Here is a 57671-nt window from a genome sequence, read left to right as displayed (position 1 = left end):
GGTCAGCCAGAGAACGCCCAGCGGCGGGACCCGCAGGGAGACCGACGCGGGCAGGCCGTGCCACGGCACGTTCTCCGCGTGCACCTCGCCCAGGTTGCCCACCCCGGACCCGCCGTAATGGTGGGCGTCGGTGTTCAGCGCCTCGGCCCACGTACCGGCCGCGGGCAGGCCGATCCGGTAGTCCTCCAGCGGCAGCGCGGAGAAGTTCGCCACGCACACCAGCGTCTGCCCGTCCGGGGCGATCCGGATGAACGACACCGCGTTGTTGGCCACGTCGTCCCCGGCGATCCAGCGGAAACCGGCCGGGTCGGTGTCCTGCGCCCAGAGCGCCGGGCTGGCCCGGTAGACCCGGTTCAGGTCGGCGACCAGCCGCTGCACGCCCGCCCGGGCCGGGTCGTGGGTGAGGTACCAGTCGAGGCCGCGCTCCTCGCTCCACTCCCTGTCGTCGGCCAGCTCGCAGCCCATGAAGAGCAACTGCTTGCCCGGATGCGCCCACATGTACGCCAGCAGCGCCCGCACGGTGGCCAGCCGCTGCCAGGTGTCGCCGGGCATCTTGCCGGCGAGCGAGCCCTTGCCGTGCACCACCTCGTCGTGGCTGATCGGCAGCACGTAGTTCTCGCTCCACGCGTACGCCAGGGAGAACGTGAGCTGATGGTGGTGGTGCTGCCGGTAGATCGGGTTCTTCGAGGTGTAGAGCAGGGTGTCGTGCATCCAGCCCATGTTCCACTTGAACCCGAAACCGAGCCCGCCCTCGGAGGTGGGCTTCGTGACGCCGGGCCAGGCGGTGGACTCCTCGGCGATCATCAGCACGCCCGGGTGGTGCCGGTAGACGGTGGCGTTGACCTCCTGGAGGAACGCGATCGCCTCCAGGTTCTCCCGGCCGCCGTGCACGTTCGGCGCCCACTGCCCGTCGGAACGGGAGTAGTCCAGGTAGAGCATCGAGGCCACCGCGTCCACGCGCAGCCCGTCGATGTGGAACTCGTCCAGCCAGTACAGCGCGTTGGCGACCAGGAAGTTGCGGACCTCGTTGCGGCCGAAGTCGAAGACGTACGTGCCCCAGTCGGGGTGCTCGCCGCGACGCGGGTCGGGGTGCTCGTACAGCGGGGTGCCGTCGAAACGCGCGAGGGCCCACTCGTCCTTCGGGAAGTGCGCCGGCACCCAGTCCAGGAGCACGCCGATGCCGGCGGCGTGCAGCCGGTCCACCAGGTGGCGGAAGTCGTCCGGGTCGCCGAACCGGGCGGTGGGCGCGTAGTAGCCGGTGACCTGGTAACCCCACGAGCCGCCGAACGGGTGCTCCATCACCGGCAGGAACTCCACGTGGGTGAAGCCCATCTCCAGCACGTACGCGGTGAGCTGCTCGGCCAGCTCCCGGTAGCCGAGGCCGGGCCGCCACGAGCCCAGGTGCACCTCGTACACGCTCATCGGCTCCTGGTGCGGCGCCTGCCGCGACCGGCGCGCGAGCCAGTCCGCGTCGCCCCACTCGTACCGTGACTCGTGCACCACCGACGCGGTGGCCGGCGGCACCTCGGTGCGCGCGGCCATCGGGTCGGCCTTGTCCCGCCACCTGCCGTCGGCGCCCAGGATGCGGTACTTGTAGCGGGTGCCCACCGGCAGGCCGGGCACGAAGATCTCCCACACGCCGCTGGACCCGAGCGACCGCATCGGCCAGCCGTCGTCCGGCGCCCAGCCGGTCACGTCGCCGATCAGCCGCACCGCGCGGGCGTTGGGCGCCCAGACGGTGAACGCGACGCCCTCGTCGAACACGCGGGCGCCGAGCGCCGCCCAGAGCCGCTCGTGCCGGCCCTCGCCGATCAGGTGCAGGTCGAGGTCGCCGAGCGTGGGCGGATAACGGTACGGGTCGTCGTGCGTCGTGCCGTCCACCTCGACCCGGTAGTCGAGCACCTCGCCGGGGAGCACCGCCTCGAAGACACCGGCGTCGTGCACCCGCTTCATCGGGTGCGCCTCGCCGGCGACGAGCAGCGTCACCTCGCCGGCGCCGCGGCGCAGCGTCCGGATCGTGGTGCTCCCGCCGGCCGGGTGCGCGCCGAGCACGGCGTGCGGGTCGTGTACCTCGCCGGTGATCAGCTGGTCCATCGGGCGTCGTCCTTGTCGGCCGGTGCGGTCGGGGCGGTGCCGCCGGAGAGGTCGGCGGGTACGTCTTCGACTGTCAGGTCTGGTGCGGCCGGCCGCTCCGGTTCGGCGGGGGCCGGTGCGGCCGGGCGGCGCACGGTGAGCACGTGCGCCGGTTGCAGGTACGGGTCGAGGCGTACCGCGTTGCGCTGCCCCCAGTCGTACTCGGCGCCGGTCAGCTCGTCGCGCACGGTGAACCGCTCGTGCCAGTCCAGCCCGAGCGCCGGCATGTCAAGCGTGGTGTTGCCCCACTGCACCTCGCGGGAGTCGAACGAGCAGACCACGATCACCGTGTTGCCGGTCTGGAGGTCGTGCTTCGACCAGCACAGCAGCGCCGGGTTGTCGATGTCGTGGAACCGCAGGTTGCGCAGCTGGTGCAGGGCGGGGTTGTCCCGGCGTACCCGGTTCAGCGTGGTGATGAACGGCGCCAGCGACCGGCCCTGCGCCAGCGCGGCGTCCCAGTCCCGGGGCCGCAGCTCGTACTTCTCGTTGTCCAGGTACTCCTCGGCGCCCGGCCGGGCCACGTGCTCGAACAGCTCGAACCCGGCGTACATGCCCCACGAGGGGGACAGCAGCGCGGCCAGCACCGCCCGGATCTTGAACATCGGCGGGCCGCCGTGCTGCAACGACGAGTGCAGGATGTCCGGCGTGTTCGGCCAGAAGTTCGGCCGCATCCAGTCCACCGAGGCGACCAGCTCCTCGCAGTACTCCCGCATCTCGGCCGCCGTCGTGCGCCAGGTGAAATAGGTGTACGACTGGGTGAAACCGATCTTGCCGAGCCCGTGCATGATCGCCGGCCGGGTGAACGCCTCGGCCAGGAACAGCACGTCCGGGTCGACCTTCTTGACCTCGGCGATCAGCCAGTGCCAGAAGTCGAACGGCTTGGTGTGCGGGTTGTCCACCCGGAAGATCCGGATGCCCTCGCCGACCCAGTGCAGCACCACCCGCAGCACCTCGGCCCGGATGCCCTCGGGGTCGTTGTCGAAGTTCAGCGGATAGATGTCCTGGTACTTCTTCGGCGGGTTCTCCGCGTACGCGATGCTGCCGTCGGCGCGGGTGGTAAACCACTCCGGGTGCTCGGTGACCCACGGGTGGTCCGGCGCGCACTGCAACGCCAGGTCCATCGCCACCTCCAGCCCCTGGTCGGCGGCGGCAGCGACGAAGTCGCGGAAGTCCTCCGGCGTACCCAGGTCGGGGTGGATGGCGTCGTGGCCGCCCTCGGCCGCGCCGATCGCCCACGGCGAGCCCACGTCGTCCGGCCCGGCGGTGAGCGCGTTGTTGCGGCCCTTGCGGTTGACCCGGCCGATCGGGTGGATCGGCGGCAGGTAGAGCACGTCGAAACCCATCGCCGCGACACCCGGCAGCCGCTCCATGGCGGTGGCGAACGTGCCGGAACGGGCGGGCGCGTCGACGGTGGCCGGGACCGCGCCCTCGGAGCGGGGGAAGAACTCGTACCAGGCGGAGAAGAGCGCCCGGGGCCGGTCCACCCACAGCGTGCGCTCCTCGCCGGTGGTGACCAGCTCACGGACCGGGTGCTCCCAGAGCAGGTCGGCCAGGTCCAGCGCCGCGCTCACCCGCCGCGGCAGGTCCAGGCCGTCGTCGGCCAGGGCCCGCGCGGCTTCGCGTACGCGATCCCGGTCGGCCTTCGGCACCAGCTCCAGCGCGGCGGTCAGCACCCGTACGCCCTCGGCCAGGTCGTTCGCCAGCTCGGCCGCGCCCTGGCCGGCGGCGAGCTTCTTGGTGACCGCGTTCTGCCAGGTTAAGTACGGATCCTGGAACGCCTCCACGGCGAAGCGCCACAGGCCAACCGCGTCCGGGCGGATGGTGGCGTGCCAGCGGTCCTGGCCGGGTTCGCCCGGGCGCATCCGGGTGAACGGGCGGGCCGCGCCGTCCGGGCCGAGCCAGACCACGTTGCACCCGAGCGCGTCGTGGCCCTCGCGGTAGGCCCGCGCCGACACCGGCACGACCTCGCCGACCACCGCCTTGGCCGGGTAGCGACCGCAGGAGACGACGGGGGAGACGTCTTCGATCGGGAACCGTCCAGTCACCCGCTCAACCTACTGCGCGAGATCCTCTCGCGCTCGGCGACTTCACCTGAGCCCTCAACCCGCTCACGAGGGCGTCGAGTTCGTGCCGGTGAGGCACCCGTGCCGTTCCACCGAACGAGCGTGGGCTGCGGTGAGTGGAACGCTATGGGTGTCAAAAGGGCGCTGAGGCACCCATGGCGTTCCACCGAACGGGTGGCGGACTTCCGGCGGCCGGCCCCGTGCCACGAACGGCCTCTTTCCGCGCCTCGGGCACAGGGTCGGCGGGCTGCGGGCGCTCTGGCCCGCCGACGGCGACGTTCAGGTCGACCGCTGGGCGACGAAGACGAACTCCCGGCCGGCGCGGTCGGGCGCGTCCCGCACGTCGAGCACCCGGTAGCCGGCGGCCGCCAGGCTCGCCTCGACCTCGTCCCGGTCGCGGAACCGCAGCGTCGAGTCCGACGTGACGACGGCGCCGTCGGCCGGGAACCGGTACGTGAACCGGAAGGACACGAACGGCAGGTCCACAGCGGTGACCTCGAGACGTCGTTCCACCGGCCCGACGCCCGGCACGTCCCGGGTCACCGGCGCGGTGTCCGCCGCCCACTCCTCCCACGCGCGGCGCTCGGGACGCCGCGTCTCGAACACGAGATGCCCGCCGGGCCGCAGCGCCGCGTGGACGCCCCGCAGGGTGCGCGCCCAGTCGTCGTCGGCGCAGAACACCTGCGCCACGTTGCCGGTCATCACGGCCAGGTCGGCGCGCAGCGGTGGCAGCGTCGTGGCGTCGCCGTGCACCCAGCGCACGCGGCCTTCGCGGTCCTTCGACCGGGCGACGGCGAGGGACGCCCTGGCCGGGTCGACCCCCACGACGGTACGGCCGTGCCGGGCGAGCAGCAGGACCAGGTTCCCGGTGCCGCAGCCGAGGTCGAGCACCACGCGCGCGTCCAGCTCGTCGGCGATCGCGAGGTACGCGTCCAGGTCGTCCCGGTCGCCGTCGAACGCGTCGTAGACCGGCGCGAGCCGAGGATGGGCGAAGATCGCATCCGGCATCCGGGGACTGTATCCGCCGCCGACCGCGAGGGGCGGGCTGTTGAGAAGGTGCCCTTCCTCTACCGCAGGCGTTAAGAAGGGGCCCTTCCTTACACGCCCACGGAGCGGTACACCTCGATCGTCTGCTCGGCGATCGACTGCCAGGAGAAGTGCTCCACGGCCCGCCGCCGCCCCGCCGCCCCGAACGCGGCGATCCGCTCCGGGTCGGCCAGCAGCTCGTTCATGCGCGCGGCCAGGTCGGCCACGAAACGCTCCGGGTCCAGCGGCGTGCCGGAGCCGTCGCCGGCCTGCTCGATCGGCACCAGCAGCCCGGTCTCGCCGTCTGCCACCACCTCCGGGATGCCGCCCGTGGCGGTCGCCACCACCGCCGTCTCGCAGGCCATCGCCTCCAGGTTGACGATGCCCATCGGCTCGTACACGGACGGGCAGACGAAGATCGTGGCGTGCGTGAGCACCTGGATCACCTCGTGCTTGGGCAGCATCGCCGCCACCCAGACGACCCCCGACCGCTTCGCGCGCAGCTCGGCGGCCAGCTCCTCGACCTCCGCGCCGATCTCCGGCGTGTCAGGTGCGCCGGCCAGCAGCACCAGCTGGACGTCGGCGGGCAGCTCGCGGGCGGCGCGCAGCAGGTACGGCAGGCCCTTCTGCTTGGTGATCCGCCCGACGTAGACCACGCTGGGCCGGGACGGGTCGATGCCGAGCCGGTCGAGCACGTCGGTGTTCCGGTCCGGGGCGTACTGCGCGGTGTCGATGCCGTTGTAGACCACGCGGACCCGGTCCGGGTTAACCGCCGGGTACGCGGTGAGCACGTCGCGGCGCATCCCCGCGCTCACCGCGATGATCGCGTCGGCGGCCTCGAACGCGGTCCGCTCACACCAGGAGGAGAGCGCGTACCCGCCGCCGAGCTGCTCGGCCTTCCACGGGCGCAGCGGCTCCAGACTGTGCGCGGTGACCACGTGCGGCACCCCGTGCAGCAGCTTCGCGGTGTGCCCGGCCAGGTTGGCGTACCAGGTGTGGCTGTGCACCACGTCGGTGCCGGCCGTGCCGGCGGCCATCTCCAGGTCGACGCCCATGACCCGCAGCGCGGCGTTCGCGCCGGCCAACGCGGCCGGCTCCGCGTACGCGGTGACGCCGGGCTCGTCGCGCGGCGCGCCGAAGCAGTGCACCCGCACGTCGGCGAGCCGGCGCAGCTCGCGGGCGAGGTATTCCACGTGCACGCCGGCGCCGCCGTACACCTCCGGCGGGTACTCGCGGGTGAGCAGGTCGACGCGCATCGGTGCCATGCCCGCACCCTAGTGCAGAGCGGCGTGTCGCACGCGGTGCGCAAGTGTGGGCGTCCGAGTGGTGAAGTCGGTTCCGGGTCGTTAGCGTCTGAGCATGGCTGCCAAGGTGCTCGCGATCGTCCTGGCCGGCGGGGAGGGCAAGCGCCTGATGCCCCTGACGACCGACCGGGCGAAGCCCGCCGTCCCCTTCGGCGGGATGTACCGCATGGTCGACTTCGTCCTGTCCAACCTGGCGAACGCCGGCTTCCTCAAGATCGTCGTGCTGACCCAGTACAAGTCGCACTCGCTGGACCGGCACATCACCAAGACCTGGCGGATGTCGACGCTGCTCGGCAACTACGTCACGCCGGTGCCGGCGCAGCAGCGCCGCGGCCCGTGGTGGTTCGCCGGCTCGGCCGACGCGATCTACCAGAGCTTCAACCTGATCAACGACGAGCAGCCCGACTACGTGATCGTCTTCGGCGCCGACCACATCTACCGGATGGACCCCCGGCAGATGGTCGACGACCACATCGCCTCCGGCGCCGGGGTGACGGTGGCCGGCATCCGGCAGCCGCTGTCGATGGCCGACCAGTTCGGCGTGATCGAGGTCGGCGAGGACGGCAAGCGCATCCGCGCGTTCCGGGAGAAGCCCACCGACGCGGTGGGGCTGCCCGACGCGCCGGACCAGATCTACGCCTCGATGGGCAACTACGTGTTCACCACGAAGGCGCTGTGCGAGGCGGTCGAGCGCGACGCGGCGGACAAGACCAGCAAGCACGACATGGGCGGCAGCATCATCCCGATGCTGGTCGAGCGCGGCGAGGCGAACGTCTACGACTTCAAGGACAACGAGGTGCCGGGCAGCACCGACCGGGACCGCGGCTACTGGCGGGACGTGGGGACGCTCGACTCGTTCTACGACGCGCACATGGATCTGATCAACGTGCACCCGGTGTTCAACCTCTACAACTTCGAGTGGCCGATCTACACCGAGCAGCCGCCGTACCCGCCGGCCAAGTTCGTGCACGCCTGGGGCGAGCGGGTCGGCCGCGCGGTCAGCTCGATGGTGTCGCCCGGCTCGGTGATCTCCGGCTCGCTGGTGGAGAACTCGATCGTGTCGCCGAAGGTGAAGGTCCACTCGTGGGCGCACGTCGACGGCGCCGTGCTGATGGAGGGTGTCCAGATCGGCCGCCACGCGGTCGTCCGGCGCGCGATCCTGGACAAGAACGTCCACGTCCCGGAGGGCGCCGAGATCGGCGTCGACCTGGAGAAGGACCGCCAGCGCTACACCGTGTCCGACAACGGCATCGTCGTGATCGGCAAGGGCCAGCGCGTCGAGCCCTGAGCAGCACCACCGCAACCCGAGGAGGATCCCGCAGTGGCCCACCCCCGTGCCGGCCAGCCCGCGCAGCCCGACGATCTGGTCGACGTGCCCCGGCTGGTCACCGCCTACTACGCCGAGCACCCGGACCCGGACGACCCGGCGCAGCAGGTCTCCTTCGGCACCTCCGGGCACCGCGGGTCCAGCCTGCGCCACGCGTTCAACTCCGACCACATCCTCGCCGTCACCCAGGCGCTCTGCGACTACCGGCGCGAGCAGGGCCTCGACGGGCCGCTGTTCCTCGGCCGGGACACCCACGCGCTGTCCGCGCCGGCCGAGGCCGACGCGCTGGAGGTGCTCGCCGCCAACGAGGTCACGGTGCTGCGCGACAGCCGCGACGGCTACACCCCGACGCCCGCCGTCTCGCACGCCATCCTCACCCACAACCGGGGCCGGACCAGCGGCCTCGCCGACGGCATCGTGATCACCCCGTCGCACAACCCGCCGTCCGACGGCGGGTTCAAGTACAACCCCACCCACGGCGGGCCCGCCGACACCGACGCCACCAAGTGGATCCAGGACCGCGCGAACGCGATCCTCGCCGCCGGGCTCAAGGAGGTGAGACGCATCCCGTACGCGCGGGCGCGCGCCGCCGACACCACCAGGGGGTACGACTTCCTCGCCCGGTACGTCGACGACCTGCCCGCCGCGCTGGACATCGACGCGATCCGCGACGCCGGAGTGCGCATCGGCGCGGACCCGATGGGCGGGGCGAGCGTGGCGTACTGGGGGGAGATCGCCGACCGGCACCGCCTCGACCTGACGGTGATCAACCCGCTCGTGGACCCGACGTGGCGGTTCATGACGCTCGACGGCGACGGCAAGATCCGGATGGACTGCTCGTCGCCGAACGCGATGGCCTCGCTGATCGCCGCCCGCGACGACTACGCGGTCTCCACCGGCAACGACGCCGACGCCGACCGGCACGGCATCGTCACGCCCGACGGCGGCCTGATGAACCCCAACCACTACCTGGCCGTCGCGATCGGCCACCTGTTCCGTACCCGGGAGCAGTGGGGCCCGGCCGCGGCGGTGGGCAAGACGCTCGTCTCCTCCTCGATGATCGACCGGGTCGCGGCCGACCTCGGCCGCCCGCTGCTGGAGGTCCCGGTCGGGTTCAAGTGGTTCGTGCCCGGCCTGCTCGACGGCGCCGTCGGCTTCGGCGGCGAGGAGAGCGCCGGCGCGTCGTTCCTGCGCCGCGACGGCGGCACCTGGACCACCGACAAGGACGGCATCCTGCTCTGCCTGCTCGCCGCCGAGATCATCGCCACCACCGGGCGTACGCCCAGCGAGCACTGGGCCGAGCTGGCCGACCGCTTCGGCGCGCCCGCGTACGCCCGCATCGACGCCCCGGCCGGGCGCGAGGAGAAGGCGGTCCTGGCCAAGCTGTCGCCGGAGCAGGTCACCGCCACCGAACTGGCCGGTGAGCCGATCACCGCGATCCTCACCACCGCGCCCGGCAACGGCGCCGCGATCGGCGGCCTCAAGGTGACCACCGAGTCGGGCTGGTTCGCCGCCCGCCCGTCCGGCACCGAGGACGTCTACAAGATCTACGCCGAGTCGTTCCAGGGCCCGGAGCACCTGGCCCGGATCCAGGAGGAGGCCAAGGCGCTCGTCGACGGGGTGCTCGGGGCGTCCTGACGGTCACCGGGGCGGGGGCAGCTCCCGGCGGTTGAGCTGCTCCCGCAACCCGTCCGGCAACAGCTCGCGCAGCTGGTCCGGCAGCAGCGGCAGGTCCAACAGGCTCAACTTGAGCTGGTTGCGCTCCTGGTAGCGGCGCGGGTCGAGGCGGACCACCCGGCCGGCGTCCTTGACGTACCGGATGTGCACCGAGCCCTCGGTCGCCGCCTGCCGGATCAGCAGCCCGTCCATCTCCACCGCCACCGGCGCCGAGTCCGCGCGCAGCTCCAGGTGCACCGTCTCGTGCGCGGAGAGCAGCACCGAGCGGGAGATCCCGGCCATCGGCGCGGACGGCGTCACCACCATCGCCTCCGTGGCCGGTGAGATCAACGGCCCGCCCGCGGCGTAGCTGTACGCGGTCGAGCCGGTCGGCGTGCTCACCACCAGCGCGTCGCAGCGGTAGTAGCCGTACCGCTGGCCGTCCACCGCCAGCGTGGCCGTGACGAACCCGGCGCCGGGCTGCCGGACCAGGGCGATGTCGTTGAACGCCACCACGTCGTCACCGCAGACGTCGCAGGCCAGGCAGGCGTGCGACTCGACTGTGAAGTCGTGCTCCACCAGCCGCTCCAGCGCCCGGGGCAGGTCCGGCGGCTCCACCTCGACCAGGAAGCCGACCCGGCCCAGGTGGACGCCGAGCACCGGCTTCGGGTCGCGTACGGCCATCCGCAGCGCGCCCAGCATGGTGCCGTCGCCGCCGATGCTGATCAGCGCGGCGCAGCGGTCGGCCAGCTCGTCCGCGGCGACCGCCTCCACCGCGGCCGGCACGCGCGTACGGTCCTCGGCGCGTACGGCGAGGGTGATCCGGTGCCGGGCCGCCCAGTCCACGATGATCCGCACCACCTCGGAGACGTCCCGGGTGGGGTGCAGCACCAGCCCCAGCACATCTCCCGCCACCGGTACAGCTCATCACAGCGGCGCGCGGCGGCGGGCCCACCCGCGGGCGCGAAGCCGGGGAAACGCCCCCGAACAGGTGATTTCCGTACCCCCGGGTGGGTCCGGTTCGTTGGACGCGAGGTAGGGCGGGGGAACGAGTGGAGAGTCGATGCATGTCGTGATCATGGCGGGCGGCGCGGGAGTACGGCTGCGTCCCTACACCTCCACCCTGCCCAAGCCGCTCGTGCCCATCGGCGAGAGCTACGCGATCCTCGAGATCGTCCTGCGGCAGCTCGCCGATCGCGGCTTCACCCACGTCACCCTGGCGATCAACCACCTGGGCGCGTTGATCCGGGCCTTCGTCGGTGACGGCTCCCGGTTCGGCCTGGCCGTCGACTACGTCGAGGAGGACCGGCCGCTGTCGACCATCGGCCCGCTCTTCGGCATCCGGCACCGCCTGCCCGAGCACTTCCTGGTGATGAACGGCGACGTGCTCACCGACCTCGACTACGCCGACCTCCTGGCCACCCACGCGCGGTCGGGCGCGCCGCTGACGGTGGCCACCTACCGGCGTACCGTCAAGATCGACTTCGGGGTCCTTGAACTGGCCGGCGACAAGATCACATCTTTCTCCGAGAAGCCGGTCCTGCACTACCGGGTGAGCATGGGCGTCTACGGACTCTCCCGCAGCACCATCGCCCGCTACCCGGTCGGGCAGCCGTTCGGGTTCGACCAGCTGGTGCTCGACCTGCTGGGGCGGGGCGAACCACCGGCCGGCTACGAGTTCGACGGCTACTGGCTGGACATCGGCCGCCCCGAGGACTACGACGAGGCCAACCGGTGCTTCGCCGAGGTCCGGGACCTGCTCCTGCCCGCCGGCACCCCGGCCGGGGCATGATGCGCGTACTCCTCTTCGGCGCCTCCGGCTTCATCGGCGCGCACGTACGACGGGAGCTGGCCGCCACGGCGGACCTCACGTGCCCGTCGCGCGACGAGTGCGACCTGGTCACCGCGGCGCCGGAGACGCTGCGTGCGCTGCTCGACACGGTCCGGCCGGATGCGGTGGTCAACTGTGCCGGCGCGGTGAGCGGCACCGCCGAGGACCTCGTCCGGGCCAACACGCTGGTGACCGCCAAGCTGGTCGACGCCGTCGCCGTCGCCGCGCCCCGCGCCCGCCTGGTCCGCCTCGGCTCCGCCGCCGAGTACGGTCCCGTTCCGTTCGGCGCCGCGGCCGCCGAGGACCTGCCAGCGGCGCCGGTCAGTGCCTACGGCGTGAGTCAGGCCGCGGCGACCCGCCTCACGGAGCTGTCGGCCGCAGCCGGCCGGGTGGACGCGGTAGTGCTCCGGGTGTTCAACCCCGTCGGTCCCGGCATGCCCCGCACGACGCTGCTCGGCCGGGTGGCGGCGCTGCTGTCGCGCCTCGCGCCCGGCGAGGACCTGCGCACCGGCCCGCTGGACGCGTACCGGGACTTCGTGGACGTGCGGGACGTGGCCGCCGCGGTCGGGCGGGCGGTGACCGTCACGGCGCCGCGAGCCCGTGTCCTCAACGTGGCGAGCGGCCGGGCGGTGCCCGTGCGCGACGCCGTCCACCTGCTGGTCACGGCGGCCGGCCGGCCGGTCCGCGTCCGGGAGGACCGCCCGCCGTCCCCCCGCTCCGCCGACGTGGGCTGGATGCGCGCCGACGTCGGCCGGGCCGCCTCGGTCCTGGGGTGGACGCCCGAACACGACCTGTACGACTCGGTCGGCGCGCTGTGGAGCCAGGCGGCTCCGGCGGCTGCGCCGGCTCGTTGAGCCGACCCGGTACCGGTACGGCCGGACCGGTGAAGAGGAGGAGCGAATCATGACCGCACAGTCGTCCGACGGGCCGGTGGTGGTGACCGGAGCCGGTGGCTTCATCGGCTCCCACCTGGTGGAGGCCCTCGTCGCCGCGGGCCACCCGGTGCGCGCCCTCGTGCGCTACAACGGCGCCGGATCGCACGGCTGGCTGGACACCTTCGGCCCGGACCAGTTGGCCGGCGTCGAGGTCGTCGCGGGGGACATCCGCGACCGGGGGATGGTGCAGCGGCTTGTCGACGGCGCCTCCACCGTCTATCACCTGGCCGCGCTGGGTGGCATCCCGTACTCGTATCTCGCGCCGCAGTCCTACGTGGACACCAACATCACCGGCACGCTCAACGTGCTGGAGAGCGCGCGGACGGCCGGCGTCGGCCGGGTCGTGGTCACCTCCACGAGCGAGGTGTACGGGACGGCCACCACGGTCCCGATGACCGAGCAGCACCGGTTGCGCGGGCAGTCGCCGTACTCCGCCTCCAAGATCGGCGCGGACAAGCTGGCCGAGAGCTACCACCTCAGTTTCGGCCTGCCGGTGGTCACGCTGCGGCCGTTCAACACGTACGGCCCCCGGCAGTCCACCCGGGCGGTCATCCCCACCATCATCAGCCAGCTGGCGAAGGAGGACGGGGTGATCCGGCTGGGCGCGCTGCGTACCACCCGGGACCTCCTCTACGTGACGGACACCGTGGCCGCGTTCCAGGCCGTCGGCACGGCACCCGACGACGCTGTGGTGGGCGGCGTGTTCCAGGCCGCGACGGGCCGGGAGACCTCGGTCGGCGACCTGGTCCGCAAGATCGCCGCGATGTTCGGCGCCCAGCCGGAGGTGGTGGTCACCGAGTCCCGGCTCCGCCCGGCGGAGTCCGAGGTGGAACGCCTGCTCGGCGACGCCGGCCTGCTCCGGTCGCGGACCGGGTGGCAGCCCGTCACGAGCATCGACGAGGGGCTGAAGGCGACAGTCGAGTGGTTCCTCGATCCGGCCAATCTCGCGCGTTACCGCTCCGACCGGGCGGTGTGACGGGTTCCAAGCTCGGTGCCGCAGGAGGCTCGAACGTGATGGTGATGCAGGACAGCCGCCGGTCGTCGGCGATCGGCACGGTCCGCGGCCCCGGTGGGCCCGCAGGACCGGAGACACCGGTACGGCGCACGGGTGGTGTCGTATCGACGGTGCTGCGCGCCACCGCCGTGGTGCTGGTGCTCAACTTCGACCAGTTCCCGCGCATGGTCGGCCGCGGGTTCCTGATCGCCGCGGTGGTGCTCGCGGTCCCGTTGCTCCTGCACGAGCTGCTCCGTCCGGCCTCGCGGTCCCGGACAGTGATCTTCTGGACCCTCGTGGTCTTCGGCGTCCTCGCCTTGCCGGGAATCCTGCACCCGCCGGAGACGGACTACGGCCGGCAGAAGTTCCTGCTGCTCATGACGCTGACCGTGTTCGCCACGGCGGCGGTGGCGGTGCTGCACGGGCGGCGTGACGTCGAGATGTTCGCCGCCGTCTTCGTCCTGTCGGGGGTGGTGCTCGCGATCGCCACGCTCAACGGTGATCCGCAGGACGGCCGGGCCGACGGCTTCGGCTCCAACCCGATCTGGCTGGCCCGGGCAATCGGCGGTGCGCTCGTCGCTCTCACCTGGCTCTATCTGCGCAAACGGGTGGCGGCGTGGTGGGCGGCGGGCCTGGCGGTGCTGCTCGGCCTCGGTCTTCTGGCGACCGGCTCCCGGGGACCGCTGCTGGCCACTGTGGTGGCCCTCTTCGTCCTGGTGCTGGCCGGGTTCCGCCTGAAGATCCGGCGGGGCCGGCGTGAGTGGGTAGGTCTGGGCCTGATGGGCGGCCTGGTGCTCGCCGTCATCGCCCTGCCGTCGCTGCTGCCGCCCCGGGTGTACGCGCTCCTGGTCGATCCGAGCGAGGAGATGTTCGGCACCGCCCGAGCGGAGATGCGGGAGGTCAGCGTGCCGATGATCGCCGAGAATCCGGGCGGCGTCGGCTACGGCAACTGGGGCGACTACTCCGGCATGCTCGTGCACAACTATCCGCACAACCTGTGGCTGGAGCTGCCGGCCGAGGCGGGCTGGCTGGTGGGCGGGGCCTTCATCCTGGCCACCGTGGTCGTCGCGGCGGGGCTCTGGCGCGCAACCAGGCGTGATCCGGTGGCTGGGTTCGTCCTGGCCGTGCTGGCCTTCAACGTGGTGGCGGTGTCGACGTCCGGGGACGTGAACGCCGGTCGTCCGCTCTTCGCCGCGTTGGCCCTCGGCGTGCTCGTGCTGGCCGGGGCGACACTGCCCGCCGGGGTGCGGGCTCGCGCCGGGCGGACGCGGCCGGTCGACCGCCCGGGGGTCGCTGGGTGAGGTGGCGGGCGCGGCTCGCCATGTCGAGCGGGCGGCGCGGAGTGCTCGGCATCGCCGCCGGGTCGGCCGGCGGTCAACTGCTGGCGCTGGCCGCGGTCCCGTTGCTCGCGAGGCTCTACCGCCCGGCTGACTTCGGCGTGCTCGCCGTGGTCGCCGCGCTCGTGCTCACAGTGGGCACGGTGGCCGCGCTCCGGTTCGAGATGGCCGTTCCGCTTCCCGAGCGGGAGGAGGACGCGCGCGCGCTGGTGCGGCTCGGCCTCGTCGCGGCCGCCGGCACGGCGATCCTGGCATCGGCGGTCGTCCTGCTGGCGGGGGACCGGGCGGCGCTCTGGTTCGGTCAGCCCGAACTGGCCCGCTGGCTCTGGGTGGTGCCGCCCTCCGCCGCCGCGATGGGTGTCGTCCTCGTGCTGAACCAGTTCGCGGTGCGGCACCGTCGTTACGGCGCGATCGGCCGGCGCAACCTCTTCCAGTCCGTGGCGGTGGTGGTCACCCAGATCGTGGCCGGAGTGGCGGGACTTCGCCCCGGTGGCCTGGCGCTCGGCTTCGGGTTCGGTCAGGTCGCGGCCGCCGCGGTCCTGCTCCGGGACGCCCGTCGACGCGGCGCGACCGCCCCGGCCGGCCGGCGGCCGCCACGCCTGCTGGCGGTCGCACGCCGGTACCGGCGGTTCCCGTTCCTCCTGGCCCCGTCCGGTCTGCTCAACGTCCTCGGCACGCAGTTGCCGGTGCTGCTCATCGCCTACTGGTACGGCTCGGCGGTGGCCGGCTGGCTGGGACTGACCCAGCGGGTGCTCGCCATGCCCGCCGCGCTCGTGGCGTCCGCGGTGGCCCAGGTCTACCTGGGGGAGATCGCCCGGATCGCCAGGGAGCAGCCCCGGAGCGGCCGGCGCGCGTTTCTCCGCGCCAGCCGGAGGCTGGCGCTGGTCGCCGGTCCCGGCGCGCTCCTCGTGGTGGTCGGCGCGCCCGCGGCCTTCAGCCTGGTCTTCGGCGCGCAGTGGCACAGCAGCGGCGCCTATGCCCAGGCCCTGGCCGTCTTCATGGCGGCGCAACTCGTGGTCTCTCCGCTGTCGCAGACGCTTGTCGTGTTCGAACGACAGGGTCTTCAGCTCGCCTGGGACGCGGGCCGCGTCGCGCTGGTGGCGGGAGCCGTGTCCGTGGTGGCTCTGGTCGGCGGGTCACCGCTGACCGCGGTGTGGGCGTTCGGGGTGTCCGGCGCGCTGGCGTACGGCGTCGGGTGGCTGATGTCGCTGCGGGTCGTGACGGCGGCCGGCCGAGACCGCGGTCGTCCCCGCCCCGCACCGCAACTCGTGTCGCAGGGGTGAGGCGTTCGACACCTTTCGTCATTTCTTGTCCGGGAAGAAATCGTTTATCCCTACATGACGAACGACCTGCATCCGGAGCCGGCACCGCGCCTGCTGATCGTCTCGTACCACTTCCCACCGGCGGAGACCGTCGGCGCCCGTCGTCCCGCGGCCCTCGCGGCGTTCGCGGCACGACAGGGGTGGGACGTCCGGGTCCTGACAGCGGTCGGGGCGAACCAGGGCACGGTTCCCGTCCCGGTGCCCGAGGAACGCCTGATCCGGGTCGCGCCGTCACCACGGCTGCCACGGCCCGGCCGAGGCGGGGGCGGCGCGGTGACCGGCGGCGGAACAGCGTCGCCATCCCGGCTCCGGCGGATCCGCGCCGGCGCCGATCGCCTCCTGGTGAAGGTCGGCATGGAGCTGTTGCTGCCGGACCCGCAGCTCAACTGGATCCGTCCACCGGCGCGCACCTTCGACCGGGCCGCCGCGGGCTGGCGCCCGGACGTCATCCTGGCGTCCGGCCCGCCCTTCTCCGGGTTCGTGGTGGCCGCGACGCTCGCCCGGCGGTTCCGGGCGCCCTGGGTCGCGGACTACCGGGATCTGTGGTCGGTCGGCAACGACCACTGGGTCCGGACAGCGCTACGCCGAGCGGTCGACAAGAGGCTGGAGCGGCGAGTGCTGCGGACGGTCGCGGCGTGCGTGACGGTCTCGGAGCCGCTGGCCGACACGATCCACCACACGTTCGGGGTGCGGACGCATGTGGTGATGAACGGCATCGACCGTCGGCCGGTGCCGGCGGAGTCCGCCGCGACTCCCGCCGGCGTCGATGCGTCGGCGGCCACTCTGACGCTCGCACACACCGGTTACATCTATCCGGGCAGGCGTGACCCGGGCCCGCTCGTCGACGCGATCGCCCTGCTCGGCGCGGACGCCGCTCGGGTGCATGTGATCTTCGCGGGGGAGGACCACGGCATCACCCGCGCCGCCGCGGAGCGGGCCGGCGTGGCCGACTCCGTCACGCTGCTCGGCCCGGTCTCGCCGGAGAAGTCGTGGCGGATCCAGGCCGACGCGGACGCGCTGGTCCTGCTCATGTGGAACGATCCGCGGGACGCCGGCACGATGACCGGCAAGATCTTCGACTATCTCCAGGCCCGCCGCCCCGTCCTTCTGCTCGGTTACGAGAACGGCGTGGCCGCACGCCTGCTGCGCGAACGCGGCGCGGGCGTCGTGGCGAACGAACCGGCCGCGATCGCGTCCCAGTTGCGGGAGTGGCTGGCCGTGAAGGAGCGGACCGGGCGGGTGCCGGCCGTGCCGGCCACCGCGCTGGACGGACTGTTCCGGGAGGATCAGCTCGGCCGCTACCTCGACATCCTCCGGGACGCCGCCGGACCGGGCGAGCCTGCTCGTCGTCCCGTCCGCTGACGTCCGGCGCCCCGCATCATCAGGCGCGGGGCACCGGACGTCAGCGCCGGGACGGAAGCGGGGCCGGTACCCGCCCGCCCACCCGGCCGGCGGCGGTCTCGGCGACGGTCCGGTAGAACGACGCCCGGCGGGCGTCCAGCGTCTCGGCGGAGAAGTCGCGGGCCCGGCGCAGGTTGCGGGCCGAGGCGTCTGCGAGCCGACGCGGGTCGGCCAGCATCGCGGTGACGGCGCCGGCCAGAGCGGCCGGGTCGTCGGGTGGAACCAGGCACTCCGGATCGAGCAACTCCGGGATGCCCCCGGCGGTCGAACCGATCGCCGGGAGCGCCCGGGCCATCGCCTCGATGAGCGCCCGGGGCAGGCCCTCGGTGCGGGACGGCATCACGAACAGGTCGGCCGCGTCCAGTTGGCGGCGGACCGCGTCGGCGTCGGGCAGCGGACCGGTGAACCTCACCCGGTCGGCCACTCCCGACCGGTCGGCCAACCGCTCCAGGTGGGGGCGGTAGGCGCCCACGCCGACATGCACGAGCCGAGCCCGGGGACCGTCGGCGGGCATCAGCGCCAACGCGGAGACGAGCGTGTCGATCCCCTTGTAGAGCTGTTCGAGCGAGCCGACGGAAACCACTGTCGCCTCGTCCGGGAGCCGCCGGACCGGCCGGGCCCGCGGCACGAACGCCGCCGGCGGCAGGTCGACGCTGGAGATGCCGGCCGTGGGCGTGGTCGGCAACGTGGGATACCGGCGTTGCAGGCGCCGTTCCGTCTCGTACGCCACCGCGGCGGCCTCGCGGCACTGCCCGCGCAGCGTCCGGGTGGACAGCGTGCGCAGCAGCGGCCGCAGCGGATGCCGGACGACTCCCGGGGCGAGCACGTCGTACGGATCGCCGATCACTTCGAGCGCGTACGGGAGCCGCGCCCGGCTACGCGCCCGGGCCAGCAGTGAGCCGATCGGTGACGGTACCCGGAGCACCACGGCGTCCGCTGGTTCCGCAGCGGCGCTCACCGCCGCGGCGATCGCCCGCCGCCCGAGCAGGTAACCCCGGGGCCCGACGTAGTACGGCAACGCCCACACCTCGACGCCGTCCCCGTCGACCCGGGCCGCGGCCTCCGGCCGTCGGTCGACGTCCCGGACCCGGGCGGCGACGCGCACCCGGTCGAAGGCGACCAGGTAGCGTCGCCAGATCGAGTTGTCCGGCCCGGCCTCGACCCACACCGCGCCGTCGGGAGTCCGGGTGAAGCGCGACTCGGACGTCACCACGACCCGCATCAGGATCTCCCACCGGTGCGGCAGACGGCCTCCACCACGTCGGCGACGTCGGCGGCCGCCACCTGGTTGTCGAAGTGCCGCAGGGCGAACTGCTGGGCCCGCTCACCGCGCAGGCGGAGCCGTCCGTCGGTGAACTCCCGGTGGGCCTGCTCCAGTCCGGCGACCAGCGCGGCCACGTCGTTGCGCGGCACCACCCAGCCGGTCGTCTCGTCGACCGTCTCGGGCAGACCGCCGGCGTCGCTGACGATGCTGGGCACCCCGGTGGCTCCCGCCTCACAGGCGGCGCCGTGTCCCTCGGACAGCGAGGGACTGACGCTCACGTCGGCGGCGCGGTAGCAGGCCCGGACGTCCGACACCGACGTCAACCACGTCACGCTCGGATCGCGATCGACCCCGAAACGCCCGATCAACTCGCGGCGATGCGCCTCGCCGGCCGCCGAGAAACCGGCGCCCACCAGGAGCAGCCGGGCGTCCGGGTGGGCGGCGCGGAACTCGCGCCACGCCGCCAGCAGCACGTCGTGTCCCTTGATGCCGCGGCCCTGGTGGACCAGCTTCCGGGGTGGATAGACGTAGGCGACCATGATGACGACGAACGCGTCCTCCTCGATGCCGAGTTCGGCGCGCGCCTTCGCCCGTACCTCCCGCCGGCCGGTCGAGCCCTCCAGATCGGCGAAGTGCGCGGTCCGGGCGCCGTAGGTGACGACCGGGCGCCGGGGCGCGGGACATCCGAGCGCGCCGTAGAGGCCGGAGGTGTGGCCGGTGCCGCAGATGGTGACGTGGTCGAGCCGCCACAACGCCCGCTCGACCAGCTTGATCAGCGGAGACTCCAGGTACAGCGGCCCGGCCACCATGTGCACCCGCCGCAGCGGCATGCGTAGGCTCGCGAAGCGGGCGGCGAGCGCTGACGCGTACAGGTGGTACTTCAGGACGTCCGGGCGGAGCCGGCCGATCAGGCGGCGCAGCCGCCACAGGTCCCGCAGCGTCGACGGGCGCGGCCGGAAGCGGAAGTCGAACGGCGAGTCGTGCACCTCGACACCTCGCTGCCGCAGCTCCCCCGTGAGCCGCCCGGTCTCGCGCGGCAGGATCGCCACGACCTCGTGCCCGCGGCGGCGGAGTTCCTCCACCTGCGGGACGATCCAGAGTCCACCCTGGTCGGTCTTGAGCAGGACGGCGATCCGCAGCGGGCGCGTGCCCGCGCCGGCCGTCACCGGGCGTCCAGGAACTGCTCGACGGCGCCGATGACCCGCGCCAGGCGGCCGTCGTCCAGGACGGAGCCGCTGGGTAGCGTGAGGCCCTGGGCGAACAGGCGGTCCGAGGCGCCCGTCACGACCGATCGGCACCCGGCGAAAACCGGCTGCCGGTGCATCGGCTTCCACACGTGCCGGGTCTCGATGTCCCGCGCGGCCAGGTGGGCCCCGAGTTCCGCCGCCGCCCACCCGGTCCGTTCGGGGTCGACCACGATGCTGGTCAGCCAGCAGTTCGAGCCTTCGTCCCCGTCCCCGAGCAGGCGGACCCCGGGCACGCCGGAGAACAGCTTGGCGTACCGTTCGCGCACCAGGCGGCGCCGGCGCATCATCCCGTCCAGCCGGTGCAGCTGGGCGCGGCCGAGGGCGGCGAGCAGGTTGCTGAGCCGGTAGTTGTAGCCCACGTCGACGTGCTCGTAGTGCGGGACGGGCTCGCGTGCCTGGGTGGCCAGGTGCCGGCAGCGGGCCAGCAACGCCTCGTCGTCGGAGAGCAGCATGCCCCCACCGGACGTTGTGATGATCTTGTTGCCGTTGAACGACAGCGCGCTGAGCCGCCCGAAGGAGGCGGCCGGACGCCCGCGGTAGGTCGCGCCGAGCGCCTGCGCGGCGTCCTCGACCACCGGTACGCCCGCCGCCTCGCACACCGGCAGCAGCGCGTCGTAGTCGGCGCAGGTGCCGAACATGTCCGCGATCAGTACCGCGGCGACCTTCTCGCCGGATCGGCGCAGCACGCCGAGCATCTCGGCGAGCGCTGCCACGTCCATGTTTCCGGTCGCCGGGTCGCAGTCGACGAAGACGGGTTCGGCGCCGGTGTAGACCGCGGCGTTGGCGGTGGCCGCGAACGTCATCGTCGGCGCCACCACCACGCTTCCCGGTCCGGCCCCCAGGGCGAGCAGGGCGAGGTGCAGCGCGGACGTGCCGGAGTTCAGGGCCAGCGCGCCGGCCGTCCCGACGCGGTCCGCGACCTCCCGCTCGAACGCCTCCACCTCGGGGCCGAGCGGCGCGACCCAACCGGAGCGGATCGCGCGGAGCACGTAGGACTCCTCCAGGGGCCCGACATCGGGCGGGGAAAGGTAGATCCGGCCGGTCATCGAGCCTCCGTCCCCGCAGCGGGATCACGGTCGTGGCAGCGAAGGGTCACGGACGGTAAAACGGGACAACCGGCAAGGAGTGATGGCGTACGCCGTGTTCGTGCCGAAAAGCACACGATCGTGCCGCGCGACGCCGTCGAGCCGGGAACCGCTGAGCCCGGGAACGAGTAGAGTTCGGCGGCCCCGCCAGGAATCAACGATCCGGGAGTCCCGAGTGCTGCACCTGAGGGTGATCGCGCCGCGCGACCAGTCGTCGGCGGTCGTGGAGCTGCTGGCCGCCGACCCCGGCGTCACGCACCTCGTGGTGCTGCCCGGCGCCGCCCGCCAGCCCGCGGGTGACTACGTCACCTGCGACGTGGTCCGGGAGAGCGCCGACGGCGTACTGAGCCGGCTACAAGAACTCGGTGTCGAGGCGCGCGGGGCGATCGCCGCCGACGACGTCGAGCTGACCCTGTCCGAGGCGGCCGACCGGGCCGCCGAAGAAGCCCCCGGCCACGGCGAGGACGCCGTGGTGTGGGACGAGATCGCCGCGAAGACCGGCGAGCAGACGGTGCTCACCGGCACGTTCCTCGCCCTGATCGTGGTGGCCACCATGATCGCCGGAATCGGCGTGCTGCTGGACCAGCCCATCCTGATCGTCGGCGCGATGGTGGTCGGCCCGGAGTTCGGTCCGCTCGCCGCGCTCTGCGTGGCGTTGCTGCGGCGTCAGCCGCGCGTGGTCGGCCACTCGGTCAAGGCGCTGACGGTCGGTTTCCTCGTCGCCATGGCGGCCACCGCGCTGAGCACCTGGGCGCTCACCGCGGCCGGCCTGGTCGACCGGGAGATGCTGCTCGCGGAACGGCCGATGACCGACTTCATCTGGCGTCCGGACGCGTTGTCCTGGGTGGTGGGCCTGCTCGCCGGCGTGGCCGGCATGCTGTCGCTGACCTCGAAGAAGTCCGGCTCGCTCGTGGGTGTGCTGATCTCGGTGACCACAGTGCCGGCGGCGGCGAACGTGGCCGTCGCGTCCGCGTACGGCGTGTGGCACGAGGCCGCCGGCTCCGCCCTCCAACTGGTGATCAACCTGGCCGCGATCGTGCTCGCCGGGCTGCTCACGCTCGTGGTCCAGCTGTGCTGGTGGCGGCACGTCGCCCGGCGGGCCGCGCACGCGGTGCCCCGGCAGCGGGCAGACCGGCGTCCGGCCCCGGTCAGCGCCAGTCGTCGCCCGCGTCGAGACGACGGCTGAGCAGGGTCGCCAGCGGCACCGACTCGCCGTCCCGGCCGCCTCGGCCGACCACGAGCGGCGGCGGACTGGGCGGCGGGTCCGCCCCGAGCAGCCGCGCCCGCAGGCCCGGCGGCACGGTGAGCAGGTAGAAACGCCCGTCGGTGTCCACCGCGCGGCTGTGCGCCCGGTCCACGTACCAGCCGGTGATCCGCGTGCGGTAGCGACCGCGCCCGTCGTGCCCGGTCGCGGTCAGCCGGCCGGCGCGCAGCCCGCGCCGCAGCGCCTCGGCGGCGAACCGGGCCACCAGCTCCGCGGCCTCCGCCTGCTCGGCCTCGCGTTCGCGGGCGGCGGCCTCCGCGTGCGCCCGCACCGCGTGGCGTCGCCGCTCCCGCCACCGCTCGTCGTCCTCACCGCCCACGACCGCGAGGGTACGCGGAACCGGCCCCGCCCGGCGCACAGGCCGTCGGGCCCGGCGCGCGCACCGCCGAGGCTGCGGTGATCAAGGGGTTTGTGTCAGTCGAACGCCCCGAACAGGCCACAAGCTCCTTGGTCGACAACGCGCTTGGTGAGTGGTGTTCGCGGCTCCGGCAGGCGTGACCCGTCCCTTTCCCGGCGCGCTGCCCGGTGTGATCAACTCCAGCTCGCCGAAGTGGTGGTGTCGCGGAGCCTCTGATGCCACCACCTCGGCGAGATCGTGTTGATCAAGGGTTCCATGCCGGTGCCTCGGCCCGTCCCCGCGGCCGTCGCCCTGCCGGGGCGCGTGACCGCGACACGGGCCGGCGCGTCGCTGTTCCCCGGCGGGGCTGCCGGGCTGAGGCGTTCGTGACCTCGGCCCGGCAGCGGGACGTGTCAGGCCAGGCCGGCGCGGCGCAGCGCCTCCGCCATGGCGTCGTTGACCGGGGCGCCGCCACCGCGCCCGGGCCGCTGCTGCTGGCCACCGCGCGACGTGCCGCCCTGTCCGCCACCGCGTTGCCCGCCGCCGCCCGAGCCGCCGCGTTGGCCGCCTCCGCTCTGCCCGCCGCCCGAGCCGCCGCGCTGGCCGCCCTGCTGGCCACCACCGCGCTGCCCGTTCTGCTGGCCGCCGATGCGTCCCTGGCCGCCGCCGCGTGGCCCGCCGCCCTGACCGCCCCGGTCCCGTCGGCCGTCGCCGCCCGCCGGGCGCCCGCCGCCGGCCGGCGCCTCGTCGTCCAGCCGCAGCGTCAGCGAGATCCGCTTGCGCGGCACGTCCACGTCGAGCACCCGGACCTTCACCACGTCGCCGGACTTCACCACGTCGCGCGGGTCCTTGACGAACGTGTGCGACATGGCCGAGACGTGCACCAGACCGTCCTGGTGCACGCCCACGTCGACGAACGCGCCGAACGCGGCCACGTTCGTGACCACGCCCTCCAGCACCATGCCCGGCGTCAGGTCGCTGATCTTCTCGACGCCCTCGACGAACGTGGCGGTGCGGAACTCGGGGCGCGGGTCGCGGCCGGGCTTCTCCAGCTCGGCCAGGATGTCGGTGACTGTGGGCAGGCCGAACGTGTCGTCGACGAAGTCGGTCGCGCGCAGGCCGCGCAGGATCGCCGACTTCCCGATCAGCGCGCGCAGGTCCTGCCCGGTGGAGGAGAGGATGCGGCGCACCACCGGGTACGCCTCGGGGTGCACGCTGGAGGAGTCCAGCGGGTCGTCGCCGCCGGGGATGCGCAGGAAGCCCGCGCACTGCTCGAACGCCTTCGGCCCGAGCCGGGGCACCTTCTTCAGCTCCGCCCGGGTGCGGAACGGCCCGTTGGCGTCGCGGTGCAGCACGATGTTCTCGGCCAGCCCGGCGCCGATGCCGGACACCCGGGTGAGCAGCGGCGCGGAGGCGGTGTTGACGTCCACGCCGACCGCGTTGACGCAGTCCTCCACGACCGCGTCGAGCGAGCGGGACAGCTTCACCTCGGACAGGTCGTGCTGGTACTGCCCGACGCCGATCGACCGCGGGTCGATCTTCACCAGCTCGGCCAGCGGGTCCTGGAGACGGCGGGCGATCGACACCGCGCCGCGCAGCGAGACGTCCAGGCCGGGCAGCTCCTGCGAGGCGTACGCGGAGGCGGAGTAGACCGACGCGCCCGCCTCGGAGACCACCACCTTCGTCAGCTTCAGCTCGGGGTGCTGTTTGATCAGGTCGGCGGCGAGCTTGTCGGTCTCCCGGCTGGCGGTGCCGTTGCCGATCGCGACCAGTTCGACGCCGTGCGCGGCGGCGAGCGTGGCGAGCGTGTGCAGCGAGGCGTCCCACTGCCGGCGCGGCTCGTGCGGGTAGATCGTGTCGGTGGCGACCACCTTGCCGGTGGCGTCGACGACCGCCACCTTCACACCGGTGCGCAGGCCCGGGTCCAGACCCATGGTGGGACGCGCGCCGGCCGGCGCCGCCAGCAGCAGGTCACGCAGGTTGGTGGCGAAGACCCGCACGGCCTCCTCCTCGGCCGCCTGCCACAGCCGCATCCGCAGGTCCGCGCCGAGGTGGATGAGGATCCGGGTGCGCCAGGCCCAGCGCACCGTGTCGGCCAGCCACTTGTCGGCGGGCCGTCCCTGGTCGCTGACGCCGAAGCGTCCCGCCACGGCGGCCTCGTACCGGCTGGGGCCCGGGTTCGCGTCGGCGTCCCCGTCGGCCTCCGGATCCATGGTCAGCTCCAGCACGCCCTCCTTCTCGCCCCGGAACATGGCGAGGATGCGGTGCGAGGGCAGCTTCGGGTACGGCTCGGCGAAGTCGAAGTAGTCGGCGAACTTCGCCCCGGCGGTTTCCTGACCCTCGCGTACCCGGGAGACCAGCCGGCCCCGCGACCACATCTGCTCGCGCAGCGTGCCGATCAGGTCGGCGTCCTCGGCGAAGCGCTCGATCAGGATGGCCCGCGCGCCGTCCAGCGCGGCGGCGGCGTCCGCGACGCCCTTGTCCGGGTCGGCGAACCCGGCGGCGACCGCCTTCGGGTCCTGCGCCGGGTCGGCGAGCAGCGTGTCCGCGAGCGGCTCCAGCCCGGCCTCGCGGGCGATCTGCGCGCGGGTGCGCCGCTTCGGCTTGTAGGGCAGGTAGATGTCCTCCAGGCGCGACTTCGAGTCGGCGGCGAGGATCTGCGCCTCCAGCGCCTCGTCGAGCTTGCCCTGGCTGCGGATCGACTCCAGCACCGCCGCGCGCCGCTCGTCCAGCTCGCGCAGGTAGCGCAGGCGCTCCTCCAGTGTGCGCAGCTGCGCGTCGTCGAGCAGGCCGGTGGCCTCCTTGCGGTAGCGGGCGATGAACGGCACTGTGGCGCCGCCGTCGAGCAGCTCGACTGCTGCCCGCACCTGACGTTCGGCGACGCCGAGTTCCTCGGCGATCCGCTGGTGCACTGACTGGGTCACGATCTGATCCGCCTTCTCGGGTGGGTTCCCGTGCATTCTGCCGTCCCGGTGCGACGCCGGCGTCCGCGCCCGTCCGCGTCCGGCGGAGGATCCCTAACAGTCAGAAGTATTCATGTTATGTGCGTCTATTCCACGCATGATGAAACGAGGGTGGCAAAAGCGACAAGAGGTTGCTGGGATGGGAGGCACAATCCCGACCTTGGAGGTCCCATGAGGATCCGCCTGTCCTGGCGCGCGCCGGTGGCCGCGGTGCTCGCCCTCGGCCTGGCGGGGACGCCGGTGACCGGCGCGGCGGCGGCCCTCCCCGAGCGGAGCGCGACGCTCAGCGCGTACGCCCGGGACGGCTACCTGCCGCGCCTGCTGCCCGGCTCGGTCTCACCGACCTCGCGGCAGATGACAGTCCCGCGGACCGACCCGCTGGCGCACGACGCCTCCGGGGTGCGGCTCTTCAACTGGCAGGGCGTCCTCTACGACCACCCGGTGGTCCAGGCCGACTGGGGGCTGGACAACCTCAACGCCTACCAGGTCACCGGTGACCGCTTCTTCCTGGACCGGGCGATCGCGCAGGCGCGGCGGAATCTGGACCGCAAGGTGGAGTCCCGCGGGGCGTGGTGGTACTCGTACCCGTTCGACCTGCCCCGGTGCACCGGGCTGGTGCTCCAGGCGCCCTGGTACAGCGCCATGGCGCAGGGGGAGCTGCTCAGCCTGTTCGTCCGGCTGTACGAGGTGACCGGCGACGCCACGTGGCGTACGGCGGCGGACCGCACGTTCCTCAGCCTCACGCTCGAACCGCAGCTCGGCGTGCCCTGGGTCAGCTGGACCGACGCGGACGGCTACCTGTGGCTGGAGGAATACCCGGACAGCCCGGGGGTGCGCGGGGAACGGGTCCTCAACGGCATGATCTACGCGTTCTACGGCGTGTACGACTACTGGCGGATCACCCGGGACAGCCGGGCGGTGAGCCTGATGGACGGGACGGCCACGACGGTGCGGCGGTACGTGCCGGCCATATTGCGCGTCCCGCAGTGGGCCAGCCGGTACTCGGTCGGCTGCGCGCGTTCCTACCCGAGCTACCACCAGGTGCACACCCAGCAGATGCTCTCGCTGCACCAGCTGACCCATGCCGGCGTGTTCGCCGCGTACGCCGACGTGCTGCGCGCCGACTATCCGTACCCACCGGTCGACGGCATCGTGTGGTTCGGTCCCGGCTCCCACGTCGCCTACCAGTTCGATGCGGCCGGCCGGATCGTCGCGCAGAAGTCGATCAATCTGATCCGCTTCTCCACCGCCACCGCCGACCAGCGCGTCCGGGTGACCGGCCGGGGCGTCTACTACCGCATGGCCAACGGCGTGTTCGCCGGCATGTTCGTCGCGGAGGACGCCGCGAACCGGTGGCTCGCCGGGAAGTTCGTCCAGCACACGTACGCGCCCACCCGGTTGCTGACCGTGGAGCCCGGCACCTACACCGGATACGCCTACGACAGCAGGTGGCAGGTGGTCGGGTCCAAGACCGTCACCTTCCCGCGCACCTCGGGCGCGCCGATGGGGGCCAGTGCCTGGGTGAACGGCCGCCTGAGCTACCAGGTCACCGCCGGCACCTACCTGGGCTACTGGCTGCCGGCGGCCCCCGGGCTGGTGCTGGGGGACGCGCCCCCGCTGCCCTAGACACAGGTCGCGGCGCGCCGGGCGAGTCGCTGCGCTAGCGTGGCGATCATGGAGGCACCTGCGGATCCGCGGGCCCGGCGGCTCTTCGGGGGCAGCGCCCGGGCGCTCGGCGACCTGGCGGCCGGCCCGTTCCGGGCCGACCGGGACCGGATCGTCGGCTCGCCGTTCTTCGCCCGGCTGAACGGTGTCACCCAGGTGATCAGTCCCGGCGGGTCGGGGCTTCTGGTGCACAACCGGCTCACCCACAGCCTGAAGGTCGCCCAGGTGGCCCGGGCGATCGCCGAGCGGCTCATGGCCGACCCGGCGTACCGGGACCTGCTGGACAAGCTCGGCGGCTGCGACCCGGAGGTGGTGGAGGCCGCCGCGCTCGCGCACGACCTCGGCCACCCGCCGTTCGGGCACCTGGGGGAGCGGGTGCTGGACCGGCTGGCCCGGCAGCGGCTCGGGCTGGCCGACGGCTTCGAGGGCAACGCCCAGTCGTACCGGATCGTCACCAGCACCGAGATCCGCGGCGCGGCGACCACCGGGCTGGACCTGACCGCGGCGGTCCGGGCCGCCATGCTGAAGTACCCGTGGACCCGGCTGGACCATCCCGACCCGCACCCCCGGCACCTCGACCCGGCGCCCCGCGGCGCGGCGGCCCCGCCGGAGGACCCGGAGAGCGGGTCGGTGAAGTTCGGCGCTTATCGCACCGAGCTGGACGACCTGCGTCAGGCGCGGGAGCCGTTCGCCGGCCGCATCCCGGACTGGCAGCAGACGCCCGAGGCGTCGGTGATGGACACCGCCGACGACATCGCGTACGCGATCCACGACGTGGAGGACTTCTACCGCGTCGGGGTGCTCCAGCAGGGCGCGGTGGCGGCCGAGCTGATGGCCTGGCAGCGCGAGTGCGGGCACCTGCGGTCGATCACCGCGTCCGCGCTGGATGCGGCGGGCCGGCGCCCCGGCGCGGCGATCGAGCGGCTGCGCCGGCAACTGCACCGCAAAGACGGCTGGATCGCCGACGACGAGGCGTTCGCCGCCGCAGTCGAACACGTCCGCGAGGAGCTGGTGGAGGGGCTGCTGGCGCTGCCGTTCGACGGCTCGATCGAGGCGGAGCAGTACGTCGCCCGGTTCTCCGCCCGCTGGTCCACCCGCTTCGTGGACGCCATCACGGTGACCCCGGACCCGCACGTCCGCTCCGGGTACGTGCTGCTGGCCAAGGCGCAGTGGCACGAGGTGCAGGTGCTCAAGTTCGTGCACCACCGGTTCGTGCTGGCCCGCCCGGACCTGGCGCTGCACCAGCGCGGCCAGGCCCGGCTGCTGGGCACGCTGGTGGAGGCGCTCTGGGAGTGGCTGCTGGACCCGGACGAGGAGTCCCGGCTGCCGCGACGGCTGCACGACCTGGTGGAGCTGGCCGAGGCGGAGCTGCACCCGCGTACCCCGGACCGGATCGGCCGGGCCCGGGGCCGGGCGATCGTCGACTTCGTCGCGCAGCTCACCGACGGTCAGGCGGTGGCCATGCTGGACGCGCTGTCGGGCCGTTCCGGCGCGCTCTGGACCGACGCCTTCGTGCTCTGAGGACCGCTCAGCGGGCCGGTACTCCCTTGACCACGATCTCCGGCGGCACGTCGCGTACCACGCACGCGCCGGCGCCGACCGTCGCGCCGGCGCCGACCCGCAGGCCGGGGAGCACCACCGCGCCCGCTCCGATCAGCGCGGCGGTGTCGAGGCGGCAGTCGCCCGACACGGCCGCGAGCGGGTGCAGGGAGACGTAGTCGCCGACCACGCAGTCGTGCGCGAGCGTGGCGTTCTGGTTGACGTGCAGGTGCCGCCCGGCGGTGACGTTGGTGGTGATCCGGCCACCGGCGAACACCACGAGGCCCTCGGCCGACACCAGGTCCGGGCCGACGGTGGCGTCCGGGTGGACGAGACTCGCCGCCGGCCTGCCGTACGTGTCGACCCGCGCGCCCACTTTCTGCCGGACACGTGGGTCGCCCAGGCCGAGGACGACGTGGGTCTGCGGCGGTAGTTGGCCGAGCGCCGCCACGGTCCCCAGGTACGGCGCGCCACACGACTCGGCGCGTTTGCGGTTCCGCTCGGACGGGTTGTCGTCGACGAAGCCGGCCAGCCGCCACGGCGGCCGCGCGGCGGACTCGTTGACCGCCGCCACGATCTGGGCGATCTCCCGGCCGTGGCCGCCGCACCCGACGACGACGAGGTCGAGGGTCACCGGGACCCGCTTCCCGCTGTCGCCGCCACCGGATCCTCCGCGGCGGTGCCACGGAACTCGTGCGCGGTGGCGGCGCCGGGCGCGCTGATGCCCTGCCGCCGCAGCACCGCGACTGCGGTCCGGGCCAGGATGCGGGCGTCCAACCGCAGGCTCCAGTGCTCCACGTAGCGCAGGTCGTAGACGAAACGCTCCGCCCAGCCCAGTTCGTTGCGGCCGTTGACCTGCGCGAGCCCGGTGAGGCCGGGCCGGACGTCGTGCCGGCGGAACTGCTCCGGCGTGTAGAGGTCGCGGTAGCTGGTCGGGAACGGGCGCGGGCCGACCAGGCTCATGTCGCCGCGCAGGATGTTCCAGAGGCTGGGCAGCTCGTCCAGGCTGGTGGCCCGCAGCCAACGCCCCAGGGGCGTCAGCCGTGCCTGGTCGTCGCCGGGGGAGAAGCCGTCGCCGCCGCCCGCCATGGACCGGAACTTCAGGATGGTGAACTCCCCGCCGTACCGGCCGATGCGCTGCTGGCGGAAGAGGACCGGGCGGCCCATGCCGAGCAGCACCGCGACCGCCACCGCGGCCAGGATCGGTGCCGTCACCAGCAGGGCGGTCGCCGAGACGACGACGTCGACACCCCGTTTGACGGTGGCGGCGACGCCTGCCTGCGGTGTGGGTGTGCGGGGCTCTTCCACGCCTGGGGAGAGGCGAACCTGCATGCTGTCCTCCGGCCGCTGACTCGTCAGCGAACAGAGTACGCAAATATGCGCAGAAGATTGCCTTGTCCGAATTTTTCGGCGTGGCTCAGGCGACCGACTGCCACCAGCCGTCGACCGCCGGCGGCTCGTCCACGACCACCCGCTCACCGGGGCGCGGCACTGCGAGCCGCACGTCGCGCGCCTTCGCCTCGGCCCAGAGCCGGTCCACCGGCTCGGACCAGTCGTGCAGGGCCAGGTTGAACGTGCCCCAGTGCACCGGCACCAGCAGTCCGCCGCGTACGTCGAGGTGGGCGGCGACCGCCTCCTCCGGGAACATGTGGATGTGCGGCCACGCCCTGTCGTACGCGCCGATCTGCATCAGCGTCACGTCGAACGGGCCGTGCTCGGCGCCGATCGCGGCGTATCCGTCGAAGTAGCCGGAGTCGCCGGTGTAGAAGACCTTCCGGTGCGTGCCGGTGATCGTCCAGGAGCTCCACAGCGTGCCGTCGCGGCGCAGTCCGCGCCCGGAGAAGTGCTGCGCGGCGGTGGCGGTGAGCGTCAGCCCGCCGGCCCGGTGGCTCTCCGACCAGTCCAGCTCGACGATGCGGTGCTCGGGTACGCCCCAGCGGGCCAGGTGGGCGCCGACGCCGAGCGGCACCACGAACGGTGCGGACTGGAGGTCGGCCAGCGTGCGGACGGTCTCCATGTCGAGGTGGTCGTAGTGGTCGTGTGAGATCAGCACCGCGTCGAGCGGGGGCAGGTCGGTGAGGCGGACCGGCGGCTCGTGGATGCGCCGCGGGCCGACCAGCCCGGACGGGGAGCACCTGTCGCTCCACACCGGGTCGAGCAGCACCCGCTGCCCCTCGATCTCGACGAGCGTGGAGGCGTGGCCGTACCAGACGACGTTCAGCTCGCGGGCCGGGTCGGCGGCCGGCGCGGCGCCGGGGCGCACCAGCGGCACCGGGCTGCCCGGCCGCCGCTTCTGCTTGCCGAAGACCAGCTCCCGGAGCAGGTTGCGGCCCGGGTCGGCGACCATCGTGGCGCTGGCGCCGGCCGGGTTGTGGAAGGTGCCGTCGCGGAAGCGCGGTGACCGGGCCGCCCGTTCCGCCCGGGCGCCGGTGAGCCGTCCGCCGAGCTGCGCCGGTACGTCCCGCGCCGCCCAGGCCAGCCCGGCGACGGCGGCCAGCCCGGCGAGCTTCCACACCCGCCCGCCGCGCGTCCGGTCCGGCTCCTGCCCCGTTGCTTCCCGCATATTCGTCCCTCCGCCGTGTCCCGCCGTACACGGTAACCACAGTCGTCCCGGTCCGCCCGCACGCCGTCCACCCACGCCACGGTCAGGGCAGCCGGCGGCGTACCGCGGACGCCACAGTCGCCGCGCGTCCGCCCACGGCCCGGACCACCTGGGACACCTCCGGCAGCCACCCGCCCCGGACCGCCTCACCGGCCGGGTTCGGCTTGAACACGATGCCCCGGTGGGCGGCGATCGGCTGCCGGGTCAGCCCGGCCCGGCGCATCAGCGGTCCGACCAGCGCGTCGTACACGCCGGGCAGGGCGGTGAAGCCGAAGCGCATGATCACGTTGAGCCGCCCCACCGACATCTCGCGGCGCGGCCGGTCGAGACAGTGCGCGATGGCCCGCGCCACCCGCTCGGGCGAGGCGATCGGCGGCGGCGGACGGCCGACCCGGCCCAGGTAGTTGGCCGCCTGCCGGTAGACGGGCGTGTCCACGCTGCCCGGGTTGACCAGGCAGATCGCGACGCCCGGCGTCTCCCGTGCCTCCTGCTGGAGCGTGCGGGCCAGCCCCTGCAGGCCCCACTTGGCGGCCACGTAGCCGCTCATGTAGGGCGCGGTGATGTGCCCGAGCACCGAGCCGGTGAGCACGAGCGTGCCGCCGCCGGCCCGGAACCGGAGCAGCGCCTCCCGGGCCACCGCCGCGGCGGCCAGCAGGTCGGTGCGGACCACCTGCTCGAACACCTCGGCCGGCGTCTCGTCGAAACGGCCGTAGGCCATCACCGCGGCGGTGTGCACCCAGGCGTCGACGCGGCCGTACTCGGCCTGCGCCGCGTCGGCCAGCGCGGCCACCGCGCCGGGCTCGGTCACGTCCATCGGTACGGCGATCGCCCGCGCGCCCGCGGCCCGGCACTCGTCGCGCACCTCGTCGAGCGTGGCGGGGGAGCGGGCCGCGAGGACCAGCCGGTCCCCGCGGCCCGCCAGCTCCAGGGCGGTCGCCCGGCCGATCCCGCTGGTCGCGCCGGTGACGACCACCGTCCGGGTCACGGCGCGAGCACGACCTTGACGCAGCCGTCCTCCTTCTTCTGGAACATCTCGTACGCCCGCGGCGCGTCGGTCAGCGGCAGCCGGTGGGTCCGCAGGTCCTCGACGCCCAGCGGGTCGTCGTCGCGCTCCAGCAGCGGGATGATCTCGTCGACCCAGCGGCGTACGTGGCACTGGCCCATGCGCAGCTGGATGCCCCTGTCGAACATCTCCATCAGCGGCATCGGGTCCTGCTCGCCGCCGTACACGCCGGAGATCGACACGGTGCCGCCGCGCCGTACCGCCTTGAGCGCGGCGTGCAGCACCACGAGCCGGTCCACGCCGGCCTTGTCGGTCATCGCCTGGGCCAGCTTGTCCGGCAGCAGCCCGGCGGCGGTCTGGGCCATCTTGCCCAGCGGCGCGCCGTGCGCCTCCATGCCGACCGCGTCGATCACCGCGTCCGGGCCGCGCCCGTCGACCAGGTCGATGAGCGTGCCGGGCACGTCGTCGAGCTGGCTGACGTCGAGCACCTCGATGCCGTGCCGGCGGGCCATCTCCAGCCGCTCGGGGACCAGGTCCAGTCCGATCACCCGGCCCGCGCCGAGGTGGCGGCCGATCCGGGCGCTGAACTGCCCGACCGGGCCGAGCCCGAACACGGCGAGCGTGCCGCCGGGCGGGACGTCCGCGTACTTCACCGCCTGCCAGGCGGTGGGCAGGATGTCGGAGAGGTAGAGCCAGCGCTCGTCCGGGCCGGTGTCCGGGATCGTGATCGGGCCGAACTGGGCCTGCGGCACGCGCAGGTACTCGGCCTGGCCGCCGGGGATCGAGCCGTACAGCGAGGTGTAGCCGAACAGGGACGCGCCCTTGCCCTGGCTCTTGACCTGCGTGGTCTCGCACTGGGCGTAGAGCTGCCGCTCGCACATCCAGCACGAGCCGCAGGAGATGTTGAACGGGACGACCACCCGGTCGCCCTTCTTGAGCCGGGTCACCCCGGGCCCGACCTCCTCGACGACGCCCATCGGCTCGTGCCCGAGGACGTCGCCGGGCTTCAGGTACGGCCCGAGCACCTCGTACAGGTGCAGGTCGGAACCGCAGATGGCGGTCGAGGTGATCCGGACGATCGCGTCGGTCGGCTCCTCGATCCGGGGGTCCGGGACGTCCTCGACGCGAACGTCCCGCTTGCCGTGCCAGGTCAGTGCCTTCATGCCTGTATGTCCCCTCTCCGGTGCCGTCCATCGGACTGCTACCCGCGAGAGGCGGCTTGAATCGGCGGCGGCCCCCGTACGAGCGCGACCGCCGCACCCCTGGATGCGGGTGCGGCGGTCGCGTGGGTCGTGCCGTGTCCGGTCAGGAGCCGGCGCGCTTGGCGGTCGCCTTCAGGTAGTCCCGGTTGAGGCGGCCGATGGTGTTCAGCGGGATGCCCTTCGGGCAGGCCGCCGCGCACTCGCCGATGTTCGTGCAGCCGCCGAAGCCGGCCTCGTCGTGCGCGTCCACCATGCCGATCACCCGGGTGTAGCGCTCCGGCTGGCCCTGCGGCAGCAGCGAGAGCTGGGTGATCTTCGCGGCGGTGAACAGCATGCCGGAGCCGTTCGGGCAGGCCGCCACGCAGGCGCCGCAGCCGATGCAGGCGGCCGACTCGAACGCGGCGTCGGCGTCGGCCTTCGGCACCGGCACCGAGTGCGCCTCCGGTGCGCTGCCGGTCGGCGCGGTGACGTAGCCGCCGGCGGCGATGATCTGGTCGAACGCGTTGCGGTTGACCACCAGGTCCTTGACGACCGGGAAGGCCCGGGCCCGCCACGGCTCGATGTCGATCGTGTCGCCGTCGGAGAACTGCCGCATGTGCAGCTGGCAGGCGGTGGTGCCGCGCTGCGGGCCGTGCGCCTCACCGTTGATCATGAGGCTGCACATGCCGCAGATGCCCTCGCGGCAGTCGTGGTCGAACGCGACCGGCTCCTCGCCGTCGAGGATCAGCCGCTCGTTGAGCACGTCGAGCATCTCCAGGAAGGACATGTCCGGGGACACGTCCTGCACCGGGTAGGTCACCATCCGACCCTTGTCCTCGGGGCCGTGCTGGCGCCAGATGCGCAGGGTCAGGTTCACTTGTAGCTCCGCTGCGTGGGGTGGACGTATTCGAAGGTCAGGTCTTCCTTGTGCAGCACGGGCTCACCGGTGCCGGTGTACTCCCAGGCCGCCACGTACGCGAACCGGTCGTCGTCGCGCTGCGCCTCGCCGTCGGGCGTCTGGTGCTCGGCCCGGAAGTGACCGCCGCAGGACTCCTCGCGGTGCAGCGCGTCGATGCACATCAGCTCGGCCAGCTCGAAGAAGTCGGCCACCCGGCCGGCCTTCTCCAGCGACTGGTTGAGCCCCTCGCCGTCGCCCGGCACGCGCACCCGCTGCCAGAACTGCTCGCGCAGCGCGCGGATCTCGTCGATCGCCTTGCGCAGCCCGGCCTCGGAGCGCTCCATGCCGCAGTGCTCCCACATGATCTGGCCCAGCTCACGGTGGAACGAGTCCACGGTGCGGTCGCCGTTGATCGCGAGCAGCCGCTTGATCCGGTCCTCGACGTCGGTACGCGCCGCGACCGCCTCGGGGTGGCTCGCGTCGACCTTGTCCAGCGGGCCGGAGGAGGCCAGGTAGTTGGCGAGCGTGTTCGGCAGCACGAAGTAGCCGTCCGCGAGGCCCTGCATCAGCGCCGAGGCGCCGAGCCGGTTCGCGCCGTGGTCGGAGAAGTTGGCCTCACCGATCACGAACAGGCCGGGGATGCTCGACTGCAGGTCGTAGTCGACCCAGAGGCCACCCATCGTGTAGTGCACGGCGGGGTAGATCCGCATCGGGACCTCGTACGGGTCCTCGCCGGTGATCCGCTCGTACATCTCGAAGAGGTTGCCGTACTTGGCCTCGATGGCCTTGCGGCCGAGCCGGTTGATCGCGTCGGCGAAGTCGAGGTAGACGCCGAGGCCGGTCGGGCCGACGCCGCGTCCCTCGTCACAGACGTTCTTCGCGGCGCGGGAGGCGATGTCGCGGGGGACCAGGTTGCCGAAGGACGGGTAGATCCGCTCCAGGTAGTAGTCCCGCTCGTCCTCGGGGATCTCCCGGGGGCTGCGCTGGTCGCCCTTGGCCTTGGGCACCCACACCCGGCCGTCGTTGCGCAGCGACTCGCTCATCAGGGTCAGCTTCGACTGGTGGTCGCCGGAGACCGGGATGCAGGTCGGGTGGATCTGCGTGTAGCAGGGGTTGGCGAAGTACGCGCCCTTGCGGTGCGCCCGCCAGGAGGCGGTGACGTTGCAGCCCTTGGCGTTCGTGGAGAGGTAGAAGACGTTGCCGTAGCCGCCGGTGGCGAGCACCACCGCGTCGGCCATCTCGGTGCTGATCTCGCCGGTGACCATGTCGCGGACCACGATGCCGCGCGCCCGGCCGTCGACGATCACCAGTTCGAGCATCTCGTGGCGGGCGTTCATCTCCACGTTGCCCAGGCCGATCTGCCGCTCCAGCGCCTGGTACGCGCCGAGCAGCAGCTGCTGGCCCGTCTGGCCCCGGGCGTAGAAGGTGCGCTGCACCTGCGCGCCGCCGAAGGAGCGGGTGTCCAGCAGGCCGCCGTACTCGCGGGCGAACGGCACGCCCTGCGCCACGCACTGGTCGATGATGTTGACCGACACCTCGGCCAGCCGGTGCACGTTCGACTCCCGGGAGCGGAAGTCGCCGCCCTTGACCGTGTCGTAGAAGAGGCGGTGCACCGAGTCGCCGTCGTTGCGGTAGTTCTTGGCGGCGTTGATGCCGCCCTGCGCGGCGATCGAGTGGGCCCGGCGCGGGCTGTCCTGGTAGCAGTAGGACCGCACCTGGTAGCCCTGCTCGGCCAGCGTGGCGGCGGCGGAACCGCCGGCCAGGCCGGTGCCGACCACGATCACCGTCATCTTGCGGCGGTTGGCCGGGTTGACCAGCTTCATCTCGAAGCGGTGGCGCTCCCACCGCGTCTCGATCGGGCCGTCCGGGGCCCGGGTGTCGGCGATCGGGTCGCCTTCGCGGTACAGATCCATGTCAGGACACCAATCCGGTGATCACGGCGAACGGGACCAGCAGGTAGCCGCCGACGAGCGCGACGGCGAAGACGAGCGCGGCGATCCTGGCCCGGCGCTCGCCCTTCGGGGTCTGCTGGCCGAGGCTGCGGAACGCGCTGAACGCGCCGTGGCGCAGGTGGAAGCCGAGGGTCACCAGCGCGAGGGTGTAGAAGAGCGTGACGTACCACCGCTCCGGCGCGAAGTCGGCGACGACGTTGCCGTACGGGTTGGCCGGGTCGCCCTGCGGGTTCAGGTGACCCGTGGTCAGGTCGAGGATGTGGTAGATCACGAAGAGCAGGATGATCACACCACCCCAGCGCATCGTGCGGGCCGCGTAGTTCACGTGGATCTTGCGGCGGTGCGCGTACCGCACCGGGCGGGCGGCCCGGGACCGCATCGCGAGCAGCGTGGCCGCGCCGATGTGCCCCAGCACGGCGACGGTGAGCACGGTGCGCTGGATCCACAGGAACCACGTCGTCGGCAGCAGTGGCGTGCCGATGTCGCGCAGCCAGTGCGCGTAGTGGTCGAACGAGGTCTCGCCCGTGAAGATCTTCAGGTTGCCGAGCATGTGCGCGATCAGGAACAGCACCAGAATGATGCCCGTCACCGCCATGACGGCCTTGAGGCCGACATTGGAGCGGATGGGCGACCGAGTTTTCGTGATTACCACGCGAACGACGCTAGGAGCACTTCGATCAGGCGTCCAATGCATCGAAATCGCAGCGTTGATAGCCGTAGGCTATGTAGATGCAGCTCCATCAGCTTCGGTACTTCGTGGCGGTCGCCGAAGTACGACATTTCACCCAGGCGGCCGATCTTGTCGGCATAACCCAGCCCTCGTTGAGTAAGCAAATTCACGCGCTGGAGGCCGACCTGGGGGCCCCGCTGTTCGAACGGGTAAGGGGCAACATCACCCTCACCGCGGCCGGCGAGGTGCTGCTGCCGCTGGCCAAGCGGATCCTCGCCGACGTGGAGACCGCCACCCGCGAGGTGCAGGAACTGGTGGGGCTGCGCCGGGGCCGGGTCCGGCTCGGCGCCACGCCCAGCCTGGCCACCTCGCTCGCCCCGCCGGTGCTGCGCCGGTTCCGCGACGCGCACCCCACGATCGACCTGCGCGTGGAGGAGGGCGGCTCGCAGGATCTCGTCCGGGACCTGCTCCGCGGCGACCTCGACCTCGCCCTGATCATCATGCCGTCGGCCGGCACCGACCCGGGGCTGCGCGCCGACCCGATCCTGCGCGAGAGCCTGGTGGTCGCCTCGGTCGACCCGCTGCCGGGCGCCTCGGAAGCCGGGGAGCTGCGCATCACCGACCTGCGCGACCAGCCGCTGGTCATGTTCCGCGAGGGCTACGACCTGCGCGACGCCACGCTCCAGGCGTGCCGGGCGGCCGGGTTCGAGCCGACCCTGTCCGTCGACGGCGGAGAGATGGACGCCGTGCTCAGCTTCGTCGAGGCCGGGCTCGGCGTCGCGCTGGTGCCCGGCATCGTGGTGGCCCGCCGCGCCGGCATCCGGGTCACCCGGCTCGTACCGCCCGGGGTCCGCCGGACCATCGCGGTGGCCCGCCGCCGCGACGTGGTCCCCACCCACGCCGGGCGCGAGCTGCGCCGCATCCTCCTGGAGTACGTCCACGACGCCACCGCCGCCGACCAGCTCCCCGCCGGTGTCGAGCCGCTTGCCGCCATTTGACGGATCTCCGACATGTCGCGACGAATGTCCTTGCTCGTCCCGGCCGACCGGAACAGCATGGGAAGGCTGATGCCCAGCATGTGAAGACACGGGAGGTTCGCATGCGCCATCAAGACCCGTCCGGGGCCGCCGGCCCGACACCTGCACTGAGCCGGCGTGCCGTCGTCGCCGGCTCCCTGGCCGCCGCCTCGGTCCCGCTGCTCGGCGGTGGCCCCGCCTGGGCCGCGGCGTCCCCGGCGACCTCGCTCCTGGCGCCGGCGGACCCGGTCATCGACCCGGCCCTGGAGATCGGCCCGCCGGGGCCGGTCGAGCCACTGCCGAACCTGTCCGCGATCCCGGCCCGGGACATGCCCCGGCTGGCCCCGCGCGCGGCCTCCACCCCGGGCGCCGGCCGCGTCGGCGGACCGACCCGCCGGTTCGCCGGCGCGGCGTCGGTGCCGTTCCAGTTCCGGTACGACGACTTCGAGATCCGGGAACTGCCGATCGGCATCGAGCCCTACCACATGACCTCGCCGGTCCCGCTCGTCGATCCCGGTGTGCACGACTCCACCGGTGTGCGCATGGTGCGCCTCGGCGGCCGCCTCTACGACCACCCGGTCGCGCAGGCGCAGTACGGCCTGCACCTGATGGAGGCCCACCGGATCACCGGGAACCTGACATACCTGGACCGGGCGAAGCGGCAGGCGCAGCGCCTGATCGACCGCCGCACGCTGCGCTCCGGCGCGTGGTTCTATCCGTACCCGTTCGACCACCGGCTGCACGGCGGCCCCGACCTCTACCCGGCGCCCTGGTACTCGATGATGGCCCAGGGGCAGGCGCTGAGCCTGTTCACCCGGCTCTACCAGCGCACCGGCGAGACGAAGTGGAAGGGCGCCGCGGACGCCACCTTCGCCTCGTACCTGCTGCCCGCGGTGGCCGGCCAGCCGTGGGGCGTGTACGTGGTGGACGGTCTGCTGTGGCTGGAGGAGTACCCGCACCCGAAGGCGGTCCGCGGCGACCGCACCTACAACGGGCACATGTTCTCCGCGTACGGCCTCTACGACTACTGGGTGCTCACCCGCAACGCCGACGCCAAACTCATGCTGCAGGGCGCGATCACCACCTACCGGGACGTGTGGGAGAAGACCCGGGTGCGGCACTGGCGCAGCCGCTACTGCCTGACCCACGGCATCGACGCCGGCCAGTACCACTCCACCCACATGTTCCAGTTCGTCCAGCAGTACGCCATCACCGGTGACACGTACCTGGCCCAGCTCGCCGACCTCTGGTACACCGACTACCCGCCCTACGGCGTGAAGGGCAACATCCGGTTCTCCTCCGGCACGCACACCGCGTACAAGTTCAACAGCGCCGGCACGGTGACCGCGCGGACGAAGATGACGCTGGCCCGCGCCAGCGCCGCGCCCTCCGGCGACCGCGTGAAGATCATGCGGCAGACCGGGATCTGGTACGCGATCACCGCCGGCACCCTGGCCGGCTACTACGTGCAGGAGTACTCGCCCTACCGGTACCAGGTCGGCATCTGCGCCGGGTTCGGCTACAAGCTGCACCGGCCCGGCACGATAGCCGTCGACGCGCCACCGGCGTACTCGATCGACGCCGCCGGGCTGATGAAGTCGGTGCCCACCACCTACCGGGTCGGTGACGCGGTGGCCATCGACGGCCGCTCGGTGCTCAACGGCCGCGAGCACGTCCGCCTCGTGGAGGGGCCGTACGCCGGTCGCTGGCTCGGCTTCGGCGCGGTGATCCGCCGCTGACCGGACCGCCGCGCCGGCGTCGGCCGGCGCGGCGGATCAGCGGCCCTCGGCGTCGTCCATGGCCCGGTAGATGCGCTGCTCGGAGACCGGGTAGGGGGTGCCGAGGGCCTGGGCGAACACGTTCACCCGCAGCTCCTCGATCATCCAGCGGATCTGGCGGGCCGCCGGGGTCGCGCGCCGCGGCGGGGGCAGCGCGGCGAGCATGTCCTGGTACTCCTTCTGCACCACCGCGATCCGGTCCTGCTGCTGTTTGTCGCGCGGCGGGTTGCCGGGCAGCCGGTCCAGCCGCCGCTCGATCGCGGTCAGGTAGCGCAGCAGGTCGGGCAGGCGCGCGTAGCCGGTCTCGGTGATGAAGCCCTTGTGCACCAGGCCGGTGAGCTGGGCACGGATGTCGGCCAGCGCGGCCACCACCGCCAAGTTGCGGGTCGCGCCGAGCCGCTGCTCCACCGTGTACGCGGCGGCCAGCACCCGGCGGACCCGGTCCATCACCTCGACCACGGTGTCCACCAGGTCGGCCCGCACCTTGTCGCGCAGCGCGGCGAAGCCCTCGGCGTCCCAGGCCGGGCCGCCCGCGTCGCCGATCAGCTTGTCGATCGCCGCCCCGGCCGCGTCCTCGATCAGCTCCGGCACGCTGCCGTGCGGGTTGCGGGACAGCGCCAGCTTCGCCTCGTTGCTCAGCCGCCCCTGGAGGAACTTCGCCGGCGACGGCAGCGTCAGCCGCAGCAGCCGCCGGGTGCCCGCCCAGTGCGCGGCCTCCTGCTCGGCGGCCGAGTCGAACACCTTCACCCCGACGGTGGCGCCCTCGTCCACCAGCGCCGGGTACGCGGTCACCGCGAAGCCGGCGCGGACCTGCTCGATGGTGCGCGGCAGCGCGCCGATCGACCACTCGGTCAGCCCGGAACGGGCCACGTCCGGCGCGGCGGCGGCCACGACCTGCCGTACCTCCTGGCGCAGCTCGCGTTGCAGCGCCGGCAGGTCCTTGCCCTCGGCGACCGGTTTGTCGTCCTCGCCGAGCACCCGGAACGTGACCCGCAGGTGCGGCGGCAGCTTCCCCAGGTCCCAGGCGTCCGGCGGCACTGTCACGCCGGTCATCCGGCGCAGCTGCCGGGTCAGCGCGGCCAGCAGCGGCTCCTCGCCCGGCGTGATCGCGGCCAGCGCGGCGCGCGCGTAGTCGGGCACCGGCACGAAGTTGCGCCGCACCGGCTTGGGCAGCGACCGGATCAGCGCGATCACCAGCTCCTCGCGCAGCCCGGGCACCTGCCAGTCGAAGCTCTCCGCCGGCACCTGGTTGAGCAGCGGCAGCGGGATGTCCACAGTGACGCCGTCGGTCGGCGCGGTCGGGTCGAACGTGTACGTCAGCGGCAGCGTCACGCCGTCGGCCCGCCACTCGTCCGGGAAGTCCTCCTCGTCCACCCCGCCCCGGCCGTCGTTGACGAGCAGCTCGCGGGTGAACGTGAGCAGGTCCGGCTGCTCCCGGCGGGTCTTCTTCCACCACGAGTCGAAGTGCCGGCCGGAGACCACGTCGGGGGGGATGCGCTGGTCGTAGAAGGCGAAGATGGTCTCGTCGTCGACCAGGATGTCGCGGCGCCGGGCCCGGTTCTCCAGCTCCTCGATCTCGGTCAGCAGCTTCTGGTTGTCCCGCCAGAAGTGGTGGTGGGTCTGCCAGTCGCCCTCCACCAGGGCGTGCCTGATGAACAGCTCCCGGCTGAGCACCGGGTCGATCCGCCCGAAGTTCACCTTGCGCGAGGTGACGAGCGGGATGCCGTACAGCGTGACCTTCTCGTAGGCCATCACGGCGGCCTGCTTCTTCTCCCAGTGCGGCTCGCTGTAGCTGCGTTTGACCAGGTGCTGGGCCAGCGGCTCGACCCACTCGGGCTCGACCCGCCCGGCCACCCGGCCCCACAGCCGGGACGTCTCCACCAGCTCGGCGGCCATCACCCAGCGCGGCGGCTTCTTGAACAGCGCCGACCCGGGGAAGATCCCGAACTTCGCGCCTCGCGCGCCCAGGTATTCGTGCTTCTGCGCGTCCTTGAGGCCGAGGTGCGACAGCAGGCCGGGCAGCAGCGACTGGTGCACCTTCGGGGTGTCGATCTCCTCCGGCAGGTCGGCGCCGGCGCCGCGCCGGCCCTCACCCTTGTCCGAGGTTCGCAGCACCTGGCGCAACTGGCTGACGATGTCCTGCCACTCGCGTACCCGGAGGTAGTTGAGGTATTCGGCCTTGCACATCCGGCGGAACGCGCTGGAGGACAGCTCCCGCTGCTTCTCCCGCAGGTAGCGCCACAGGTTCAGGTACGCGACGAAGTCGGATTCCTTGTCGGCGAACCGGGCGTGCGCCTGGTCGGCCTGGGCCTGCTTGTCGGCCGGGCGTTCGCGCGGGTCCTGGATGGACAGCGCGGCGGCGATCACCACCACCTCGGTGGCGCAGCCGTTGCGTTCGCCCTCCAGGACCATCCGGGCCAGCCGGGGGTCGACCGGGAGCTGTGCCAGCCGCCGGCCCAGCGCGGTGAGCCGTTTCGCCGGGTCGGTCTCGGCCGGGTCGAGCGCGCCCAGCTCGTGCAGCAGGTTCACGCCGTCGGTGATGTTGCGCCGGTCCGGCGGGTCGATGAACGGGAACGCGGCGACGTCGCCGAGCCCGATCGCCGTCATCTGCAGGATGACCGAGGCCAGGTTGGTGCGCAGGATCTCCGGGTCGGTGAACTCGGGGCGGGAGTCGAAGTCCTGCTCGTCGTAGAGGCGGATGCAGATGCCGTCCGAGGTACGCCCGCAGCGGCCCTTGCGCTGGTTGGCGCTGGCCTGCGAGACCGGCTCGATCGGCAGCCGCTGCACCTTCAGCCGGCTGGAGTAGCGGGAGATCCGGGCGGTGCCCGGGTCCACCACGTACTTGATGCCCGGCACGGTCAGCGAGGTCTCCGCGACGTTGGTGGCCAGCACCACCCGGCGGTTGGAGTGCGCGGCGAAGACCCGGTGCTGCTCGGCGGTGGACAGCCGGGCGTACAGCGGCAGGATCTCGGTGCCGAGCAGCGACCGCTTCTTCTGGACCAGCTTGCCCAGCGCGTCGGCGGTGTCGCGGATCTCCCGCTCGCCGCTGAGGAACACCAGGATGTCGCCCGGCCCCTCGGCGGCCAGCTCCTCGACCGCGTCGCCGATGGCCTGGATCTGGTCCCGGACGTTCTCCTCGTCGGCCTCGTCCTCCTCCTCGGCCTCGGTCACCTCGACCAGCGGCCGGTAGCGGACCTCCACCGGATAGGTGCGTCCGGACACCTCGACCACCGGCGCCGGGTTGCCCTCGGCGTCGGCGAAGTGCTTCGCGAACCGGTCGGTCTCGATGGTCGCCGAGGTGATGACCACCTTGAGGTCGGGCCGGCGGGGCAGGAGCTGCCTGAGGTACCCGAGGATGAAGTCGATGTTGAGGCTGCGCTCGTGTGCCTCGTCGATGATCAGCGTGTCGTACTGCCGCAGCATCCGGTCGGTCTGCAACTCGGCCAGCAGGATGCCGTCGGTCATCAGCTTGACCAGGCTGTTCTCGCCCACCTGGTCGGTGAAGCGCACCTTGTAGCCGACCACGTCGCCCAGCTCGGTGCCGAGCTCGTCGGCGATCCGGTCGGCGACCGTACGGGCCGCCAGCCGGCGGGGCTGGGTGTGCCCGATCAGGCCGGTGATCCCGCGCCCCAGCTCCAGGCAGATCTTGGGGAGCTGGGTGGTCTTCCCGGAGCCGGTCTCACCGGCCACGATCACCACCTGGTGGTCGCGGATCGCGGCCGCGATGTCGTCCTTGCGCTCACTCACCGGCAACTGCGCCGGGTAGGTGATCGCCGGCACGGCCGCGCGACGCGACTCCAGGCGCGCCTCCGCCCGGGTCACCTCGGCCGTGATCTCGGCCAGCGCCGCGTCCCGCCGCTGCGGGTCACGCAGCCGCCGCACGCCGTCGAGCCGCCGCTGGAGGCGGCGCTGGTCGCGGAACATCAGCGGGGCGAGGCGGCGGTGCAGGTCGCGGGCGGTGTCAGGGGCGGCGGGTACAGCTGGCTTCTGCATGTCGTCGCCAAGGATAGGCAGCCGCGCGGCGGACCGCCCCCGGGTTACCGGCGACGGGCGCGCCGTCACCGGCGGGCCGCCCGGCGGGGATAAAGTTGCCGCCGACGGGGGCCGACGGGGCCGACGAGGGGCGGGGATGATCATGCGGGACACCGACCGGGCGCTCGTGCAGGCCGCCACCGCCGTGGCGAAGCTGCGCTGCCGCAGCGACAACCACACCGTCGCCGCCGCCGTACGCAGCACCGACGGCCGGGTGTTCAGCGGCGTCAACGTCTACCACTTCACCGGCGGTCCGTGCGCCGAGGTGGTGGCAATCGGGGCCGCCGCGACCCAGGGCGCCGGCGAGCTGGAGACGATCGTCGCGGTGGGGGACCGGGGCCGGGGCGTCATCCCGCCGTGCGGGCGCTGCCGTCAGGTGCTGCTCGACTACTTCCCGTCGATCCGGGTGATCGTCGGCCCGCCCGACGGGCTGCGCGCGGTCCCGATCGCCGACCTGCTGCCCGAGACGTACGTCTGGTCCGACCAGCAGGTCGAGGTGCCGGCCGGGCCGCGTGCCCCGCTGTGGCCGACCCCGGTGGTGCCGGGTGTCCGGCAGGCCGCGGAGGACTGACCGGCGCTCCGGTCCGGCGCGCTGAGCCGCAACGCTCAGTCGCCGGCCGCGGCCTCCAGCATCGAGCGGGGCACCGGCACCTGCTCGAAGCGGACCTGACCCTCCGGCACCATCCAGCTGCTGACCTGCGCGACGAGCCGGCCCGCGCGGACCGCCGGGTCGTTCGCGTACAGCTCGCGGGCCATCTGCGGGTCCACCGACAGCACCACGAAACCGCGGACGCGTCCGTCGTCGCCGTCCAGGAACGGCCCGGCCGCGAGCACCGCGCCCTGCTCCACCAGCCCGGCCTGGTGGGCCAGGTGGGCGTCCTGGATCCGGTCGAGCGCGTCCTGCGGCAGGTCCGGCGCGTCGTCCGGGCGGACCAGGAGCACCACCGTGTGCCTGTCGAATCGCATGTCCTCAGGCTAGGTGCTGCCGGGCGCGCAGTGCCCGGATCGACCAGTCCAGCACCGGCGCCAGGCTCTCGGCCGGTGGCCAGCCGTTGATCACGGAGAGCAGCTCCAGGTACCGCTCCCGGCGAGGGTCGCTCGCGGTCCGCAACCGGTCCAGCATCCGCCGGCGCAGGTCGGCGTCGTCCGGCCGGCCGCAGATCCGCGCGTACCGGGCCGCCGCCCGGGCCACGATCGGATCCGCGTCGGGCGAGGCCGGCTCGACGCCGTCGGCGAGCGCCGGGGCCACCTCATCCCGGACCACGGCGACCACGTCCCGGCGTACGCCCTCGGCGCCGTTCCGGTCCGCCGCGTGCTGCTCGGCCAGCCGGCGCAGCCCAGCCCGGAATCCCGGGTCCAGGGTCAGCTCGGCCAGCTCCACCCACGCCTCGATCTGACAGTCGTCCGGATCGTCCGGCAGCTCTGGTGTGAGCGACCGGCGGATGCCCACGAACCCCGGATCGGTCAGGCCGCCGAACGCCGCGTCGAGGAACTCGTCGACCAGCCGCCGTCGTTCCCGCACGGCCAGGCCCGCCAGCCGGTGCAGCAGGTCGGCCTCGGACGGCGTGGCCCCGCGCCGGGCGATCACCGTGAGGACCGCGCGGCGCGTCCGCAGCAGGCGGATCTGCGCGGTCAGCGCGTCCGCGTGCGCCGAGGCGACCTCGGCCAGGGTGACCTCCCGGGTCACCACCCGGCGCACAGTGGGCAGGTCCACACCCAGCTCGCGCAACGTCCGTACCAGGTCGAGCCGGGCCACCGCGGCCGCGTCGTAGCGGCGCTGACCGGCCGGCCCTCGGTCGGTGGGCGGCACGACGCCACGGTCGGACCAGAACCGGATGGTCTTCACCGGCAGCCCGGTCCGCCGGGCCAGGTCACCGATCGAGTAGCGCTCCGCACCGTCCATGGCATCCAGCATCGTGCCTCCCCCTGGTGGAGGCGCAACCCGCTTAGGTACGCCTTAGCAGGTCAGCTAAGGTAAGGCGCACCTAACCGGAAGGCGAAACCCCTCGTGACCACCGTCGCCGTCCGGCCCGCGCGGGCCGGGGCTCCCGTCCGCCGCGGCACCGTCCGCCGCGTCGCGGTCACCGTGGCGGCGGCGCTCCTGCTCCTGCTGGCGCTGCTGGCCAGTCTCGCGCTCGGCAGCCGTCATTTCCCCGTCGACCAGGTGTGGCACGCGCTCGTCTCTCCGGACGGCGGCGACGCCACCACCGTGGTCCGGGAACTGCGGCTGCCGCGTACCGTCCTCGGGCTGGTCGTCGGCCTGGCGCTGGCGCTGGCCGGGGTGCTGTTCCAGGCGGTAACCCGCAATCCGCTGGCCGAGCCGCGCATCCTCGGCATCAGCGCCGGAGCCTCGTTCGGCGTGGTGCTGGCCATCGCCGTGTTCGGGGTCGGCACGCTCGCCGGGTACGTCTGGTTCGGTATCGCCGGCGCGCTGCTCACCGGGCTGCTCGTGTTCGCGGTCGCCAACCGCGCCCGCGACGGCGCCAGTCCGGTCACCCTCGCGCTCGTCGGCGCGGCCCTCGACGCCGGTCTCGGCGCCATCGTGTACGCGCTGCTCAGCATCGACGCCCGCACGTTCGAGGAGTACCGCTTCTGGGTGGTCGGCGGGCTGACCGGCCGGGGCGTCGGCGTGGCCGGTCAGGTGCTCCCGTTCGTGGCGGCCGGCGTGCTGCTGGCCCTGCTGGCCGCCCGTGGCCTGGACGCGCTGGCCCTCGGCGACGACGTGGCGCGAGGGCTCGGCCACCGGGTCGCCCTGGTCCGGCTCGCCGCCGGCGGCGGTGGCGTGCTGCTCACCGGCGCCGCGGTGGCCGCCGCCGGGCCGATCGCGTTCGTCGGGCTGGCGGTGCCGCACCTGGCCCGGGCGCTCGTGGGCGCCGACCACAGGTGGACGCTGCTGGTCGCCGCGCTGCTCGGCCCCGCGCTGGTGCTGGCGGCCGACGTGACGGGCCGCCTGGTCGCCCCGCCCGGCGAGATCCCCGCGGGCATCATCACCGCCCTGCTGGGCGCCCCGCTGCTGGCCTACCTGGTCCACCGAGCCAAAACGGTGACGACATGACCACCCCGGTCCCCCGCACAGACTCCCGCGATCTTGCACTTGCCGCCCCGGCGAAAGGGGCGATCCCGGCGCCGTCGGGGCAGCAAGTGCAAGATCAACGACGTGGGCCGCTGGGGGCCGGGCGCGGGGTTCTGCGGGTCGGGGCGGCGGTGGCGGTGCCGTTCCGGTGGCGTCCTGTCGTTCTGGCGCTGGTGCTGTTCGTGCTGCTCTGCCTCGCGGTGGTGGTCAGCCTGTCGCTGGGGACGCCGTACGTGGCCCCCGTCGACGTGGTGCGGTCGCTCTCCGGCGCGGGCACCCCGTACGACCTCGTGGTGCGCGACCTGCGACTGCCCCGCGCCGTCCTCGCGGCGGTCGCCGGGGCGGCCTTCGGCGTGGCCGGCACGCTGATCCAGAGCGTGGCCCGCAACCCCCTGGCCAGCCCTGACGTCATCGGTGTCACCCAGGGCGCCGGGCTGGCCGCCACGATCGCGCTGACCAGCGGCGCGGCGGCGGTGCTGGTGGCGCCGGCGGCGCTGCTCGGTGGCCTGGCCGCCGCGGTGGTGGTGTTCGCGCTCGGCGCCCGGCACGGCCTGGCCGCCCAGCGGTTCGTGCTCGCCGGCGTGGCGGTGGCGTTCGCGTTCCGGGCGCTGATCGAGGTCGTCATGCTCACCGCCGACCCGATCGACGGGCTGCGCGCGCAGATCTGGCTCATCGGCACGCTCGCCGGCAAGGGGTGGAGCGAGGCGGCCTGGATCGCCGGCACGCTCGCCGTGCTGCTGCCGGTGCTCCTCTGGGCCGGCTGGGCACTGCGCAGCAGCACGCTCGACGACGACACCGCGCGGGGGATCGGCCTGCGGCCGGTGGCCCGGCGCATCGGCCTGGCCGGCACCGGCGTGCTGGCCGCCGCGATGGTCACCGCCCAGGTGGGCGCGGTGGACTTCGTGGCGCTCGTCGCCCCGCAGGTGGCCCGCCGGCTGGCCCGGACCGAGCGACCGCCGCTGCTCTGCGCCGCGCTGCTGGGCGCGTTGCTGCTGGTGCTCGCCGACCTGGGCGCCCGGCGGCTGCTGGCCCCCACCCAACTGCCGGCCGGCGTGCTGACCGCGGCGATCGGCGGGCCGTACCTGATCTTCGTGCTGCTGCGCACCCGAGGGAGGCGCTCGTGACCGCGCTGCTGTCCACCCGCGACCTGGTCGTCGGCTACGAGGGCCGGACCGTGCTGGACGGACTGGACCTCGACCTGCCGGCCGACACGTTCACCGTGATCGTCGGCCCGAACGCCTGCGGCAAGTCGACGCTGCTGCGCACCATGGCCCGGCTGCTCACGCCCCGGCGGGGCGCGGTGCTGCTCGACGGCGCGGCGATCCGGGACCTGCCCACCCGGGACGTGGCCCGGCGACTCGGCGTGCTGCCGCAGAGCCCGCTGGTGCCCGAGGGGATCACCGTCGCCGACCTGGTCGGGCGCGGCCGGCAGCCCTACCAGCGCTGGTGGCGGCAGTGGTCGACCGAGGACGGCCGGGCGGTCGAGGAAGCCATGCGGCTGGCCGACGTCGCCGGGCTGGCCGACCGGGCGGTGGACACGCTCTCCGGCGGCCAGCGCCAGCGGGTGTGGATCGCCATGACGCTGGCCCAGGACACCGACGCGCTGCTGCTGGACGAGCCCACCACGTACCTCGACCTGGCCCACCAGGTGGAGGTGCTGGACCTGCTGCACCGGCTGCGCGCCGAGCGGGGCCGGACCGTGGTGGCCGTGCTGCACGACCTCAACCAGGCGGCCCGGTACGCCGGTCACCTGATCGCCATGCGCGACGGCGCGGTGGTCGCCGCCGGCGAGCCGCGCGAGATCCTCACCGCCGACCTGGTCCGCGACGTGTTCGGGCTGGACTGCGTGGTCGTGCCCTGCCCGGTCAGCGGCGCCCCGCTCGTGGTGCCGGCCCTCACCCAGACCTCGGCCGTTCCGGCCGCCACGCCGGCCACGGCCGGCGTCCCCGTCGGCGACGCCTGAGCGCGCCGACCCGCACCACCGAAAGGAACACCATGCGTCGTCTCGCCGTCGCACTCACCGCCGCGCTCGCCCTCGGCGTCGGTCTCACCGCCTGCGGGGAGAGCGATCCCGTCGGCGGCGCCGGCACCGGGGAGACCCGGGAGATCACCCACGCCATGGGCACCACGAAGGTGCCGGCCGAGCCGAAGCGCGTGGTCGTGCTCGACACGGACAAGATCGACACCGCGCTGTCGCTCGGCGTCACCCCGGTCGGCGCGGCCACCGCCGGTGAGGCGAAGAGCTGGCCCACCTACTTCGGCGCGGACAAGCTCGCCGGCATCACCGAGGTCGGCGTGCTCACCGAGCCGGACCTGGAGGCGATCAACGCGCTCAACCCGGACCTCATCCTGGGCAGCAAGTTCCGCCAGGAGAAGTTCTACGACGAGCTGTCCAAGATCGCCCCGACCGTGTTCACCGAGAAGGTCGGCATCACCTGGAAGGAGAACTTCCTCCTCGACGGCGCGGCGCTGGGCAAGGAGCAGCAGGCCAAGGACCTGCTGGCCGAGTACGAGAAGCGGGCGAAGGACTTCGGCGCGAAGCTCGGCGACGCCGCGTCCCGCAAGGTCTCCATCGTGCGCTTCATGCCGACCGAGATCCGCCTGTACGGGCCGGACTCGTTCTCCGGCATCGTCGTCGGCGACACCGGCCTGGGCCGCCCCGAGCGGCAGATGCTCGCCGGCAAGGAGGACAAGCGGATGGACCGGGTCAGCCCGGAGCGCATCGCCGAGGCCGACGGCGACGTGGTGTTCGTGACCGCGTACGGCGAGAAGGCCGCCGCCGAGCAGGCCAAGGTCACCGGCGGCACGCTGTGGAAGGGCCTGTCCGCGGTCAAGGCCGGCAAGGCGCACGTGGTCTCCGACGAGATCTGGATGACCGGCATCGGCGTGGGCGCCGCCAACAAGATCCTGGACGACCTGGAGAAGTACCTGGCCGCCTGAGTCCCGATCACCAGCGCCCGTCCAGCCGCACGGGGCCGGACGGGCGCTGGCGTGTTTCAGGCGGCCAGCTGCCAGAGCAGGAACGCGTTGAGCGCCACCACGAACGCCGTGATCGCCACCGCCGCGGCGGTGGTGGCCCGCCGGTTGACCAGGCTGCCCATCAGGTCCCGGCGTCGGGTGAACATCACCACCGGGATCAGCGCGAACGGGATGCCGAAGCTCAGCACCACCTGCGACAGCACCAGCGCGCGGGTCGGGTCGACGCCGATCGCGAGCACCGCCAGCGCGGGCAGCAGCGTGATCATCCGGCGGATCAGCAGCGGGATCCGGCGGCGCAGGAAGCCCTGCATGATGATCTCGCCGGCGTACGTGCCGACGCTCGTGGAGGCGAGGCCGGACAGGAGCAGCGCGACCGCGAAGCCGACCGCCGCGGCCGTACCGAGCGTGGTGGCGAGCCCGGCGTGCACGCCTTCCAGGGTGTCGGTGCCCGGGATCGACGTGCCGTGGAAGCTGCTCGCCGCCACCAGCAGCATGGCCAGGTTGACCGCCCCGGCGACGCCGAGCGCGATCAGCACGTCGACCCGCAGGCCCTTGGCGATCACCCGCCGCTGCGCCTCGCCCTCGGCGGGCAGGCGGTTCGGCGTCAGCGCCGAGTGCACGTAGATGACGTGCGGCATCACCGTCGCGCCCAGGATGCCGGCGGCGAGCAGCATGCTGTCGGTGCCCTGCATCCGGGGCAGCAGGCCGGCCGCGGCGTCGGACACGTCCGGCTGCGCGGTGACCAGGTTGACCGCGAACGCCAGCACGATCACCCCGAGCAGCGCCGCGATGGCGATCTCGAACGTCCGGAAACCCCTGGCGCGCAGCGCCAGGATGGAGAACGAGGCGGCGCCGACGATCAGGCCGCCGGACAGCAGCGGGACGCCGAACAGCAGGTACAGCGCGACCGCCCCGCCGATCACCTCGGCCAGGTCGGTGGCCATGGCGACCAGTTCGGCCTGCGCCCACATGACCCGGTTCAGCGGCCGGGGCAGGTGCTCCCGGCACAGTTCGGGCAGGCTGCGCCCGGTGGCCAGGCCGAGCTTGGCGGTGAGCGTCTGCACCAGCATGGCGGCCAGGTTCGCCGCCACCACCACCCAGACCAGCAGATAGCCGTACCGGGCCCCGGCCGTGGAGTTGGTGGCGAAGTTGCCGGGGTCGACGTAGGCGACCGCCGCTACGAACGCGGGCCCGAGCAGGATGAGGCGTCCGCGTACCGGGCGCGGGGCGGGGGCGGTCCGCAGTGGGGGTACGACAGGCGAGTCGTTTGTTACCACTGGTGCTCCTCGACGGACGACGGGCGGCGGGACGAGACGACGACCGGCGGGGGCGAGGCGGAGTCAGGCGGGTTGTTCCCGACTACTACTCACATATGCCACTAACCTGAGCACGGAGGGGAAAGCGCATACGAGGGACGGTGTCGCCCCGCCGCAGCGGCTGCTCCGGCCCGGTCGGTCGCCCCGGGCACAGCACGCCGAACGGCCGTCCCGGGTGCGGGACGGCCGTTCGGTGGGGCGGCGGTGAGCCGGATCGGATCGGTCGGTCAGGCGGCGGTGGACCAGATGGCCCGGAACGCGGCCGCCTCACCGGCCAGCCACTGCTCGATCTGCTCGGGCTTGACGTCGGCGGGCATCCGGTGCGCCTCGCCGCGCCGCACGTCGACCAGGACCGGCTCGGCGTGCGGCAGCACCGCGTCCATGTGCCGGGCCATCAGGTGCAGCGTGGCCAGGGTCGCCTCCTCGCTCGGCGGCGCCTCGTCGAAGTGCAGCCGGATCGCCTCGGCCCGGCCGTCGGCGTACCGGACGCCGAACTGCGGGTTGATCTTCACGGGCAGGTCACCCAGCATCGCGAGGGCGTCGCGGGTCTGCGCCAGGTCGACGCCGGCCGGCTCGCCCAGCGACTGCAGCCAGCGGGTCGCGCCCGGCACCAGCGCCTCGTAGAGCGGGCGCCAGCGCGGCTTGACCAGGTCGGCGACCTGCGCGAGGTGGGTGCCGCCGGTGTGGAACGCGACGTCGGCCTTGAGCGCCTTGACGAACTGGCCGTGCGGGTTGAAGCCGTGCCGGCTGGCCCGCTGGCGGCGCAGCCCGCCGACGAAGGTGGCCTTGGTGGGCCCGGTGCGGTCGACGTACCGGGTGAATCCGAGGAGGGTGGCGTAGGGGGTGACAGGGGTCGCGGAGGTGGGCGCAGTCACGAGCATCCTCCCAGGTCAACAGCTCGATTAGTACATACATTCTAATCGACGGGTCTGACATCGCCCAGGGCACGAAAAGGGCCGCCCGGACATCCCGGGCGGCCCTTTTTCGCGTAGTCCTACAGCTGGCCGACGTCGGTGATCCGGACCGCCGCCGCGCCGGTCTCGTCGGAGGCGGCGAGGTCGATCTCGGCGCTGATGCCCCAGTCGTGGTCGCCGTCCGGGTCGTCCAGGATCTGCCGTACGGTCCACTTCTCGCGGCCCTGTTCGATCATCAGCAGCGCCGGTCCGCGCGCGTCCGGCCCCACCCCGATCGCGTCGTACGTCTCGAAGTACGGCTCCAGCGCGTCGGCCCAGGCGTCGGCGTTCCAGCCGTCGCCGGCGTCCAGCTCGCCGAGCAGGTCCCAGCGGCGCAGCGCGGCCAGCTCGACGCGGCGGAACATCGCGTTGCGCACCAGCACCCGGAACGCCCGCGCGTTGCGGGTGACAGCCGGCGGCCGGTCGTCCAGCGAGGCGGCCACCTCGGCCACGTCGGACGGGTTGCGCAGCCGCTCCCACTCGTCGATCAGGCTGGAGTCGACCTGGCGGACCAGCTCGCCCAGCCACTCGATGAGGTCGACCAGCTCCTCGGTCTTCGCGTCCTCGGGGACGGTCTGCCGCAGCGTCTTGTACGCGTCGGCGAGGTACCGCAGCACCAGCCCCTCGGAGCGGGACAGCCCGTAGAACTGGACGTACTCGGGGAACGTCATGGCCCGCTCGTACATGTCGCGGACCACCGACTTGGGGGAGAGCTGGTGGTCGGCGACCCAGGGGTGGCCCTGCCGGTACATCTCGTACGCGGACTCCAGCAGCTCCGCCAGCGGCTTGGGCCAGGTCACCTCGTCGAGCAGTTCGAGGCGTGCCTCGTACTCGATGCCTTCGGCCTTCATCGCGGCGACCGCCTCGCCGCGGGCCTTGAACTGCTGCGCGGACAGCACCTGGCGCGGGTCGTCCAGGATCGACTCGATCACACTGAGCACGTCGAGCGCGTACGACGGTGACTCCCGGTCGAGCAGTTCCACGGTGGCCAGCGCCAGCGGTGACAGCGGCTGGTTGAGCGCGAAGTCGAGCTGGAGGTCGACGGTGAGGCGTACCCGGCGGCCGGTCTCGTCCGGCTCGGGCAGCTCCTCGACCACGCCGCCGGCGCGCAGCGCGCGGTAGATGGCGATGGCCCGGCGGATGTGCCGGCGCTGCGCGGCCGGGTCCTCGTGGTTGTCGGTGAGCAGGTGCCGCATCGAGGCGAACGCGTCGCCGGGGCGGCCGATCACGTTGAGCAGCATCGAGTGGCTGACCTGGAAGCTGGACGTGAGCGGCTCCGGCTCGGCCTCGACCAGGCGCTGGAACGTCGGCTCACCCCAGCCGATCGAGCCCTCCGGCGGCTTCTTCTTCACCACCTTGCGGCGCTTCTTCGGGTCGTCACCGGCCTTCGCGAGGGCCTTCTCGTTCTCGATCACGTGCTCGGGGGCCTGCACCACGACCCGGCCCAGCGTGTCGAATCCGGCCCGCCCGGCCCGGCCGGCGATCTGGTGGAACTCGCGGGCCTTCAGCAGGCGCGTCCGCACCCCGTCGTACTTCGAGAGGCCGGTGAACAGCACGGTGCGGATCGGCACGTTGATGCCGACGCCGAGCGTGTCCGTACCGCAGATGACCTTGAGCAGGCCGGCCTGGGCGAGCGTCTCGACCAGGCGGCGGTACTTCGGGAGCATGCCGGCGTGGTGCACGCCGATGCCGTGCCGGACCAGCCGGGACAGCGTCTTGCCGAAGCCGGAGGTGAACCGGAAGTTGCCGATCGCCTGCGCGATCATGTCCTTCTCGGCGCGGGTGCAGACGTTCACGCTCATCAGCGCCTGGGCGCGTTCCAGCGCGGCGGCCTGGGTGAAATGCACCACGTACACCGGGGCCTGCTTGGTCTCCAGCAGTTCCTCGAGCGTCTCGTGCAGCGGCGTGGTCGCGTACGAGAAGAGGAGCGGGACCGGCCGCTCGGCCGAGCGGACGACGGCGGTCGGCCGCCCGGTGCGCCGGCTCAGGTCGTCGACGAAGCGGGTGGTGTCGCCGAGCGTGGCCGACATCAGCACGAACTGGGCCTGCGGCAGCTCGATCAGCGGCACCTGCCACGCCCAGCCCCGGTCCGGCTCGGCGTAGAAGTGGAACTCGTCCATGACCACCTGGCCGACGTCGGCGCGGCGGCCCTCGCGCAGCGCCAGGTTGGCCAGGATCTCCGCGGTGCAGCAGATGATCGGCGCGTCCGCGTTGACGCTGGCGTCGCCGGTGAGCATGCCGACGTTCTCGGCGCCGAAGACCTCGCAGAGCGCGAAGAACTTCTCCGAGACCAGCGCCTTGATCGGCGCGGTGTAGAAGGTCGTGCGATCGTCGGCCAGCGCGGCGAAGTGCGCCGCGATCGCCACCAGGCTCTTGCCCGAGCCGGTCGGCGTATTCATGATCACGTTCGCGCCGGAGACGATCTCGATGACCGCCTCCTCCTGATGGGGATAGAGATTCAGGCCGCGCTCGGACGCCCAGGAGGCGAACGCGTCGTAGAGGGTGTCGGGATCGGCGGTCTTCGGCAGCGCGGCGGTGAGAGTCATGGCGGCTCCCATCGTGCCTGGATCACACCGCGCCGCGCCAACCGGGTTCAGCGCAACGGGTTCAGCGCCGCCGGTGGATCAGGTCGAAGACCTCCCGGCCGGCGGTCAGCGCGCGGCGTTCGAACTTCGTCACCGGCCGGTGCGCCGGACGCGGCGCGTAGCCGCCGTGTACGTCGACCAGCTCCGGGTCGGCGGTGAGCGTCTCGCGCATCGACCCGGCGTACTCGGCCCAGTCCGTCGCGCAGTGCAACGTGCCGCCCGGCGCCAGCCGGGACCGCAGCAGCGCCACGTGCGCCGGCTGAATGATCCGCCGCTTGTGGTGGCGTGTCTTCGGCCACGGGTCCGGGAAGAAGACGTGCACCGCGTCCAGGCAGCCCTCCGGCATGGCCCGGACCAGGTCCAGCGCGTCGCCCTCGGCCACCCGTACGTTGTCCAGACCGTGGCGTTCCACCAGGTCGAGCAGGTTGGCGATTCCCGGCGTATGGACCTCGACCGCCAGATAGTGTCGGTCCCGGTCGGCCGCCGCCATGGCGGCGGTGGCGTCGCCCATGCCGGAGCCGATCTCCAGCACCAGCGGCGCCCGCCGTCCGAACAGCGCCGCCGGATCGCACGGCCCGTCGAGGGCGGCGATCCTGAGGCCGTACGCGGGCCAGAGCCGGTCCAGCGCGTCGCGCTGCCGGTCGCTCATCCGCCCGCGACGCGGATGGAAGGTGCGGATGCGGGCGGCGGGAAGGTCGGTGAGGGTCACAACGAGCCGAGCCTAGCCCGGATCGGATGTGATGTGCGGCCGGGGGTGAGAGGATTCATCCCGTACGCCGGGAGGGGTCATGGGGTCGTTCAGGGTACGTGAGGCGCTGCTGGTCGCGGTCGCCGCGTGCGCCGCCCCGCTGGTCGGCGCGCTGCCCGCCCAGGCCGCGCCGCGCGCCGCCGAGCCGGTGCCGGAACAGCCCCCGGCCGACGTGATCTTCGTGGAGGTCACCCCGGGCACCGTGTCGCCCGGCTACCTGGTCGGCATCCGGGCGAGCTGCCGGAACAACACCGTGCCAGCGATCGTCACCTCGGACGCGTTCGGCAAGATCCAGGTGCAGCCGCAGCGCGGCCTGCTCACCGCCACGCCGATGGTCCACGAGCGCACCCGGCCCGGCAACTACCGGGTCAAGCTGGAGTGCCCGGGCGGGGAGACCGCCTCCACCATGCTCCAGGTGGTCAAGCAGGGGCAGCCCACCCGGCCGCCGACCCACCCGCCCAGTCACCTGCCCAGCCGCGGCCCGGCGACCGGCTTCGGCGGCACCGCCGGTCCCGGCCTCGGCGGCCTGCTGGTGCCGGTCGGACTGGCGGTGACCATGGTCGGCGCCGGGCTCGGTGTGGCCGCGTCCCGCCGCCACGCCCGTGGCGCCGCCGGACGCTGAGGCCCGCCATGGCCGAGCACTTCGTCCCGCCGCCCGCCGGCTCCCGGCGCTCCGGCTGGCCGTTCGTGGCTCTGCCCCCGCCCGCCGCGCCGCCCACGGGCTCGGCCCGGCCGTCCCGGGCCGGGCCGCCCGCCGACGCCGCCCGGTTCTCCAGGGCTGATCCGGCCGCCGCGCCCTGGACCGGCCCGCGCTCGGGGAGTGGGTCTGCCGCCGGGACGGGTCCGTCCTCCGGGACCGGGTCGTCTGCCGTGCCGGTCTCCGGGGCGCGGCCGTGGATGCCGCCGCCCGCCGCGTCGCGACCGTGGTATCCGCCGTCGGCCGATCCGCCGGCCCTGCGCCCACGCCCCGCCGGGCCGCCACCGGCATCGCCGGGCGGGCGGGACCGGGGCCGGGGCTCCTGGTCGAAGCCGCTGGCAGTGGTTCTGGTGCTGGTCGGTGTGTTCGCCACCGGGGCCGGGCTGGGGCGCACGGCCGGGCCGTTCGACTTCGCCGACGCGTCGACCGAGTCGAGCGGATCGGGCGGTTCGGGCGCGGCGGCGGCCCCGGCGAGCGCTGCCGCTCCGGCCCGGAAGCCGGCGAGCCGGCCGGTACGCCTGGCGGTGCCGGCCATCAAGGTCAACGCGCCGGTCACCCCGGTCGGGCAGGCGAAGGACGGCTCGGTGGACGTACCGCCGCTGACCGAGCACGACCAGACCGGCTGGTACGACAGGGGAGCGGTGCCCGGCGACCCGGGTCGGGCGATCATCGTGGGCCACGTCGACACCAAGAGCGGCCCGGCCGTGTTCTACCGGCTGCGCTCGCTCAAACCGGGCGCCCGGATCCAGGTGACCCGCGCGGACCGCAGCGTGGTGACGTTCAAGGTGGACAGCGTCGAGTACTTCGACAAGTCGAACCTGCCCGCCGCGCGGGTCTACGGCGACTCAGGTCCGGCCGAGCTGCGCCTGATCACCTGCGGCGGCGAGTGGGTCGGCGGCCGTACCGGCTACCAGGACAACGTGATCGTCTTCGCGTCCCTGGCATCCTGACGGGCCACCGCCCCGTCGATCATGAGGTTGGCGGTGACAAAACGGACGTCGAGCGCCGCTAACTTCATGATCGACGGAGAAGGGGGATGGGGAGGGGTCAGGGCTTGGCGGGGACCTGCTGGACGACCTCGAACTCCAGCAGGTTCGCGCCGGTGGCGACCGGCTTGCGCGGCTCGCCGCCCTCGGCGTGCGCGGCCCGGGACGGGCCCTGCGCCCACGCCTGGTACGCCTCCTCGCTCTCCCAGCGGGTGTACACGAAGTAGCGGCTCTCCCCGGCGACCGGGCGCAGCAGCTCGAAGCCGAGGAAACCGGGGGAGTTCTCCACCGCGCCGGCCCGGGCCGCGAACCGCTTCTCCAGCTCCTCGCCGGCGCCGGGCGGGACGTCGATCGCGTTGATCTTCACGACTGCCATACGTCCACCCTAACGAGCCTCGGACTCAGAACGTCTCGACGGCCGGCGTCAGGTCGGCGTCGACCACCACCGGGGCGTGGTCCGAGGGACCCTTGCCCTTGCGGGCCTCCCGATCCACGTACGCGGAGCGGAC

Annotated in this window: 47 protein-coding genes (2 of these 47 only partly in view); 20 read left to right on the top strand and 27 right to left on the bottom strand. The window is 73.0% G+C overall.

Translation table 11 applies throughout. From position 1 onward, the window contains the following. From glgB to glgA, 4 genes are all read right to left on the bottom strand, one after another. On the bottom strand, positions 1–2094 hold the 5' portion of the coding sequence (glgB, locus tag DQE82_RS17290; RefSeq protein ID WP_113973210.1) for a 1,4-alpha-glucan branching protein GlgB. Its footprint begins 21 nt before the window's first position; 2094 of the gene's 2115 nt are visible here — the first part of the coding sequence; the start codon lies at positions 2092–2094; the stop codon falls past the left edge of the window. Continuing rightward, a complete protein-coding gene (locus DQE82_RS17285; protein ID WP_113973209.1) occupies positions 2082–4178 on the bottom strand; it encodes an alpha-1,4-glucan--maltose-1-phosphate maltosyltransferase in 2097 nt (698 codons plus the stop codon). Before DQE82_RS17285 ends, glgB begins: the two co-directional genes overlap by 13 nt. 297 nt (positions 4179–4475) lie before the next feature. Continuing rightward, the gene (locus DQE82_RS17280; RefSeq protein ID WP_064447488.1) at positions 4476–5204 is read right to left on the bottom strand and encodes a class I SAM-dependent methyltransferase; all 729 of its coding nucleotides are present in this window, start codon (positions 5202–5204) and stop codon (positions 4476–4478) included. 89 nt (positions 5205–5293) lie between these two features. After that, entirely contained in the window at positions 5294–6487 is a 1194-nt protein-coding gene (glgA, locus tag DQE82_RS17275) for a glycogen synthase (protein ID WP_113973208.1), read from the bottom strand. Between the two features lie 94 nt (positions 6488–6581). On the opposite strand from glgA, the gene glgC reads away from it, so the two are divergent. Next, positions 6582–7814 (top strand): glucose-1-phosphate adenylyltransferase, encoded by a 1233-nt coding sequence (glgC, locus tag DQE82_RS17270; protein WP_043325096.1) that lies wholly within the window; start codon positions 6582–6584, stop codon positions 7812–7814. 33 nt (positions 7815–7847) lie between these two features. Beyond that, a complete protein-coding gene (gene pgm, locus DQE82_RS17265; RefSeq protein ID WP_113973207.1) occupies positions 7848–9491 on the top strand; it encodes a phosphoglucomutase (alpha-D-glucose-1,6-bisphosphate-dependent) in 1644 nt (547 codons plus the stop codon). Between the two features lie 3 nt (positions 9492–9494). On the opposite strand, the gene DQE82_RS17260 is transcribed toward pgm, so the two are convergent. Beyond that, complete coding sequence (locus DQE82_RS17260) at positions 9495–10424, bottom strand: NAD(+)/NADH kinase (RefSeq protein WP_043325094.1); 930 nt, start codon at positions 10422–10424, stop codon at positions 9495–9497. Positions 10425–10572: 148 nt separating this feature from the next. Between DQE82_RS17260 and DQE82_RS17255 the strand changes: the two genes are divergently transcribed. Genes DQE82_RS17255 through DQE82_RS17230 form a run of 6 tightly spaced genes read left to right on the top strand, consistent with a single transcriptional unit; the run spans position 10573 to position 17290 of the window. Then, on the top strand, positions 10573–11301 hold the full coding sequence (locus DQE82_RS17255; RefSeq protein WP_069089945.1) for a sugar phosphate nucleotidyltransferase: 729 nt from the start codon (positions 10573–10575) through the stop codon (positions 11299–11301). After that, positions 11298–12194: an NAD(P)-dependent oxidoreductase gene (locus DQE82_RS17250; RefSeq protein ID WP_113973206.1), complete on the top strand. Its 897-nt coding sequence runs from the start codon at positions 11298–11300 to the stop codon at positions 12192–12194. Before DQE82_RS17255 ends, DQE82_RS17250 begins: the two co-directional genes overlap by 4 nt. Before the next feature lie 49 nt (positions 12195–12243). Beyond that, complete coding sequence (locus DQE82_RS17245; RefSeq protein WP_069089944.1) at positions 12244–13251, top strand: SDR family NAD(P)-dependent oxidoreductase; 1008 nt, start codon at positions 12244–12246, stop codon at positions 13249–13251. Positions 13252–13289: 38 nt separating this feature from the next. Further along, positions 13290–14570, top strand: a complete 1281-nt coding sequence (locus DQE82_RS17240; RefSeq protein WP_113973205.1) for an O-antigen ligase — start codon at positions 13290–13292, stop codon at positions 14568–14570. Beyond that, the gene (locus DQE82_RS17235) at positions 14567–15889 is read left to right on the top strand and encodes an oligosaccharide flippase family protein (RefSeq protein WP_147265142.1); all 1323 of its coding nucleotides are present in this window, start codon (positions 14567–14569) and stop codon (positions 15887–15889) included. Before DQE82_RS17240 ends, DQE82_RS17235 begins: the two co-directional genes overlap by 4 nt. Positions 15890–15943: 54 nt before the next feature. Beyond that, the gene (locus tag DQE82_RS17230) at positions 15944–17290 is read left to right on the top strand and encodes a glycosyltransferase (protein ID WP_113973203.1); all 1347 of its coding nucleotides are present in this window, start codon (positions 15944–15946) and stop codon (positions 17288–17290) included. 40 nt (positions 17291–17330) lie between these two features. On the opposite strand, the gene DQE82_RS17225 is transcribed toward DQE82_RS17230, so the two are convergent. From DQE82_RS17225 to DQE82_RS17215, 3 genes are read right to left on the bottom strand one after another with little or no spacing between them, the layout of a single operon-like run. Next, positions 17331–18551 (bottom strand): glycosyltransferase, encoded by a 1221-nt coding sequence (locus tag DQE82_RS17225; protein WP_069089940.1) that lies wholly within the window; start codon positions 18549–18551, stop codon positions 17331–17333. Continuing rightward, the gene (locus DQE82_RS17220) at positions 18551–19759 is read right to left on the bottom strand and encodes a glycosyltransferase family 4 protein (RefSeq protein ID WP_113973202.1); all 1209 of its coding nucleotides are present in this window, start codon (positions 19757–19759) and stop codon (positions 18551–18553) included. Before DQE82_RS17220 ends, DQE82_RS17225 begins: the two co-directional genes overlap by 1 nt. After that, positions 19756–20886, bottom strand: a complete 1131-nt coding sequence (locus DQE82_RS17215; RefSeq protein ID WP_069089938.1) for a DegT/DnrJ/EryC1/StrS aminotransferase family protein — start codon at positions 20884–20886, stop codon at positions 19756–19758. The genes DQE82_RS17220 and DQE82_RS17215 overlap by 4 nt, the downstream gene beginning before the upstream one ends. Positions 20887–21100: 214 nt before the next feature. Between DQE82_RS17215 and DQE82_RS17210 the strand changes: the two genes are divergently transcribed. After that, a complete protein-coding gene (locus DQE82_RS17210) occupies positions 21101–22111 on the top strand; it encodes a DUF389 domain-containing protein (RefSeq protein WP_113973201.1) in 1011 nt (336 codons plus the stop codon). Here DQE82_RS17210 and DQE82_RS17205 read toward each other — a convergent pair. Continuing rightward, a complete protein-coding gene (locus tag DQE82_RS17205; RefSeq protein WP_043325086.1) occupies positions 22074–22508 on the bottom strand; it encodes a hypothetical protein in 435 nt (144 codons plus the stop codon). The two genes, DQE82_RS17210 and DQE82_RS17205, sit on opposite strands and share 38 nt — an antisense overlap. Before the next feature lie 431 nt (positions 22509–22939). Continuing rightward, entirely contained in the window at positions 22940–25450 is a 2511-nt protein-coding gene (locus tag DQE82_RS17200; RefSeq protein WP_113973409.1) for a Tex family protein, read from the bottom strand. Between the two features lie 210 nt (positions 25451–25660). Between DQE82_RS17200 and DQE82_RS17195 the strand changes: the two genes are divergently transcribed. Next, positions 25661–27115 (top strand): D-glucuronyl C5-epimerase family protein, encoded by a 1455-nt coding sequence (locus DQE82_RS17195; protein ID WP_069089936.1) that lies wholly within the window; start codon positions 25661–25663, stop codon positions 27113–27115. Between the two features lie 48 nt (positions 27116–27163). Next, on the top strand, positions 27164–28675 hold the full coding sequence (locus DQE82_RS17190; RefSeq protein WP_113973408.1) for a deoxyguanosinetriphosphate triphosphohydrolase family protein: 1512 nt from the start codon (positions 27164–27166) through the stop codon (positions 28673–28675). A 7-nt stretch (positions 28676–28682) separates the two neighbouring features. Here DQE82_RS17190 and DQE82_RS17185 read toward each other — a convergent pair whose 3' ends face one another. The 8 genes from DQE82_RS17185 to DQE82_RS17150 form a co-directional block, all read right to left on the bottom strand. Beyond that, positions 28683–29327 (bottom strand): NeuD/PglB/VioB family sugar acetyltransferase, encoded by a 645-nt coding sequence (locus DQE82_RS17185; protein ID WP_064447495.1) that lies wholly within the window; start codon positions 29325–29327, stop codon positions 28683–28685. Next, positions 29324–30025 (bottom strand): sugar transferase, encoded by a 702-nt coding sequence (locus DQE82_RS17180; RefSeq protein ID WP_113973199.1) that lies wholly within the window; start codon positions 30023–30025, stop codon positions 29324–29326. Before DQE82_RS17180 ends, DQE82_RS17185 begins: the two co-directional genes overlap by 4 nt. Positions 30026–30110: 85 nt before the next feature. Continuing rightward, positions 30111–31256 carry an MBL fold metallo-hydrolase gene (locus DQE82_RS17175; RefSeq protein WP_113973198.1) on the bottom strand — a complete coding sequence of 382 codons (1146 nt, stop codon included), beginning with the start codon at positions 31254–31256 and terminating at the stop codon, positions 30111–30113. An 82-nt stretch (positions 31257–31338) separates the two neighbouring features. Next, complete coding sequence (locus DQE82_RS17170; RefSeq protein WP_113973197.1) at positions 31339–32280, bottom strand: SDR family NAD(P)-dependent oxidoreductase; 942 nt, start codon at positions 32278–32280, stop codon at positions 31339–31341. Then, positions 32277–33461, bottom strand: coding sequence for a zinc-dependent alcohol dehydrogenase (locus tag DQE82_RS17165; RefSeq protein ID WP_064447499.1), 1185 nt, complete (start codon positions 33459–33461; stop codon positions 32277–32279). Before DQE82_RS17165 ends, DQE82_RS17170 begins: the two co-directional genes overlap by 4 nt. 142 nt (positions 33462–33603) lie before the next feature. Further along, positions 33604–34356, bottom strand: a complete 753-nt coding sequence (locus tag DQE82_RS17160; protein WP_030499798.1) for a succinate dehydrogenase/fumarate reductase iron-sulfur subunit — start codon at positions 34354–34356, stop codon at positions 33604–33606. Next, entirely contained in the window at positions 34353–36290 is a 1938-nt protein-coding gene (locus DQE82_RS17155) for a fumarate reductase/succinate dehydrogenase flavoprotein subunit (protein WP_043325081.1), read from the bottom strand. The genes DQE82_RS17160 and DQE82_RS17155 overlap by 4 nt, the downstream gene beginning before the upstream one ends. Before the next feature lies 1 nt (position 36291). Then, a complete protein-coding gene (locus tag DQE82_RS17150; RefSeq protein ID WP_176722908.1) occupies positions 36292–37023 on the bottom strand; it encodes a succinate dehydrogenase cytochrome b subunit in 732 nt (243 codons plus the stop codon). Between the two features lie 35 nt (positions 37024–37058). Here DQE82_RS17150 and DQE82_RS17145 point away from each other — a divergent pair, with 35 nt between their 5' ends. Beyond that, positions 37059–37997 (top strand): LysR family transcriptional regulator, encoded by a 939-nt coding sequence (locus DQE82_RS17145; RefSeq protein ID WP_043325079.1) that lies wholly within the window; start codon positions 37059–37061, stop codon positions 37995–37997. 101 nt (positions 37998–38098) lie between these two features. Further along, on the top strand, positions 38099–39754 hold the full coding sequence (locus DQE82_RS17140) for a D-glucuronyl C5-epimerase family protein (protein ID WP_113973196.1): 1656 nt from the start codon (positions 38099–38101) through the stop codon (positions 39752–39754). 36 nt (positions 39755–39790) lie between these two features. Here DQE82_RS17140 and hrpA read toward each other — a convergent pair whose 3' ends face one another. After that, positions 39791–43786, bottom strand: coding sequence for an ATP-dependent RNA helicase HrpA (gene hrpA / locus DQE82_RS17135; protein ID WP_113973195.1), 3996 nt, complete (start codon positions 43784–43786; stop codon positions 39791–39793). Between the two features lie 142 nt (positions 43787–43928). On the opposite strand from hrpA, the gene DQE82_RS17130 reads away from it, so the two are divergent. Further along, positions 43929–44396 (top strand): cytidine deaminase, encoded by a 468-nt coding sequence (locus tag DQE82_RS17130; RefSeq protein WP_231915568.1) that lies wholly within the window; start codon positions 43929–43931, stop codon positions 44394–44396. 35 nt (positions 44397–44431) lie between these two features. Here the strand turns inward: DQE82_RS17130 and DQE82_RS17125 are convergent, their stop codons facing one another. Continuing rightward, a complete protein-coding gene (locus tag DQE82_RS17125; RefSeq protein WP_013285335.1) occupies positions 44432–44791 on the bottom strand; it encodes a YciI family protein in 360 nt (119 codons plus the stop codon). Between the two features lie 4 nt (positions 44792–44795). Next, positions 44796–45740, bottom strand: coding sequence for a MerR family transcriptional regulator (locus DQE82_RS17120; RefSeq protein ID WP_233514693.1), 945 nt, complete (start codon positions 45738–45740; stop codon positions 44796–44798). A 93-nt stretch (positions 45741–45833) separates the two neighbouring features. On the opposite strand from DQE82_RS17120, the gene DQE82_RS17115 reads away from it, so the two are divergent. The 4 genes from DQE82_RS17115 to DQE82_RS17100 all read left to right on the top strand — a co-directional run bounded on the left by DQE82_RS17115 (position 45834) and on the right by DQE82_RS17100 (position 49838). After that, complete coding sequence (locus DQE82_RS17115) at positions 45834–46880, top strand: iron ABC transporter permease (protein ID WP_104113626.1); 1047 nt, start codon at positions 45834–45836, stop codon at positions 46878–46880. Positions 46881–47029: 149 nt separating this feature from the next. Further along, positions 47030–48022 carry an iron chelate uptake ABC transporter family permease subunit gene (locus DQE82_RS17110; RefSeq protein ID WP_233514692.1) on the top strand — a complete coding sequence of 331 codons (993 nt, stop codon included), beginning with the start codon at positions 47030–47032 and terminating at the stop codon, positions 48020–48022. Then, entirely contained in the window at positions 48019–48861 is an 843-nt protein-coding gene (locus DQE82_RS17105) for an ABC transporter ATP-binding protein (protein ID WP_113973193.1), read from the top strand. The genes DQE82_RS17110 and DQE82_RS17105 overlap by 4 nt, the downstream gene beginning before the upstream one ends. Positions 48862–48893: 32 nt before the next feature. Next, positions 48894–49838: an ABC transporter substrate-binding protein gene (locus DQE82_RS17100; protein ID WP_043325074.1), complete on the top strand. Its 945-nt coding sequence runs from the start codon at positions 48894–48896 to the stop codon at positions 49836–49838. A 56-nt stretch (positions 49839–49894) separates the two neighbouring features. On the opposite strand, the gene DQE82_RS17095 is transcribed toward DQE82_RS17100, so the two are convergent. The 4 genes from DQE82_RS17095 to trmB form a co-directional block, all read right to left on the bottom strand. Next, a complete protein-coding gene (locus DQE82_RS17095) occupies positions 49895–51154 on the bottom strand; it encodes an Nramp family divalent metal transporter (protein ID WP_113973192.1) in 1260 nt (419 codons plus the stop codon). 266 nt (positions 51155–51420) lie between these two features. After that, positions 51421–52068: a hypothetical protein gene (locus tag DQE82_RS17090; RefSeq protein ID WP_043325072.1), complete on the bottom strand. Its 648-nt coding sequence runs from the start codon at positions 52066–52068 to the stop codon at positions 51421–51423. A 119-nt stretch (positions 52069–52187) separates the two neighbouring features. Further along, on the bottom strand, positions 52188–54692 hold the full coding sequence (locus DQE82_RS17085; protein ID WP_043325071.1) for an RNA helicase: 2505 nt from the start codon (positions 54690–54692) through the stop codon (positions 52188–52190). A 61-nt stretch (positions 54693–54753) separates the two neighbouring features. After that, positions 54754–55440: a tRNA (guanosine(46)-N7)-methyltransferase TrmB gene (gene trmB, locus DQE82_RS17080; protein ID WP_043325070.1), complete on the bottom strand. Its 687-nt coding sequence runs from the start codon at positions 55438–55440 to the stop codon at positions 54754–54756. Between the two features lie 79 nt (positions 55441–55519). Between trmB and DQE82_RS17075 the strand changes: the two genes are divergently transcribed. Together DQE82_RS17075 and DQE82_RS17070 are read left to right on the top strand one after the other, a co-directional pair. Next, positions 55520–56101 (top strand): hypothetical protein, encoded by a 582-nt coding sequence (locus tag DQE82_RS17075; RefSeq protein ID WP_113973191.1) that lies wholly within the window; start codon positions 55520–55522, stop codon positions 56099–56101. A gap of 275 nt (positions 56102–56376) precedes the next feature. Beyond that, a complete protein-coding gene (locus DQE82_RS17070) occupies positions 56377–57126 on the top strand; it encodes a class F sortase (protein WP_370446798.1) in 750 nt (249 codons plus the stop codon). Positions 57127–57223: 97 nt separating this feature from the next. Here the strand turns inward: DQE82_RS17070 and DQE82_RS17065 are convergent, their stop codons facing one another. Further along, positions 57224–57538, bottom strand: a complete 315-nt coding sequence (locus tag DQE82_RS17065; protein ID WP_043325067.1) for an antibiotic biosynthesis monooxygenase — start codon at positions 57536–57538, stop codon at positions 57224–57226. 25 nt (positions 57539–57563) lie between these two features. Then, positions 57564–57671, bottom strand: the final stretch of a protein-coding gene (locus tag DQE82_RS17060) for an exodeoxyribonuclease III (protein ID WP_043325066.1). It continues 690 nt past the right edge of the window; 108 of the gene's 798 nt are visible here — the last part of the coding sequence; its start codon lies beyond the right edge, outside the window; its stop codon occupies positions 57564–57566.

Origin of the sequence: Micromonospora sp. LHW51205 (genome assembly GCF_003315815.1) — a bacterium.
GTDB classification, from domain to species: domain Bacteria; phylum Actinomycetota; class Actinomycetes; order Mycobacteriales; family Micromonosporaceae; genus Micromonospora; species Micromonospora chalcea.
The sequence above is the reverse complement of the archived record's forward strand: the minus strand, read 5'-3'. Positions and strand labels throughout refer to the sequence as shown.

Excerpts from the sequence above, each read along its gene's own strand:
- DQE82_RS17280 (WP_064447488.1), bottom strand. The coding sequence starts at position 5,204 with ATGCCGGATGCGATCTTCGCCCATCCTCGGCTCGCGCCGGTCTACGAC.
- glgA (WP_113973208.1), bottom strand. The coding sequence starts at position 6,487 with ATGGCACCGATGCGCGTCGACCTGCTCACCCGCGAGTACCCGCCGGAG.
- glgC (WP_043325096.1), top strand. The coding sequence starts at position 6,582 with ATGGCTGCCAAGGTGCTCGCGATCGTCCTGGCCGGCGGGGAGGGCAAG.
- DQE82_RS17255 (WP_069089945.1), top strand. The coding sequence starts at position 10,573 with ATGCATGTCGTGATCATGGCGGGCGGCGCGGGAGTACGGCTGCGTCCC.
- DQE82_RS17250 (WP_113973206.1), top strand. The coding sequence starts at position 11,298 with ATGATGCGCGTACTCCTCTTCGGCGCCTCCGGCTTCATCGGCGCGCAC.
- DQE82_RS17245 (WP_069089944.1), top strand. The coding sequence starts at position 12,244 with ATGACCGCACAGTCGTCCGACGGGCCGGTGGTGGTGACCGGAGCCGGT.
- DQE82_RS17240 (WP_113973205.1), top strand. The coding sequence starts at position 13,290 with ATGGTGATGCAGGACAGCCGCCGGTCGTCGGCGATCGGCACGGTCCGC.
- DQE82_RS17230 (WP_113973203.1), top strand. The coding sequence starts at position 15,944 with ATGACGAACGACCTGCATCCGGAGCCGGCACCGCGCCTGCTGATCGTC.
- DQE82_RS17225 (WP_069089940.1), bottom strand. The coding sequence starts at position 18,551 with ATGCGGGTCGTGGTGACGTCCGAGTCGCGCTTCACCCGGACTCCCGAC.
- DQE82_RS17215 (WP_069089938.1), bottom strand. The coding sequence starts at position 20,886 with ATGACCGGCCGGATCTACCTTTCCCCGCCCGATGTCGGGCCCCTGGAG.
- DQE82_RS17195 (WP_069089936.1), top strand. The coding sequence starts at position 25,661 with ATGAGGATCCGCCTGTCCTGGCGCGCGCCGGTGGCCGCGGTGCTCGCC.
- DQE82_RS17190 (WP_113973408.1), top strand. The coding sequence starts at position 27,164 with ATGGAGGCACCTGCGGATCCGCGGGCCCGGCGGCTCTTCGGGGGCAGC.
- DQE82_RS17180 (WP_113973199.1), bottom strand. The coding sequence starts at position 30,025 with ATGCAGGTTCGCCTCTCCCCAGGCGTGGAAGAGCCCCGCACACCCACA.
- DQE82_RS17175 (WP_113973198.1), bottom strand. The coding sequence starts at position 31,256 with ATGCGGGAAGCAACGGGGCAGGAGCCGGACCGGACGCGCGGCGGGCGG.
- DQE82_RS17165 (WP_064447499.1), bottom strand. The coding sequence starts at position 33,461 with ATGAAGGCACTGACCTGGCACGGCAAGCGGGACGTTCGCGTCGAGGAC.
- DQE82_RS17155 (WP_043325081.1), bottom strand. The coding sequence starts at position 36,290 with ATGGATCTGTACCGCGAAGGCGACCCGATCGCCGACACCCGGGCCCCG.
- DQE82_RS17150 (WP_176722908.1), bottom strand. The coding sequence starts at position 37,023 with ATGCATTGGACGCCTGATCGAAGTGCTCCTAGCGTCGTTCGCGTGGTA.
- DQE82_RS17145 (WP_043325079.1), top strand. The coding sequence starts at position 37,059 with ATGCAGCTCCATCAGCTTCGGTACTTCGTGGCGGTCGCCGAAGTACGA.
- DQE82_RS17140 (WP_113973196.1), top strand. The coding sequence starts at position 38,099 with ATGCGCCATCAAGACCCGTCCGGGGCCGCCGGCCCGACACCTGCACTG.
- hrpA (WP_113973195.1), bottom strand. The coding sequence starts at position 43,786 with ATGCAGAAGCCAGCTGTACCCGCCGCCCCTGACACCGCCCGCGACCTG.
- DQE82_RS17130 (WP_231915568.1), top strand. The coding sequence starts at position 43,929 with ATGCGGGACACCGACCGGGCGCTCGTGCAGGCCGCCACCGCCGTGGCG.
- DQE82_RS17125 (WP_013285335.1), bottom strand. The coding sequence starts at position 44,791 with ATGCGATTCGACAGGCACACGGTGGTGCTCCTGGTCCGCCCGGACGAC.
- DQE82_RS17120 (WP_233514693.1), bottom strand. The coding sequence starts at position 45,740 with ATGCTGGATGCCATGGACGGTGCGGAGCGCTACTCGATCGGTGACCTG.
- DQE82_RS17100 (WP_043325074.1), top strand. The coding sequence starts at position 48,894 with ATGCGTCGTCTCGCCGTCGCACTCACCGCCGCGCTCGCCCTCGGCGTC.
- DQE82_RS17085 (WP_043325071.1), bottom strand. The coding sequence starts at position 54,692 with ATGACTCTCACCGCCGCGCTGCCGAAGACCGCCGATCCCGACACCCTC.
- DQE82_RS17075 (WP_113973191.1), top strand. The coding sequence starts at position 55,520 with ATGGGGTCGTTCAGGGTACGTGAGGCGCTGCTGGTCGCGGTCGCCGCG.
- DQE82_RS17070 (WP_370446798.1), top strand. The coding sequence starts at position 56,377 with ATGCCGCCGCCCGCCGCGTCGCGACCGTGGTATCCGCCGTCGGCCGAT.
- DQE82_RS17065 (WP_043325067.1), bottom strand. The coding sequence starts at position 57,538 with ATGGCAGTCGTGAAGATCAACGCGATCGACGTCCCGCCCGGCGCCGGC.